The 55284-nt window shown below is 43.6% G+C and carries 72 protein-coding genes and 1 pseudogene (1 of these 73 only partly in view); 66 read left to right on the forward strand and 7 right to left on the reverse strand.

Going from position 1 to position 55284, the window contains the following annotated elements; all coding sequences use genetic code 11:
- Positions 1–226: 226 nt before the first annotated feature.
- Positions 227–1234: pseudogene (locus tag DWX28_RS20390) on the reverse strand (ATP-binding cassette domain-containing protein).
- Positions 1231–2397, reverse strand: coding sequence for a PqqD family protein (locus tag DWX28_RS11130; protein WP_118252721.1), 1167 nt, complete (start codon positions 2395–2397; stop codon positions 1231–1233). Before DWX28_RS11130 ends, DWX28_RS20390 begins: the two are co-directional and overlap by 4 nt.
- 249 nt (positions 2398–2646) lie before the next feature.
- Here DWX28_RS11130 and DWX28_RS11135 point away from each other — a divergent pair, with 249 nt between their 5' ends.
- Together DWX28_RS11135 and guaA are read left to right on the forward strand one after the other, a co-directional pair.
- On the forward strand, positions 2647–4011 hold the full coding sequence (locus DWX28_RS11135) for a DUF4832 domain-containing protein (RefSeq protein WP_243002413.1): 1365 nt from the start codon (positions 2647–2649) through the stop codon (positions 4009–4011).
- Between the two features lie 315 nt (positions 4012–4326).
- Positions 4327–5904 (forward strand): glutamine-hydrolyzing GMP synthase, encoded by a 1578-nt coding sequence (gene guaA, locus DWX28_RS11140; RefSeq protein ID WP_118252723.1) that lies wholly within the window; start codon positions 4327–4329, stop codon positions 5902–5904.
- A gap of 136 nt (positions 5905–6040) precedes the next feature.
- Here the strand turns inward: guaA and DWX28_RS11145 are convergent, their stop codons facing one another.
- The 5 genes from DWX28_RS11145 to DWX28_RS11165 all read right to left on the reverse strand — a co-directional run bounded on the left by DWX28_RS11145 (position 6041) and on the right by DWX28_RS11165 (position 9702).
- Positions 6041–7144: a site-specific integrase gene (locus tag DWX28_RS11145; RefSeq protein ID WP_118252724.1), complete on the reverse strand. Its 1104-nt coding sequence runs from the start codon at positions 7142–7144 to the stop codon at positions 6041–6043.
- A gap of 321 nt (positions 7145–7465) precedes the next feature.
- Complete coding sequence (locus DWX28_RS11150; protein WP_118252725.1) at positions 7466–8020, reverse strand: helix-turn-helix domain-containing protein; 555 nt, start codon at positions 8018–8020, stop codon at positions 7466–7468.
- 17 nt (positions 8021–8037) lie between these two features.
- The gene (locus tag DWX28_RS11155; RefSeq protein ID WP_118252726.1) at positions 8038–8979 is read right to left on the reverse strand and encodes a hypothetical protein; all 942 of its coding nucleotides are present in this window, start codon (positions 8977–8979) and stop codon (positions 8038–8040) included.
- A gap of 40 nt (positions 8980–9019) precedes the next feature.
- On the reverse strand, positions 9020–9382 hold the full coding sequence (locus tag DWX28_RS11160; RefSeq protein ID WP_021652389.1) for a helix-turn-helix domain-containing protein: 363 nt from the start codon (positions 9380–9382) through the stop codon (positions 9020–9022).
- Between the two features lie 113 nt (positions 9383–9495).
- The gene (locus DWX28_RS11165) at positions 9496–9702 is read right to left on the reverse strand and encodes a hypothetical protein (protein WP_021652390.1); all 207 of its coding nucleotides are present in this window, start codon (positions 9700–9702) and stop codon (positions 9496–9498) included.
- 89 nt (positions 9703–9791) lie between these two features.
- Between DWX28_RS11165 and DWX28_RS11170 the strand changes: the two genes are divergently transcribed.
- The 64 genes from DWX28_RS11170 to DWX28_RS11480 form a co-directional block, all read left to right on the forward strand.
- Positions 9792–9992 carry a helix-turn-helix domain-containing protein gene (locus DWX28_RS11170; protein WP_021652391.1) on the forward strand — a complete coding sequence of 67 codons (201 nt, stop codon included), beginning with the start codon at positions 9792–9794 and terminating at the stop codon, positions 9990–9992.
- Positions 9993–10033: 41 nt separating this feature from the next.
- Positions 10034–10510, forward strand: coding sequence for a transcriptional regulator (locus tag DWX28_RS11175; protein ID WP_055222078.1), 477 nt, complete (start codon positions 10034–10036; stop codon positions 10508–10510).
- 10 nt (positions 10511–10520) lie between these two features.
- Positions 10521–10742, forward strand: coding sequence for a helix-turn-helix domain-containing protein (locus tag DWX28_RS11180; RefSeq protein ID WP_055055853.1), 222 nt, complete (start codon positions 10521–10523; stop codon positions 10740–10742).
- Positions 10743–10756: 14 nt separating this feature from the next.
- A complete protein-coding gene (locus DWX28_RS19395) occupies positions 10757–10927 on the forward strand; it encodes a hypothetical protein (protein WP_158565307.1) in 171 nt (56 codons plus the stop codon).
- Between the two features lie 9 nt (positions 10928–10936).
- A complete protein-coding gene (locus tag DWX28_RS19400) occupies positions 10937–11104 on the forward strand; it encodes a hypothetical protein (RefSeq protein ID WP_158565308.1) in 168 nt (55 codons plus the stop codon).
- The gene (locus DWX28_RS11185; RefSeq protein WP_118252727.1) at positions 11101–11457 is read left to right on the forward strand and encodes a hypothetical protein; all 357 of its coding nucleotides are present in this window, start codon (positions 11101–11103) and stop codon (positions 11455–11457) included. Before DWX28_RS19400 ends, DWX28_RS11185 begins: the two co-directional genes overlap by 4 nt.
- A gap of 147 nt (positions 11458–11604) precedes the next feature.
- Positions 11605–12726: a hypothetical protein gene (locus DWX28_RS11190; protein ID WP_118252728.1), complete on the forward strand. Its 1122-nt coding sequence runs from the start codon at positions 11605–11607 to the stop codon at positions 12724–12726.
- Complete coding sequence (locus tag DWX28_RS11195) at positions 12723–13166, forward strand: hypothetical protein (protein ID WP_118252729.1); 444 nt, start codon at positions 12723–12725, stop codon at positions 13164–13166. Before DWX28_RS11190 ends, DWX28_RS11195 begins: the two co-directional genes overlap by 4 nt.
- Positions 13163–16993 (forward strand): AAA family ATPase, encoded by a 3831-nt coding sequence (locus tag DWX28_RS11200; protein ID WP_118252730.1) that lies wholly within the window; start codon positions 13163–13165, stop codon positions 16991–16993. Before DWX28_RS11195 ends, DWX28_RS11200 begins: the two co-directional genes overlap by 4 nt.
- Before the next feature lie 12 nt (positions 16994–17005).
- Complete coding sequence (locus DWX28_RS11205; RefSeq protein ID WP_118252731.1) at positions 17006–17833, forward strand: phage replisome organizer N-terminal domain-containing protein; 828 nt, start codon at positions 17006–17008, stop codon at positions 17831–17833.
- 1 nt (position 17834) lies between these two features.
- Positions 17835–18452, forward strand: coding sequence for a replicative helicase loader/inhibitor (locus tag DWX28_RS11210; RefSeq protein WP_147342103.1), 618 nt, complete (start codon positions 17835–17837; stop codon positions 18450–18452).
- Positions 18453–18456: 4 nt separating this feature from the next.
- A complete protein-coding gene (locus tag DWX28_RS11215; protein WP_118045301.1) occupies positions 18457–19290 on the forward strand; it encodes an N-6 DNA methylase in 834 nt (277 codons plus the stop codon).
- Positions 19275–20042: a Cas9 inhibitor AcrIIA9 family protein gene (locus tag DWX28_RS11220; protein ID WP_118045299.1), complete on the forward strand. Its 768-nt coding sequence runs from the start codon at positions 19275–19277 to the stop codon at positions 20040–20042. The genes DWX28_RS11215 and DWX28_RS11220 overlap by 16 nt, the downstream gene beginning before the upstream one ends.
- 11 nt (positions 20043–20053) lie before the next feature.
- A complete protein-coding gene (locus DWX28_RS11225) occupies positions 20054–22219 on the forward strand; it encodes a PcfJ domain-containing protein (protein ID WP_118252732.1) in 2166 nt (721 codons plus the stop codon).
- Positions 22219–22413, forward strand: coding sequence for a hypothetical protein (locus DWX28_RS11230; RefSeq protein ID WP_021652404.1), 195 nt, complete (start codon positions 22219–22221; stop codon positions 22411–22413). The genes DWX28_RS11225 and DWX28_RS11230 overlap by 1 nt, the downstream gene beginning before the upstream one ends.
- Positions 22413–22649, forward strand: coding sequence for a hypothetical protein (locus tag DWX28_RS19545; protein ID WP_046438199.1), 237 nt, complete (start codon positions 22413–22415; stop codon positions 22647–22649). Before DWX28_RS11230 ends, DWX28_RS19545 begins: the two co-directional genes overlap by 1 nt.
- Positions 22642–23655 (forward strand): DUF5131 family protein, encoded by a 1014-nt coding sequence (locus DWX28_RS11240; protein WP_118252733.1) that lies wholly within the window; start codon positions 22642–22644, stop codon positions 23653–23655. The genes DWX28_RS19545 and DWX28_RS11240 overlap by 8 nt, the downstream gene beginning before the upstream one ends.
- Positions 23636–23917: a hypothetical protein gene (locus tag DWX28_RS11245; RefSeq protein ID WP_118045294.1), complete on the forward strand. Its 282-nt coding sequence runs from the start codon at positions 23636–23638 to the stop codon at positions 23915–23917. Before DWX28_RS11240 ends, DWX28_RS11245 begins: the two co-directional genes overlap by 20 nt.
- A complete protein-coding gene (locus tag DWX28_RS11250; protein WP_021652408.1) occupies positions 23904–24455 on the forward strand; it encodes a Holliday junction resolvase RecU in 552 nt (183 codons plus the stop codon). The genes DWX28_RS11245 and DWX28_RS11250 overlap by 14 nt, the downstream gene beginning before the upstream one ends.
- Positions 24436–25500 carry a DNA polymerase III subunit beta gene (locus DWX28_RS11255; RefSeq protein ID WP_044962038.1) on the forward strand — a complete coding sequence of 355 codons (1065 nt, stop codon included), beginning with the start codon at positions 24436–24438 and terminating at the stop codon, positions 25498–25500. Before DWX28_RS11250 ends, DWX28_RS11255 begins: the two co-directional genes overlap by 20 nt.
- Before the next feature lie 2 nt (positions 25501–25502).
- On the forward strand, positions 25503–25706 hold the full coding sequence (locus DWX28_RS11260; protein ID WP_118252734.1) for a hypothetical protein: 204 nt from the start codon (positions 25503–25505) through the stop codon (positions 25704–25706).
- Positions 25707–25721: 15 nt separating this feature from the next.
- Positions 25722–25928: a hypothetical protein gene (locus tag DWX28_RS11265; RefSeq protein ID WP_118252735.1), complete on the forward strand. Its 207-nt coding sequence runs from the start codon at positions 25722–25724 to the stop codon at positions 25926–25928.
- A gap of 5 nt (positions 25929–25933) precedes the next feature.
- The gene (locus DWX28_RS11270) at positions 25934–26185 is read left to right on the forward strand and encodes a hypothetical protein (RefSeq protein ID WP_118252736.1); all 252 of its coding nucleotides are present in this window, start codon (positions 25934–25936) and stop codon (positions 26183–26185) included.
- On the forward strand, positions 26182–26409 hold the full coding sequence (locus DWX28_RS11275) for a hypothetical protein (protein WP_147342104.1): 228 nt from the start codon (positions 26182–26184) through the stop codon (positions 26407–26409). The genes DWX28_RS11270 and DWX28_RS11275 overlap by 4 nt, the downstream gene beginning before the upstream one ends.
- On the forward strand, positions 26390–26707 hold the full coding sequence (locus DWX28_RS11280) for a hypothetical protein (protein WP_118252738.1): 318 nt from the start codon (positions 26390–26392) through the stop codon (positions 26705–26707). Before DWX28_RS11275 ends, DWX28_RS11280 begins: the two co-directional genes overlap by 20 nt.
- Complete coding sequence (locus DWX28_RS11285) at positions 26704–27087, forward strand: hypothetical protein (RefSeq protein WP_118252739.1); 384 nt, start codon at positions 26704–26706, stop codon at positions 27085–27087. Before DWX28_RS11280 ends, DWX28_RS11285 begins: the two co-directional genes overlap by 4 nt.
- Positions 27088–27163: 76 nt before the next feature.
- Positions 27164–27577 (forward strand): hypothetical protein, encoded by a 414-nt coding sequence (locus DWX28_RS11290; protein WP_118252740.1) that lies wholly within the window; start codon positions 27164–27166, stop codon positions 27575–27577.
- Positions 27561–27965 (forward strand): hypothetical protein, encoded by a 405-nt coding sequence (locus DWX28_RS11295; protein WP_118252741.1) that lies wholly within the window; start codon positions 27561–27563, stop codon positions 27963–27965. Before DWX28_RS11290 ends, DWX28_RS11295 begins: the two co-directional genes overlap by 17 nt.
- A 238-nt stretch (positions 27966–28203) precedes the next feature.
- Complete coding sequence (locus DWX28_RS11305; protein WP_046438149.1) at positions 28204–28518, forward strand: hypothetical protein; 315 nt, start codon at positions 28204–28206, stop codon at positions 28516–28518.
- Between the two features lie 3 nt (positions 28519–28521).
- On the forward strand, positions 28522–29067 hold the full coding sequence (locus DWX28_RS11310; RefSeq protein ID WP_118252743.1) for a hypothetical protein: 546 nt from the start codon (positions 28522–28524) through the stop codon (positions 29065–29067).
- 14 nt (positions 29068–29081) lie between these two features.
- Complete coding sequence (locus DWX28_RS11315) at positions 29082–29606, forward strand: hypothetical protein (protein WP_118252744.1); 525 nt, start codon at positions 29082–29084, stop codon at positions 29604–29606.
- On the forward strand, positions 29599–29946 hold the full coding sequence (locus tag DWX28_RS11320; RefSeq protein WP_147342105.1) for a DUF7694 domain-containing protein: 348 nt from the start codon (positions 29599–29601) through the stop codon (positions 29944–29946). The genes DWX28_RS11315 and DWX28_RS11320 overlap by 8 nt, the downstream gene beginning before the upstream one ends.
- 14 nt (positions 29947–29960) lie before the next feature.
- A complete protein-coding gene (locus DWX28_RS11325; RefSeq protein ID WP_118252746.1) occupies positions 29961–30188 on the forward strand; it encodes a hypothetical protein in 228 nt (75 codons plus the stop codon).
- Positions 30189–30509: a hypothetical protein gene (locus DWX28_RS11330; RefSeq protein WP_118252747.1), complete on the forward strand. Its 321-nt coding sequence runs from the start codon at positions 30189–30191 to the stop codon at positions 30507–30509.
- Positions 30506–30727 (forward strand): hypothetical protein, encoded by a 222-nt coding sequence (locus DWX28_RS11335; RefSeq protein WP_118252748.1) that lies wholly within the window; start codon positions 30506–30508, stop codon positions 30725–30727. The genes DWX28_RS11330 and DWX28_RS11335 overlap by 4 nt, the downstream gene beginning before the upstream one ends.
- Before the next feature lie 15 nt (positions 30728–30742).
- The gene (locus DWX28_RS11340; protein WP_118252749.1) at positions 30743–30955 is read left to right on the forward strand and encodes a DUF6011 domain-containing protein; all 213 of its coding nucleotides are present in this window, start codon (positions 30743–30745) and stop codon (positions 30953–30955) included.
- Positions 30930–31157 carry a hypothetical protein gene (locus DWX28_RS11345; RefSeq protein ID WP_118252750.1) on the forward strand — a complete coding sequence of 76 codons (228 nt, stop codon included), beginning with the start codon at positions 30930–30932 and terminating at the stop codon, positions 31155–31157. The genes DWX28_RS11340 and DWX28_RS11345 overlap by 26 nt, the downstream gene beginning before the upstream one ends.
- Positions 31138–31368, forward strand: coding sequence for a hypothetical protein (locus tag DWX28_RS11350; RefSeq protein WP_021652428.1), 231 nt, complete (start codon positions 31138–31140; stop codon positions 31366–31368). Before DWX28_RS11345 ends, DWX28_RS11350 begins: the two co-directional genes overlap by 20 nt.
- Positions 31369–31376: 8 nt before the next feature.
- Positions 31377–31949, forward strand: a complete 573-nt coding sequence (locus DWX28_RS11355) for a helix-turn-helix domain-containing protein (RefSeq protein ID WP_021652429.1) — start codon at positions 31377–31379, stop codon at positions 31947–31949.
- A 197-nt stretch (positions 31950–32146) separates the two neighbouring features.
- Complete coding sequence (locus DWX28_RS11360) at positions 32147–33526, forward strand: sodium:solute symporter family transporter (RefSeq protein WP_118252751.1); 1380 nt, start codon at positions 32147–32149, stop codon at positions 33524–33526.
- On the forward strand, positions 33516–34292 hold the full coding sequence (locus DWX28_RS11365) for a phosphoadenosine phosphosulfate reductase domain-containing protein (RefSeq protein WP_118252752.1): 777 nt from the start codon (positions 33516–33518) through the stop codon (positions 34290–34292). Before DWX28_RS11360 ends, DWX28_RS11365 begins: the two co-directional genes overlap by 11 nt.
- Before the next feature lie 45 nt (positions 34293–34337).
- Positions 34338–34991, forward strand: a complete 654-nt coding sequence (locus tag DWX28_RS11370) for a ParB/Srx family N-terminal domain-containing protein (RefSeq protein WP_044962048.1) — start codon at positions 34338–34340, stop codon at positions 34989–34991.
- On the forward strand, positions 34982–36127 hold the full coding sequence (locus DWX28_RS11375) for a phosphoadenosine phosphosulfate reductase domain-containing protein (RefSeq protein ID WP_021652433.1): 1146 nt from the start codon (positions 34982–34984) through the stop codon (positions 36125–36127). Before DWX28_RS11370 ends, DWX28_RS11375 begins: the two co-directional genes overlap by 10 nt.
- The gene (locus tag DWX28_RS11380) at positions 36117–36677 is read left to right on the forward strand and encodes a ParB N-terminal domain-containing protein (protein WP_118252753.1); all 561 of its coding nucleotides are present in this window, start codon (positions 36117–36119) and stop codon (positions 36675–36677) included. Before DWX28_RS11375 ends, DWX28_RS11380 begins: the two co-directional genes overlap by 11 nt.
- Positions 36678–36776: 99 nt before the next feature.
- On the forward strand, positions 36777–37577 hold the full coding sequence (gene terS, locus DWX28_RS11385) for a phage terminase small subunit (RefSeq protein ID WP_243002414.1): 801 nt from the start codon (positions 36777–36779) through the stop codon (positions 37575–37577).
- The gene (locus DWX28_RS11390) at positions 37570–39036 is read left to right on the forward strand and encodes a DEAD/DEAH box helicase family protein (protein WP_118252754.1); all 1467 of its coding nucleotides are present in this window, start codon (positions 37570–37572) and stop codon (positions 39034–39036) included. The genes terS and DWX28_RS11390 overlap by 8 nt, the downstream gene beginning before the upstream one ends.
- Before the next feature lie 20 nt (positions 39037–39056).
- The gene (locus DWX28_RS11395; protein WP_021652437.1) at positions 39057–40439 is read left to right on the forward strand and encodes a phage portal protein family protein; all 1383 of its coding nucleotides are present in this window, start codon (positions 39057–39059) and stop codon (positions 40437–40439) included.
- 4 nt (positions 40440–40443) lie between these two features.
- A complete protein-coding gene (locus DWX28_RS11400) occupies positions 40444–41388 on the forward strand; it encodes a phage minor head protein (protein WP_118252755.1) in 945 nt (314 codons plus the stop codon).
- Positions 41372–41833 carry an XkdF-like putative serine protease domain-containing protein gene (locus DWX28_RS11405; RefSeq protein WP_117628324.1) on the forward strand — a complete coding sequence of 154 codons (462 nt, stop codon included), beginning with the start codon at positions 41372–41374 and terminating at the stop codon, positions 41831–41833. Before DWX28_RS11400 ends, DWX28_RS11405 begins: the two co-directional genes overlap by 17 nt.
- Entirely contained in the window at positions 41826–42317 is a 492-nt protein-coding gene (locus tag DWX28_RS11410) for a Gp49 family protein (protein WP_118252756.1), read from the forward strand. Before DWX28_RS11405 ends, DWX28_RS11410 begins: the two co-directional genes overlap by 8 nt.
- A gap of 64 nt (positions 42318–42381) precedes the next feature.
- The gene (locus DWX28_RS11415) at positions 42382–43560 is read left to right on the forward strand and encodes a hypothetical protein (RefSeq protein WP_021652441.1); all 1179 of its coding nucleotides are present in this window, start codon (positions 42382–42384) and stop codon (positions 43558–43560) included.
- A 17-nt stretch (positions 43561–43577) separates the two neighbouring features.
- A complete protein-coding gene (locus DWX28_RS11420; RefSeq protein WP_118252757.1) occupies positions 43578–44006 on the forward strand; it encodes a structural cement protein Gp24 in 429 nt (142 codons plus the stop codon).
- Between the two features lie 24 nt (positions 44007–44030).
- Positions 44031–45056, forward strand: coding sequence for a hypothetical protein (locus DWX28_RS11425; protein ID WP_118252758.1), 1026 nt, complete (start codon positions 44031–44033; stop codon positions 45054–45056).
- A gap of 11 nt (positions 45057–45067) precedes the next feature.
- A complete protein-coding gene (locus tag DWX28_RS11430) occupies positions 45068–45502 on the forward strand; it encodes a hypothetical protein (RefSeq protein WP_118252759.1) in 435 nt (144 codons plus the stop codon).
- Entirely contained in the window at positions 45502–45945 is a 444-nt protein-coding gene (locus tag DWX28_RS11435; RefSeq protein ID WP_118252760.1) for a hypothetical protein, read from the forward strand. Before DWX28_RS11430 ends, DWX28_RS11435 begins: the two co-directional genes overlap by 1 nt.
- The gene (locus tag DWX28_RS11440; protein ID WP_118252761.1) at positions 45942–46304 is read left to right on the forward strand and encodes a hypothetical protein; all 363 of its coding nucleotides are present in this window, start codon (positions 45942–45944) and stop codon (positions 46302–46304) included. Before DWX28_RS11435 ends, DWX28_RS11440 begins: the two co-directional genes overlap by 4 nt.
- Positions 46301–46678, forward strand: coding sequence for a hypothetical protein (locus DWX28_RS11445; protein ID WP_046438167.1), 378 nt, complete (start codon positions 46301–46303; stop codon positions 46676–46678). The genes DWX28_RS11440 and DWX28_RS11445 overlap by 4 nt, the downstream gene beginning before the upstream one ends.
- A complete protein-coding gene (locus DWX28_RS11450; protein WP_118252762.1) occupies positions 46679–46981 on the forward strand; it encodes a DUF5026 domain-containing protein in 303 nt (100 codons plus the stop codon).
- Positions 46956–47825, forward strand: a complete 870-nt coding sequence (locus DWX28_RS11455; RefSeq protein WP_118252763.1) for a hypothetical protein — start codon at positions 46956–46958, stop codon at positions 47823–47825. The genes DWX28_RS11450 and DWX28_RS11455 overlap by 26 nt, the downstream gene beginning before the upstream one ends.
- Before the next feature lie 12 nt (positions 47826–47837).
- Positions 47838–48059, forward strand: a complete 222-nt coding sequence (locus DWX28_RS11460) for a hypothetical protein (protein WP_117628314.1) — start codon at positions 47838–47840, stop codon at positions 48057–48059.
- Entirely contained in the window at positions 48060–49469 is a 1410-nt protein-coding gene (locus DWX28_RS11465) for a phage tail sheath subtilisin-like domain-containing protein (protein WP_118252764.1), read from the forward strand.
- An 18-nt stretch (positions 49470–49487) separates the two neighbouring features.
- A complete protein-coding gene (locus DWX28_RS11470; protein ID WP_021652452.1) occupies positions 49488–49943 on the forward strand; it encodes a hypothetical protein in 456 nt (151 codons plus the stop codon).
- Positions 49944–49998: 55 nt separating this feature from the next.
- Positions 49999–50514: a phage tail assembly chaperone gene (locus DWX28_RS11475; protein ID WP_243002415.1), complete on the forward strand. Its 516-nt coding sequence runs from the start codon at positions 49999–50001 to the stop codon at positions 50512–50514.
- Between the two features lie 160 nt (positions 50515–50674).
- Positions 50675–55284, forward strand: the 5' portion of a protein-coding gene (locus DWX28_RS11480) for a phage tail tape measure protein (RefSeq protein WP_243002416.1). Its footprint extends 748 nt past the window's final position; the window shows 4610 of its 5358 coding nt (coding positions 1–4610); its start codon is at positions 50675–50677; its stop codon lies beyond the right edge, outside the window.

The raw sequence follows: 55284 nt of genomic DNA on the forward strand, positions 1-55284 counted from the left end.
AAATACAGTAACTATGTGGCTTTCAGCCACGATCACGGCTTTGCCGTGAATAATTCAGGATTAGTTATAAATCTTGGATACCATCAGAATCCAACGGACAACATTGGACTTGGAGATTTGTGCGTTGAATCAGATGCAGGACTTGAAATCACCGGTGTAAGTATTACAGATTAATATGAAATAAAGCATGCCAAAAGGCACAGAACCCGCGGGTTCTGTGCCTTTTTTAAAATTCTTTCACCATCTTCTCAATTTCCACTTCATCCAGTACTTCACACCTCTTATCGCGTATCGCATAAACTCTCGTACAGATATTTAATACTGTAGGACGATGGGTTGTCACAATACAGGTCCTTGGATAGGTATCCTGCATGATATTTTTGAGAACCTTTCTTTCGGTGGCAACATCAAGTGCCGAAGTTGCCTCATCCAGGAGAAGGATCGGAGACTTGCGGAGAAGTGCCCTTGCAATAGAAAGTCTCTGTGCCTGTCCCTCAGAAAAACCACCGCCCCGCTCTTTTACAATGCTCTGAATACCATTGGGAAGTTTTTCCACGAAATCCTATGCACAGGAGAGTTTGAGAGCCTCTATGATTTCCTCATCTGTGGTATCCGGCTTTACGTTTCGCATATTTTCTGCGATGGTTCCCGAAAACATGGTATTTCCCTGCGGAACATAGGAAAAAAGCTTTCTAGTCGAAGGTGACATATTCAGTTTTTGATTATGATCACTTCCGGCACAAATCTGAAATTCTCCGCTCTGTGCCCGAAGAAGTGACAGGATCAGCCGGAGCATAGTTGTTTTTCCTTCACCGGAAGGTCCGACCAGGGCGATGATCTCATGTGGATAAGCTTCCATAGAAGCATGGGCAAAAACTTCCGTTCCACTGTGATAGGTATAGCTCAGATCCTTCATTGTGAGACCGATACCGCTGGTTTTGTGCTGCTTTTCAAAGAGTTTTACTGCATGATCCTGGCTGTAATCTTCCTGCGGTATTTCCACGATATTCATCAGACGTCCGGTCTGATGACCTGTGATGATATCGACAAGATCTTTGGAGATCAGGCTGGAAGCAAGTGAAACACAAGATCCCATAACACCCAGCAGTGTATAGAGAATCATAGATTTCCAGTAACGTCTGCCATACTGGTAGATCCATATGGTTTGTTTCCACATTTTCTGGAGGCTTCCCTGTCTGAGATGTTTCATGATAAGCTGGAGTTTCTCTCTCATTGTGGTTCCTCCAGAGCATCTATTTTCCTCTGAACTGTATAAACAGCAGATGGATTTCTGGTGCAGAGCAGATGCAGGATCGGCACCTGTCCGGCAATTTTTTCCGCAAAGTCAAGGTTCATGGAGAAGAAGCGTTCTTTCCAGGAAGGGGAGATCATGCGCTGCATAATCCGGATGACTTTTTCTGAAGGAGACAGCTCCTGAAGAAAATCTTTCTCCGGATCGCGTCCGAGAAGGACGATACCGCCAAGCTCATGATCAGTGGTCGTATAAATCCCGGAAGTTCCGCACCATGGAATCCCGTAGACGATAATTTTGCTGTTTTCCATGCCAAGGAGATTGAGATCACCATTCAGATATGGAGTCTGCAGAAGATCATGCCACATTTGGGTGTGTGTTGATTTACCCATACCGGAATGTCCGGAGAACAGCCATGCTTTTTCTTTATAAAGAATCGATGCAGAATGAATGGCAAATTTCCCGTGCTTTTGTGCAGCAAACAGGAAAAAGAGCCGGATCGCATGAAAAATATTTTCCTGTGCTGATTCAGAGGTTTCCGGAGTACAGTAGAATCTCACGTAACTTCCGTCCAGACTCATATGTACCTGATGAATGTTTGACATCTGCGGGAAAAGAATCACATAGCGGTCAGGGTTTTCTAAAATTGTCATATCTGAATTGCGAAGGAGGACTTTTCCATAAGATTTGCTGGCTGGCGGAGTTGTAAAAAACTCAATTTCCTGGTCTGCATCTTTCGCAGGATTCATTTCGCGGAACTTATCGAAGTATCCGGAGAAAAGCTGCGAAGCGCCATGGAAGTGAAGGCGAAGCCCTGCGATCAGGATGCATAAGGAGGCTTCTTCCGACTGAAGACGAAGAGTTTCGGTCAGCATTCCCATGGACTGCAGCTGCCGCAGAAAATCAAGAATGTCCTCGCGGAGCATGGGAAAATTCTCCTCCGCAAGTCCATATCTGCGTGCAAGCATTTCGGTCAGCATTTCCAGGTCAGCACCTTCATTATGCTGGATCACATTCCACAGAAAAGCGCTGGTTTCGTTCAGGATGGTTCCTTTACGCTGGTCGGCAATCTGCTGTCCGAAAGGAAGAATGTAACTGACACCTTTTATTTTACGAAGGGTATAGCCTTCTTGACATTTGAACATAAAAAAATCCTTTCTGAAAAGTACAGTTTTATACAGAAAGAATTATAACATCCGGCAAAATCTCATACAAGAAAATAACTCCAAAAAAGAGGGAAAGCTGCGTTATTCTGTTACCGTGAACAGTAACGTTGTTCTTGCAATAAGCATCTGCTCAGGGTAAAATATTATAAACTGAGATGGATACAGATATCCGAAGGCAGGATCTTTGAAGCCGCTGGGAGACGTATAATAAGTATAATGGAGAACAGGATGATTAAAAAAAGAGCAATACTGTGTCTGAGCGTGATTCTGACAGTGGTATTGGCAGCAGGAGTGGAAATGTTCTGGCTTAGCAGACAAAAGACAGTAAAAGAATATAAGGAAAGCCAGGTGGCTTTCGGGAATCCGCTTATGGGATATGCGAGAAATGCCTGGTATGATAAAGTTTCGGAAGACATTTCTCTTTTGTATATGGACATTACCTGGGCAGAACTGGAACCGGAGGAGGGTGTTTATGACTGGGAGGCCATCGAGAAAAAAAATCAGCTCGCACGATGGAAAAGCGAGGGGAAGCATCTGGTATTGAGATTCGTCTGTGATATTCCGGGACAGGAAGAGCATATGGACATACCGGAATGGCTGTACGAAAAAAGTGGAAAAGCCGGTCAATGGTATGCCGGAGGATATGGGAAAGGCTTTGCTCCAGATTATAACAATCCGACGATCATTTCCTGTCATGAGCAGGCAGTAAAGGCACTTGGAGAGCACCTGGGGCAGGATGGGCTGATCAGTTATATTGAGCTTGGAAGCCTTGGACACTGGGGAGAGTGGCATGTAAACTACAGCGAGGGAATTCAGAGGATTCCGGGAGAAGAGGTAAGAGAACAATATATTCTCCCATGGATGGAGGCCTTTCCGGATGCCATGATTCTCATGCGGAGACCATTTGCTGCTGCAAAAAAACATGGATTTGGGTTATATAATGATATGACCGGACATCCACAGGGAACCCAGAGCTGGCTTGACTGGATTAGCAATGGCGGTGAGTATGATCAGACAGGTGAAAAAAATGCAATGGTGTCCATGAAGGATTTCTGGAAAACCGCACCATCCGGCGGAGAATTTACAAGTTCTTTCTCGATGGAGGAGATGATGGACACAGATCTGTCAGAGACTGTAGAAATGATCCGTGAAGCACATACAACCTTTCTGGGCCCGAAGATCCCGGATGAGGATTATGCAGAAGGATACAAAGAAGTCCTCAAAAACATGGGGTATCGTCTGTGGATTTCAAAGTCAGAACTAAAAAGCACCCGAAACAGCAGCAGTCTGAAGCTTATCTGGGAAAATTCAGGAGTGGCACCACTATATAAAGACTGGCCGGCATATATTTATATTGAAGATGAGAAGGGAAAACTTGTCGAAAAGAAAAATATCGAAATAAAAATGTCGTCTGTGCTTCCGGAAGAAGAAATATCAACCTCAACCACACTGAAGACAGAGAAACTGAACAGCCTTCTGAAAAAGGGATATCGTCTTTCTATCGGAATTGAAGATCCTATGACAGAGAAAGTGGGTGTTCGTCTGGCAATGAATACCTTATATCAGGAAGGAAAAAATTATCTCTGGAAATAAGAGAACAGAGAGAATGCAAAAAAGCTCCAAAAAGAAGGAGGGCCGGGCGTCTGTGCCCGGCGAGTATGAAAAAGAAAAATATATGTAAAAAAGCATTCGCTTTATTTGCTTATTACTATACTGTGAATCTGTGATGAATTTGTGATGAGAGATTGAAGAAAGAGTGATGCTTTTCTAAAGAAGAAATAAATTTTCTTTTGGAAAAATAAAAAAATTCATTCCAGCGAGCAATTAGCCGTTGTAAAAGTAGATTTACTCATTTATAATGAGAATCAGATTCAAAAGAGAGATTATACAGGAAACAGGAGGCAAGCCTTGAAAAAAGAATTAGTTATTGTCATTGATTTTGGCGGTCAGTACAATCAGCTGGTTGCGCGACGTGTCAGAGAATGTAACGTATACTGCGAAATCTATTCTTACAAGACCGATCTTGAGAAGATCAAAGCGATGAATCCTAAAGGAATTATCCTTACCGGCGGTCCGAACAGCTGCTATGAGGCGGATTCACCGACTTACCAGAAAAAACTGTTTGAACTTGGCGTTCCGGTACTGGGACTTTGCTATGGCGCACAGCTTATGATGCATGTCCTTGGCGGCAAAGTTGAAAAAGCCGATGTCAGCGAATATGGTAAGACAGAACTTCTTGTTGATAAGACAGATTCCAAAATTTTCGAAAATGTATCCAATAAAACAATCGTATGGATGAGCCATACAGACTACATTTCCAAACCGGCACCGGGATTTGAGATCGCTGCACATACAGCAGACTGTCCGGTGGCTGTTGCTGAGAATGCAGATCAGAAACTGTATGCGATCCAGTATCATCCGGAAGTACTTCACACCGTAGAAGGCAAGACCATGCTGTCCAACTTCGTACTTGGTGTCTGTGGATGTGCCGGAGACTGGAAGATGGATGCTTTCGTTGAAAACACCATCAAAGAGATCCGCGAAAAAGTCGGCGACGGCAAAGTGCTCCTCGCACTGTCCGGTGGAGTTGACTCTTCCGTTGCAGCAGGACTCCTTTCCAGAGCGATCGGCAAGCAGCTTACCTGCGTATTCGTGGACCACGGCCTTCTTCGTAAAGACGAAGGCGATGAAGTAGAGGGCGTATTCGGACCAAACGGTCAGTTCGACCTGAACTTTATTCGTGTCAATGCACAGCAGAGATACTATGACAAGCTTGCAGGCGTTACAGAGCCTGAAGCAAAACGTAAAATCATCGGTGAAGAGTTCATCCGTATTTTCGAAGAAGAAGCAAAGAAGATCGGAGCAGTGGATTTCCTCGCACAGGGAACCATCTATCCTGACGTTGTAGAGAGCGGTCTTGGCGGAGAATCCGCAGTGATCAAATCTCACCACAACGTAGGCGGTCTTCCGGATTTCGTAGATTTCAAAGAAATCATCGAACCGCTCCGTGACCTCTTCAAAGACGAAGTCCGCAAAGCCGGACTGGAGCTTGGAATTCCGGAAAGACTGGTATTCCGTCAGCCATTCCCGGGCCCGGGTCTTGGAATCCGTATCATCGGAGAAGTAACCGAAGAGAAAGTACGCATCGTTCAGGACGCAGACTACATCTACCGTGAAGAAGTCGACAAAGCAGCCGCCGACTACAAGAAAGAACACGGAGAAGACCCATCCTGGATGCCAAACCAGTACTTTGCAGCCCTCACCAACATGCGAAGCGTAGGTGTCATGGGCGACTTCAGAACCTACGATTATGCAGTTGCACTCCGCGCAGTCAAGACCATCGACTTCATGACCGCAGAGTCCGCTGAGATTCCGTATGAGGTACTGAACAGGGTTATGAATCGTGTTATTAACGAAGTTAAGGGAGTTAACCGCGTATTCTACGATCTGACCAGCAAGCCACCGGGAACGATTGAGTTTGAATAATGAGCAAAATCCCAGAAGCCCTTTATTTGCAAGGGTTTCCGGGATTTTATTTTTGTCCGTGATGCTACGGTGATGTTAATTGGGAGAAAGTGTCTTATTTTTGTGGATTTTTTGTTCTTATATGACGTTATATGTTTCATTCGTTTTTATCTTCTACATTATCATTTGTGGCTCTTACTTCATTGAGAGCGTCAGCAAGCTTCCTGTCTTTTCCTGGATACAAATGAGCATAAACTTTCCAGGTTGTTTCCGGCGATTCATGGCCGAGCCGGTCCGAAATCTCTTTGATGGAAAATTTCATATCGATCAGCATACTTGCATGGGAGTGGCGGAGATCGTGGATTCTGATTTCTGGAAGACCAGATCTGGCAGTTGCCCGTTTAAACTCTGACCGCATTCCGGACTTCTGGAAGTAGAAGATGCGTTCATCCGGCTCTATAGCCATACTGGCAACATAGTCCTGAAGCTCTTTGTACAACGATTGAGGAATGTTCACGACACGCTTGCTCTTTTCAGTTTTTGGTGTCTGGAAATATTGTTCGCCTTTTATCACCACAAAGTTCTTATTAATGGATACGGAGCAGTCTGGCAGGATATCCGCCGGAGTAATGGCCAGAACCTCTGCAGACCGAAGCCCGCCATAGAACATGAGGCTGAATGCCATCCTGTATGCGCTTTTCTTTTCAAATGTCAGGAAGTAATCGAACTGTTCTCTTGTCCAGATATTCATTTCATCTGCACTGCTTTTCCCGATTGCACCGGCCGCAAGGCACGGATTGCTTCTGAGCTTATAGTATTTGACGGCATAATTCATGATAGCGGACAGCTGATTATTGATAGTCTTCAGATACGTCTGAGAATAAGGGTTCCCCTTTTCGTCCCTGTAATTAATCATGGCATATTGCCATCGATGGATTACGATCGGAGTAATGTCACCTATCTTCATATCTTTAAAGAATGGCAGCAGTTTCATGTCTATCAGGTACTGCTTATTTTCCAGAGTGGTCAGCTTCAGCCGGGAGCTGCAGTCCTGCATATAGTTCTTGATCAGAGCGGAAAACAGGATATCTGGATCCTTTGCTCCTTGTGCCAGAAAGTCACGTTCCCATTCTACAGCCTCTTTTTTGGTAGAAAAGCCTCTTTTGCATTTATGCTGGCGCTTGCCAAGCCAATCTTCATAGTAAAAATTGGCATACCATTTTGTCTTTCCATCTTTGGTGAAATACTTATAAGCCGGCATCTGAACCCTCCATTACTAAACAAATGTAATCAACAAATGTTTGACAAAAATGTTGAATATAGATATAATGTACTTAACAAGAGAGCCGTTGGTCAGCGTACACCTGACCGCCGGATAAAACAATAGCTAAAAATAGCGCCTTATCTTACCAGGACGAGGGCGCTATTTTTTATGCATTAAATTGATAACAAGAGTTACAACTGCACAAAGCATAATTACAAAAGTAAATAAATCACCATATGTAACCATCAGCACCAGCCTCCTTTCACAAAAGTGTCCGGCGGCTGACATAACACCCCAACGGTTCCCCAGTTAAATATACTATTCTGTTTTTTCTTCTTCCATATTCTCCATCATTCCCAAAAAGATACGTTTTCCCTTCTTGGATAACTGACGGTACCGCAGGATGATATCCTGTTCGTCTTCTGAAGCAATGGCACAGCTGTAGTCAGAATTACCCACAAGGTAATCCATAGAGGTGTCAAGGGCTTTTGACAGGCTTGCAGTGGCATCTATTCCCGGAACAGTCTTTCCGGCCAGAATGTCGCAGCAGGCTTCCTCTGTCAGTGTTGATTTTTGGATCAGGTCCGGAAGGCTCATCTGCAACTGAGCCAAACGGGCTTTTATTCTTGTCTGCACTGCAGAAACTTCTTTCGGATCCGCAACAGCATATCTTGATGTAGTCCGGCCAAGAATGTAATCCGCTGGCACACCGAAGCATGCAGCACTGCGATTAACAAATTCTGTTGATGGGAAAGAGTAGCCTCTTTCGACATTCGATACTACTTGGGCAGAAAAACCTATTGCTTTTCCAAGTTCGGACTGACGCAGATTAGCCTCAGCCCGCAATTCTTTTATTCGTTCACCAATTGTCATAAATGCAATTCCTCTTATTAATATCTGTCATCGCGTTGGATGCCAATATCAGAAATCTTACCATTATCAATTATGAAACCTATATCTTCTGATACTTTATATGAAACCCATTTGTCTGGATCTGGGTCTGGCTTTGGAATTATTTTTCCACAAAATTCAACGCCTTCAAATAGTACGGCTACAGATACTGCACTGCTGTCAATAGAAGAAATAGTACTTTCGATATCCTCTGGATTAGCAGCTTCAATCTGGGCATTGTACATCTCAACCAGTTTCTTTTGAGCATCAGTAGCGGTCGTGTCGTCATAACCTACCTGTACTGAAAAATATTTGGCATCATACGCTGAAAATAAATCCGAAATTGTATCACCAATTTTTATGCCACGAAATGTTTTGCTATCAGGATAAGCAGAGGACATTATATAATCTTCTGAATCAGGTATCTCAATAGGAGCGTCATTTTTATCGTATAATTTAAAATCTTCCAGTGAAAACCACTTTTCCTGATTCTCATATTGTGAAAGCAGTTCTTTGGCAGCTCCTTCTGGCTTATATTCCCCGGTTTTGTAGTCTATAATTTCAAAGGCGGTTGCATCAGCGGAAACCGGATTGACCCAATAATAGATCAGGTCATTACTGCTACTGTGAATATTCGTTATAGAAGAGCAAGTCCAAGTATTATCTTTTGTATAGTAACAGATCGCCTCCATGGCTACGCCATCTGCTGATAAAATGACTTGCGCAACTGTTTGAGAATCTTCTTTTTTCTCTAAATCATAAGAGGAAACTTTTTTAACACCCATATCATTCAATGACTCGGAAATTGCATCGGATAATTGGGAAGCATCTCCAGAAACGTATTTTTGATCAATATTAATACCGTAATCGGATGCTGCAAATACAGGGATAGTATTGGCAAAAATCAATGAGCAGACAAGTGCAATCATTTTCTTTTTCATAGTTATTTCCCCCTTTTGCTTCGGTACCACTCGAAGCTTATTATTTTGCTTTCTTAAGAGGCTCGACAGTATCTTCTTCCTGCCGTTTTAAACATTTTATGTACCCCTTTAATTCACCTCGAAATTCCAACTGCGCATCATGCGGAAGTTGGTGAATCAATGCTAACCATTCGGAGTCCTCGGAGAGAATGTTCTGCTTTGAGTTTCTTTCTTTGCCCGTAAGTAAATAGTCGCTAGACACGCCTAAAAATTCACAAATTGGGATTATCATTTTTGCGGGCGGATCAGTCCCTCGGTTCTTCCAGTTGGTCATAGTGCTTGTGTTTATTCCGATAGCCCGACATAAATCAGTGGCTGTCAAAGACTTTTCTTCAAGCAGTGATAAAATACGCTGAGTGATCATACAATTCTCCAAAATCCCAAAATGTGAAAAACATGGTTGACAAATTCACAAATTGGGATTAATATTAAAAATGTAATAAACAAATGTTTAATGCAAAACAAAAAAAGAGAGAGTTACATCGATAAATCGGAGAGCAATGCTTTATTGTTTTCTTCAATCATGGCCGCCACAGCAATGATAAGAGCCTCAGCAGATGCTTCCGACATAACAGTGTTTCCGGCAGGAATACCGTTTCTTAATAATTCAGAAAGAATCCGGCGGTTTTCGTCACCATAACGTTTAAGCCCAATTCTTCTGAGATTATCAATCCAATTATCCATGATAACTCCTTTCTGATTATTTTAATGCAATCGCAAACAAATGTAAACAACAAATGTAATAAACATTTGTTGAAAACGGAGGTGATATTTTGAAGCGAAAACTGTCGCCATGGTGCAAAGAAGTAAAGAAAACCTTAATCGACAGAGATATGTCTGTCACGGAATTGTGCGGTGAAGTTGGGATGTGCAGGAACTACGTGACAACCACCATAAATGGAAGAATGTATGCACCTGCACTTGCTGAAAAAATCAGCAAGGCTCTGGATATCGATACAGAGTACACAATTTAATTACCATAACTTGATTATACAGCTTATAGAAGGAGAGAAAAATGTCGAAATTTGCTACGAAAGCAGCGGCTAATATGTTTTGCCAGGCACGATATGAGGCGGCAAAGTCAAATGAGCGTCTGAGCAGCAGAGAAGGTGCTGCGGAAGAAATAGGAATTGATCGTACAAGGCTAGCCAGAATCGAACTTGGGAGCACGATACCATATCAGGAGGAAGTTCTTCTGATGGCTGACTGCTATAAGGCACCGGAATTGAAAGGAAATTATTGCCGGGAGATGTGCCCGCTTGGAAAGAACATGCCGAAGATAGAGAATGCAGGACTGGATAGAATCAGCCTGAGAATGCTTTCTTCTTTAAAGAAGATAAACGAGGCAAAGGAATCACTTCTTGATATTACGGCAGACGGAATTATCTCAGAAGAGGAAAAACCGGAACTGAAAAAAATCATTCAGACATTGGACGAAGTAAATGAGATCACGCAGAATCTGAAAAATTGGGTTGAGAGAAATCTGGAATGAGGTGCTTGGTATGAAAAATGCAAACGGTGTAATCAAAAAGCTTACATCTGCGGAACGTTCTTACTATACAGCCGCTGAGGTCAGAGAAATGATGGGTGTGAGCAGGGATACGGCATATCGCATGATACGCTCCCTTAGGTCGGACCTGATAGCCGATGGACAGCTTGCCAAGGGGTATCCGTCAGGGAAAATCCCCAAAAAGGCATTTAACAAATTATACATGATTGAATGAAAGGAGTGGATACGATGGCTTTTTATAGAATCTGCCCGGATTGCGGAGCGTATCTGGATCCGGGAGAACAGTGCAGTTGCCACGAAGAACACCTGATCGAAATGGAAAGAAAAGAAAAAGCAACTGCATTTGTTGAAAAGATGGTGAAAGAAGAAAGGAATGGCCAGCTTCGCCTGGCGGTATAGGAAGGAAAGATGTTAACACCAAAAGATCTTGAAAAATATCATCAGGCCGCAGAGCGGATCCTGAATGCAATGGATAACAGCCCGGTGCCGATCAGCTGGCACGAAATGGACAGAATGGCATTGCAGAGTGTTATCGCAAAGGAATTGATTCTCATTGACAAGGAGGCGAGAAGATGAATGTATGCGAAGTGCCGGATGTGTGCAAAAACATGGAATATAAGCTTGTTACAGAAGATTCCAAAACAAGGGTATATCTGTCCCTGGTGCGAGAATTCAATAAGGCAGAGTATGAGAAATACTATCGTGCCAAAAAGAAAGCAAAAATGAAAAAACGAATTATTCTTGCTGCAAAAGTCATGAAATATGTAGTTCCCGTTCTGGTGAGTACAGTGCTTTATAATGCACTGTCCCAGAGACTTTATATCGAAAGAGGAAGCCACGAAATTGGTTCAGAGGCATTTCTGGTCGGAATGATCGGACTTGGCATCTTCTGTTTCCTTAGCTGGCTCGTAGGAGGTGATGAATATTAAAAAGGCCTTGGATAATAAGGGGAAAGCGGAGTGTAGACGGCACCCACGATCCTATCCAAGACCAGTCAGAACTTTAAAAACAGGTTTGAGACCCATTGTTTTTAAGTCAACGTCATTTTATCACAAAAATAGGAGGTTATCAAGTAGATGAAAGAGGTTTTAGGAAGCTTGCCGGAAGTTATAACGGCATACAAAAATTATAACCTGCTGGTGCCGACAGCAACGGATGTGCAACTTAATCCATTCTACAAATTCCATGTAGAAGAGGTTCCGGTTGATCTGGGCGAAAACAGCGGAGACATTTTCAAGGTTGGCTCAGTTAAGACTGGGAAGCAGGATGAGAGAGGAAAGGATATCTGGGAAGATGTGTTTTCCTTATCTAAGCCATTGCTCAACAAAATGGCTATGGCGGCCGGTATCCAGTTCAATCCAAAGGAAACATATGGTGAGCGTATCGACCGGGTTACATACCGGGCACAGGCTCAGGGAGCTATGCGCAAGGCTGACGGAACAGCCAGAACAGAAACCGATCAGAAGGTGATCTGTCTTGAGGACGAAGAAGAGAAGTATCGCATTGAGTTTGCGGATAAAGCTGCAAAAGGCATAACTGATGAAAAACAGGCACAGGCAGCTGCGGAAATCTTTTCTGGACAATGGGTGGAATCCAAAAATAAATGGGGAAAGAAATGCCAGGCTTTTGTGATCGCGAAAGAAGACAGGGATAGATATATTGATCGCTCCGTCATGGTAAACATGGCACTGCTGAAAAAGACCTGGGCTGAAAAAGCTATGACCGGTGCAAAGCTTCGTGTTATAAGAGCTCTGCTTGGTGTAAAAGGCACATACACAAAGGCGGAATTGCAGAAGAATTTCGCTATCCCAACAGTTATCTTTTCACCTGATTTCTCGGATCCGCAGGTCAGACAGGCAATGCTGACACAAGGCATGAACTCTGTAAATAATATGTTTGGCACACCACAGATAGCAGTTAAGAGCGTGGATTTCGAATCTGAAAGCACAGTATTTACTCAAGACGATCTGGATAATCCGGCATATGCTTCGGATACAGAAAGCGAAGACGATTATCCACCAATGCAGGAACCGGATATTGTTCCTGAACCGAAGCCAGAACCAGAGCCAGATAGATCGGCAGATTTCCAGTGTTCCAGATGCGGTGAGGCCATAAATGAAAGAGTTTATGAATATTCAATCAATAAATTTGGAGAGCCACTTTGCATTAAATGCCAGAGAGGAGGCGGACGCAGATGAAAATAATAAAGGTATCAACAGAATTGGAAATGTCCGTACATGAATTTCCGGAAGGGACTATGAGAGAACAGAACAAAGCTCTGTATGATCTGATCGGGAACGGGTGCGACATAGTTGAGCATGTAATGCCGAAGAGATTATACAGAGAACTGAAAATGCCATCTACTCCTGTTAAAGAACCAGGGAAGTGTGTGAGCATGCTGATTGATGAAGAGGGAAGATTGAAGCCGAACAAAGCAAATTTGATCGGAAGTTATCTTTACGAATTTGATAAACACGGATGCCCCATTGTTGGAAATATTCTCTTTATCGGAGAAAAGATGGGAGATGATGGCGTTGAATTCTGCGGAATTAGCGAGGAGAACTTTTCACTTTTAGAAACGGAATTGAAGAACATGATCACAGCGATGAAAACAACAGTAAAGGAAATGAGCAAATGAAAATACTTCATACTGCCGACTGGCATATCGGCCAGTTTAAAGGACCTGTAGTGGACGGAGTAAATCTCCGTTTGCAGGACACAGTAAAATGTCTTGAATATATGGTTGAGGTAGCCCAGAAAGAGAAACCTGACATTGTTTGCATTTCTGGTGATATCTTCCACCAGGAGCAGATTGGTCCGGTACGGTACTCGGACGAAATGATTATTGCAACAGATACGATCACAAAATTGGCTGACATTGCGAAAGGGGTGATCGTAATGAGAGGAACGCCGAACCATGATGGAAGCGGACAGTTCAGAGTTTTGGATAGGATGTTTGTGAAAACTAGTCATGTGCATATAATAACAGCTCCAACTGTCCTTCACACACCATATACAGACATTGCCTGCATACCGGGATTTGACAAACAGGAGTTCAGAGCAAAATTCCCTGGTTTATCTGCAGACGAAGAAAATCTTGCATGGACGAAATATATTTCAGATATGGTTTTTGCATTGAGAGCAGAGTGTGAAAAGACACCGATTCTCATGGCACATTATACGGTTCCTGGTTGCAACATGGAATCAGGGCAGACTTCCTTCTTCACAAACTTTGAGCCGGTCATTCCAAGAGAAGCTTTAATGGCCGCAAGATATGAGGCGGTACTTCTTGGTCATATCCATCGCCCGCAAATCATTGAAGGATTTGACAATGTATTCTATTCCGGAGCAATCAATGCAATGAATTTTAATGATGAAGGACAGGAGCGTGGATTCTGGATTCATGAATTTAATGAGAAAGGCACTCTGGTAAAAGGACATAGATACACTACTCCATACAGACAGTTCCACACTATCACCTGGGATCCTGATGAAGTTGGCGATTATATCCGCGAAGGGGCTATGTATCTCCACAGAACAGGCATTTCAGAAGAGGTGACGGATAAGATAGTCCGGGTGCGGTATTCCTGCACATCTGAGCAGAAAAAGGCGCTCAACATTCCACTACTGCAAAAGAACCTGTATGAGCTTGGTGCATTCTATGTGGCAGATATTGAAGCAGAAAGCACTATTGATATCACGAACCGCGGACTTCTCTCGGAGGAAAGTGACCCACGGCTGAATCTGAAAAAATGGTTGGAGGAAAAGACATTTAAGAATCCAGACAAAATCGTGGAGCTTGCCGAGCCGATCATAGCAGAAGCCATGAAACAGAGTACCACCGCAGAGATTCACGGCGTGTTTAAGCCGGTATCTATTTCTGTCAGAAATTACAGAAACTACAAGGAAGAAAACTTTGATTTTTCAGACATTTCATTCTGCACGATCAATGGAGTAAACGGTGCAGGAAAGAGCAGCCTTTTCATGGATGCTATTGTGGATTGTCTGTTTGAAGAAACCCGTGAGGGAGACTGTAAGGCGTGGATCCGAGGTACAGAGGATGCAAGAAGCGGTTTCATAGAATTTATTTTCGACATCGGAGAGAAACGATTCCGGGTAGTCCGCACCAGAACAAAATCCGGAAAACCAACACTGAACTTGTCACAGTATCAGGAAGAAAGTGCTGACTGGATGAATCTGTCCAAGGAAAGAATCATTGACACACAGGCAGAGATAGAGAAGCTTCTTGGTATGGACAGCATGACATTTCGCAGCTGTGCATTGATCATGCAGGATCAGTATGGATTATTCTTGCAGGCAAAGAAAGATGAACGTATCGCAATTCTTGGAAATTTACTCGGGCTTGGGATATATGGAGTGATGGAACTGGATGCCAGAAAGAAGCTTGCTGATTCCAGAAAAGAACTGGTTTCTAAAAAAGAAGCCGTCCGGATCAAGACTGACTTCATTAAGGCACAGGGAAAACCAGAGGAAGAACTGAAAACGGTAGAAAAAGACATTCTTAAAAATCAGGAAGAACTTGAAAATCTGGATGAATCCAGAAGAAATCTGATCGAGCGTCAGGAAAAAATATCTGAGGCCGAGAAGGAAAGTGAAAAAATCAGAAGTGATTTGAAAGAATGCTCAGAAGAATACAGTGCAATGGCAAACGATCTGGACCATTCAAAGCAGACATTGACAGCGTGCAATAATCTATTGGAACTGGCCGATGTGATACGGGAAAAAGCAAAACAGCATTCTGAATTATCTTTACAGCTTTCTGAAGTAGAGAAGGACGTTATTAAATATAAAAACGCAAAAAGAACACTGGATAGCTATAACGAAGATATTGATCGCTACCAGAGACTTATTGACAAAAACAAATTCAGAAACAAGCAGATACATTTGCAGATTTCTCAGCTTGCTCTTAATGTCCCAGAGGACTTGGAAGAAAGACTTGATGCACTGGCAAATGAAAGAAAAGAGATTGAGAGCCAGCAGGAAAAAAGATACCTGTATTCTACGGCTCAAAACGAATTGCACGAAATTGACTCATCCTATTCGCAGAAAATCTCAGGAGCAGTAAACCGACGTGATCATCGGCAGAAAAGGATATCTGAGATAAGGCAGCAGGAAGAATTCATGAAGAATTCTGGGTGCCCGGATATTGAGAGTGCAAGCTGCAGGTTCCTGTCGAAAGCGGTTGAAGATGTCAAAAGCCTTCCGGTTGAACTGGATAACTTGAAAAAATGCGAGGAAGAGATTGAGATATTAACATCTGAACGCAACCAAAAAATAGCCGATAAACAGGAAAAAATTAAAAACATAGAATATGATCCTAAACGCCTTGCTATTCTGACGGCATCTGTCACTGAGCTTTCCAAATATGAACGCATAAAGAAAGATGCGGAGCAGAACAAACTTGAAATTGCCCGTTTAGAGGCCGAAAAGGAATCGAACGATAAAAATATAGGGCAGTGTGAGGAAAATCTGCTACAGGTCAAATTAAAGGCCTCTGAGATAACGGAAACAGTTAATAAACTATCGGGATCAGTTGACAGACAAGAACAGATCAAACAGCAGATGGCTCATCTGCAGACTTATGTAGAACAGGAAAAAGAGCTTCCTGTTTATGAAGAAAGAAAGCAGCATGTTCTTGAACGAATTGAGAACATGGAAAAAGAGATGGAAAAACTTACTGACAGAAAATTCATTCTCTCTTCTCAGCTTACTGGTATGGATACCATGATAGAAAAAATGAAGGAAACATTTTCGGCAGATATGGTAGAAGAAACAGACAGGCAGATTCGCAGTAACAAGGAAACTCTTGGAGAACTGCAGATCCAGAAGGGAGTACTCCTTGAACGTCTGGAAAATATCGATACCATGCGAGGCGAAATCTCCATGCTGAATAATGAAATTGCTGTAGCTGCCGGCAGAGCGGACTGTTACGAAGCATTAAAGCAGGCTTTTTCACAGGACGGAGTTCCACATCAGATCATCAGGAACATCATTCCTCATATCACAGATACTACAAACAATATTCTTGGCCAGATGACCGGCGGAACGATGGGAGTGGAATTTGTGATGGAGCGCACCGTCAAAGGCAAGGACGGAGATAAGGCAACGCTGGATGTTCTGATCAACGAATATGGCAAGACAACTCTTCCATATGCTTCCAAGAGCGGAGGCGAGAAGGTAAAAGCTTCTCTTGCCGTTATCCTTGCACTGTCCGAGATCAAGGCAACAGCGGCAGGAATACAGCTTGGAATGCTCTTTATTGATGAACCACCATTCCTTGATGATGAGGGCGCACAGGCTTATGTAGATGCCCTTGAGACGATCCGTGATCGGTATTCCGATGTGAAGATTATGGCAATCACTCATGACGATGCTATGAAAGCGAGATTTGGCCAGGCTGTGACAGTAATTAAAACAGATGATGGCTCAAAAGTAATCTACTAAGCGGAGGAACTTATGGCGAAAAGATATTATTGGTTAAAGCTTCCTGACGGATTTTTCCGTCAGAAGGCCATCAAAAAACTTCGGAAGATTGCCGGAGGAGACACCTACACAATTATTTACCTAAAAATGCTTCTTGTTGCAATGAAGCAGGATGGAAGACTTTACTTCGAGGGAGTAGAAGCAACATTCTATGACGAGCTTGCTCTGGACCTGGACGAAGAAGTCGAAAATGTCAGAGTGACGGTTATGTTTTTGATTCAGCAGGACCTCATGCAGCTGATTGACGAAACCGAATATTCGCTGTCAGAATGCGCTAAAATGACTGGTTCTGAGAGCGCAAGCGCAGCTCGTGTAAGGAAATATAGAAGCAAAGAAGCGTTACAATGTAACACTGATGTAACGGGCTGTAACGAAGTGAAACAAATCTGTAACGGAGAGATAGAGATAGAGAAAGAGATAGAGTTAGATAAAGAGAAAGATAATAAAAACATTAGCTTGGAGCTTAAAGACTCCAAGCAGAACACGTTCATCTCTCTTCCGTTGGTTACAGGATCCGGAAACTATGATGTGACATTTGATTATCTCAATTCACTGAGAGAACTGTTTCCGGCACTGGATGTTGAACAGGAGTTTAGATCAATGGCAGCATGGCTTGACAGTCACCCTCGTAATCGTAAGACACCTAGAGGAATCAAGAGATTTATCACTGGTTGGTTAGAACGTTCACAGAATTCAATGCCGGCATCCAGAACACCGCAAGCACCTGCAGCTACAAAGAACATGTCAACGAATCAGTATATGGAGGCAACGGCCGGCTGGTGCGAAGGGATGGGTGATTGAAGTGACACCTCAAGAATTTGATTTTATCAGAGCTTCAATCAAAAGTGCCTATCCAACATTTAATGTCATGCCAGACCAATACAGCATCAGAATGTGGTACCGCATGCTTGGAGATCTGGACTATAAGCTTTGCGAAACAGCATTGATGGAACTGTTTGCCACTCATACATACCCGCCGCAGATATCTGAGATACGGGAGAAATGTGCAGAATACACAGTTCCACACCTCAAAGACCAGGGAGAAGCCTGGGGAGAAGTCCAGAAGGCCATCAGCCAGTATGGATATTACAGGCAGGAAGAGGCACTGGAAAGCCTGACACCAATAGTCAGAGAGGCGGTAAAGCGGCTTGGCTTCCGGGAGATATGCCTTGATGAGAACCAGGATGCTGTCCGAGCGCATTTCTTCAAGATATATTCAACCCTGATCGAGCGCAAGACGAATGATGCAAAGCTTCCTCCGAGTATTCTGGAAGCGAAAAATAAATATATTGCACAGCTTACCACACACGAAAATGCGGCAATAGAACAACAGCACCGGGACCAGATAGCAGAAGAACCAGAACGTGCGACACCAGAGTATATAGATATGCTAATGCGGGAACACGGATTCAAGAGGTGACAGCATGGAGCAGATAGAGAAAATACAGGGAACAGAGAAAGAATTCATAAAAGTCTTTCAAGAGCTGTGTTACAGCCGGAGTTCATGGCAGGTGTGGGCCGATCTAATGGCGGCAATGGCTTGCACACTGGCGAATTCGGTTGATAAGACGGAACCGAGATACACTGCAAGAGAGAAAGAATATGCAGAGTGCATCAAACGCCTTGGCGGGGTAGAGAAGCCGGCCAAATGCTTTGCGATTGTGGTTGAGGCACTGGAACGCAATCCAGATCAGGACTTTCTTGGAAAACTGTACATGAGCCTTGAGCTAGGGAACCACTGGAAAGGGCAGTTTTTTACACCATACAATGTCTGTGAATGTATGGCAAGCATAACAATCAATGACAATGTACAGACATTGGAAAAACAGGAATGGATATCTGTCAATGATCCGGCGTGTGGAGCAGGAGCAACTCTTGTAGCAGCGGCAAACATATTCCACAGAAAAAAGATAAATTATCAGACACGGATTTTGTTCACCGCCAATGACATAGACAGGGTAGTTGCCCAGATGTGTTACATACAGCTTTCGCTTCTTGGGTGCGCAGGCTGGGTGGCTGTTGCAAATACGATATCCAATCCGGTGTGCGGAGATCCACTGATGCCGGTTGAAAAGCCGGGACAGGAATTCTGGTACACACCGTTTTATTTCAGGGGAGAATGGAACTGTAGACGGCAGATTCAGATATTTAAAGAAATGTGCGGTTCATGGATAACTCCGATGGAAGAACGCAACCCTGGGAAGATTACTTTTTATTTTGATTTCGAGAAAGGAGATTACAAATGTCAGAACAGTTAAAACAGGAACTTGAAGCTGATACTGACCGTTTAGAGACGGGAACGGTTGCAGGCAGTGAAACAATAGGGGAACAGGAAGAGAAACCGACAGAGGGCAAATTAGAGGCCCAGGAAGGCGATGAATCAAAAGAAGAGGATACAGTTCCAATGGGAAAAGCCTCTCTTGCTGATGTTGTTTCCGGGATTCCAGCTCCGACAAAAGAAGAAGTTGAAGCAGCAGAAGCTGAAAATGCAAAGCCGGTAAAGCAGAAAGCCAGAGAAAAACTGGAAGCTGAAAAGAAAAAAGCAACCCAGAAGAACTTTGCGGATCCGGTCATTACTTACCTGATGAAAAGATGCGAAGAGGATCAGGGACTTGCTGAAGATGTGATGCAGGAGGGAAAGACCTGGAACAAGTGCTTTAGTTATATCGTTGAACAGGCCAGGAAGCAGTCGAATGGCAGATCCGCTGCAGTTGAAGACCAGGTTGTATATGAATGGGCTGAGGATTATTACCACAAATATGAAAAGCCGGAACCTGTTAAAAAGGAAAAAGGCAAAAAGCCTGTGATAACAAAAAAATCGGTTACACCTACAAAAACTACCAAAAAAATCACAGATAATAAGAAAAAATCACAGGAAACAAAAGATAAACCTCAGATTTCTGAAAAGCCAGTGAAAAAAGATGCTGCTTCTAAGCAGCGAAAAACTGAAAAAACCAGTACCAAAAGCAGAGAACTGTCTGGACAGATGTCATTGTTCGATCTTCTGTAGGAGGCTGTCGCATGGAAAAGAGAAAATTGGCGAAGATTCCGAGAGAGGAAGCTACGGACGAAATGGTTAGGTTTTCAGAACGAGCTGCCGGTACACATATTGTAACGACCAAAGATATCGAAAAAGATCTTTTGATGGTGACATTTTATCCAACAAAGGGGCTGAAAGAAGGAAAGAGAGAAGCCCAGATTCGCACATTTCTTTCAAAAAATGACTATATAACACAGGATTTATCTACTGAAAAGGCAAAATGGCTGATGGGTTCTTTTGAGGGACTGGAGTGCATTGATCTATACAAATATCATTGGGACAGCAAAAACAGAAAGAACATCTGGATTCCGAATATGTTTTTCTGGACAGACGCAGATCTTGAACGTATGAAAAAATTCTTCAAAGAATGGAGCACAGAGAAAGATGCAAGAGACTGGACAGCTGTGACACGCTTTCAGGATATGGTCAAACAAAAACGTCTTGATGAAAGACATGCCAAAGAAACCAATCCAATTGATGCGCTTATGGAAACGGTCAAAGAAATCCCTGATGAATTTAAAAACTGGGTATCAGATAAGGCGATGTCATTCAGCAGATATCTGATTTACTCAACAAGATCAAAGAATGAGGCTCTGGTGTATTGCACTCATTGTAATGGGGTGACACTGGTAGACAGAACGAAAATTCGGTTAAGAAATAACGAGAAGGGGATATGCCCCCTTTGTGGAAGTTCGGTCACCATTAAAGCCAGAGGCAGGATGCCGGCACGCATATGTGACAGGAGGATTGTTTCATTTATTGAGCCAAGAGAAGAGGGGTTCCTGTGGCGGTATTTTACAGCATACAGAGAAGTAAAGCCGGATGGAAAGACAAATGATGGATTATTTGAGATTGTAAGGACATTTTACAAATTTGCACCGAACGGAACGCCATGCACCAGCAGTTATGAATACAGAGAGTATAAACAGACTGGTATTGTACGGTGGTGCACAGATGAAGGATACAGAGAAAGTTCATACTGCACCTTATATCCCGGAAACCTGCCGGAAGCATGGAAAGATACTCCGATGAAATACTCGGCGTTGGAAATTTTGGCGGAGAATAGACCGAGTGAACAGATACATTATGCAAAGGCAATCAACAGATACAGAAAGTTTCCGCAGCTTGAATGGTTTATAAAAATGGGATTGTATAAACTGGCCGCGCATCTAATCAATGAGTATCACGATGGTGCCTTTGGATATGAAAGCCGGAATGGGGTCAGGGGACTTAGAAAAAATGGAAAAACAATATTTGGAATCCTTGGCCTTACAAAGGAGAACACACGAGTACTGCAGTCTATTGATGGAAATATCGACGAGCTGAGATTATTGCAGGAAGCACAAAGTTCTGGATACAACCTGAAAGCGGAAGAATTGGAACGGTTCTATAAACTCTTTGGATGCAATACAACGCTGATACGGAAAGAAAACAGACATTCAACGATTCATAAGATCTGCAGATATATCGAGCGCGAAGGTTCCAATTATCGAGTAGGAGAGCGTGGAGGGTGTTGGAGATATTCTTATATGCAGCGCAAAGAAAGACCGGATATCAGGGAAGAACGTTTGCAGAATTGTGCCAAGGACTGGTTGGATTATCTGGCTTGGTGTAAAGAACTGAAATATGACCTCACCAATATGTTCTTCTATTTCCCGAAGAATTTCAAAAAAGTTCATGACAGGACAGCTGCGGAATATCAGGCAGTACAAGATAAAAAGGCCGCAGAAAAGAAACGTCGGGAAGAAGAACGGATAAAGCGAGAGGCTGAGGTCATGAAAAAACTTCTGGAGGAAATGCTCAAAGAGAATGCCGGCATAGATAACGCTTTCCTGATAAAAGGAAAAGGATTGATATTGAGAGTGCCAAGAGATGCACAGGAAATCAAGAATGAAGGAGCTGCCCTTGACCATTGTGTTGGAGCTTACGTTGGCCGAGTGGCCAAAGGGCAGACACACATCTTCTTTGTGCGCAGAGTGGAAGAACCCGATACACCATATTTCACAATGGAATATAACAATGGTCGCGTGATCCAGTGCAGGGGAAGTCACAACTGTGGGATGCCGGCATCGGTAAAAGCTTTCGTAGCTGCGTTTGAGAAGTTGATGAAAGAACGGGAAGAAAAGATGGAAAGGAAGTGCGGATAATGGCAAAACAGAGCATTAGAAGTATTCGAAAAGGAAGTGTTCAGTGGAACGAAGAAGACCGATTGCAGATGGTCTCCATGCTGGCAAAAGCAGGATATGCAGTCCAGATTGTCAGAAAAGAAGTTCCCGGAGGCGAAAACAGAAAATCAGCTCAGTACGAATACGTGATCGAGTATGGAGAGAAGGTGGAGTGATGAAATTCATAGCACGAAAACCAGTTGTAAGAACGGAAGTTTACCGGAAATACGGATTCACATATGTGGAGCATAAGCCTTGTTATTGTCCTAGATGTAATCATGTGTTGAATGCGGGGCCGAACTTTCAACCGAAATATTGTAGCGAGTGTGGACAGAAGATTGACTTCTCCGAAGTGAAGTGGGAAGAAGAAAAAATCCTTGAACATGCAGGAAGGAGGCTGGCCAATGAATAAGAGCGGTATCGAATGGTGCGATCATACATGGAATCCAATTACCGGTTGTCGGCATGGTTGTTCTTACTGCTACGCTGACAAGATGTCACTCCGTTTTTGTGGAAACATGAAAAGAAATATGGTCCAGACAGACCAATATCGAATGGAGGGAGATCTGTTTGTCCTGGATGAACCGTTCATGAATGAGGATGGAAAGCCTGTCATATATCCATTTGGGTTTGAACCGACATTGCACATATACAGATATGACACACTGGACAAACTGAAACAGGGGCAAAATATATTTGTTGGAGCAATGGCAGACATATTTGGAGAGTGGATTCCTGACAGTTGGATAGAGGATGTCCTTTACGCTTGTGCAAAACATCCTCAGCACAATTACTTGTTTCTCACAAAGAATCCGAAAAGGTGCACCCAGTACGGTGTGCCTTCTGGGAAAGGGAATATGTGGTACGGAACAACTGTGACGAATAGTGAGGACATGGAACGGATATACCAGCTTCCAAGCCTGTTAAACACTTTCGCCAGTATAGAGCCATTGCTCGAAGATATAGATGAAAACATTTCCGCACTGAAATATTTGAACTGGATAATCATCGGTGCCGAGACAGGACACAGGAAAGAGAAAGTGATTCCTGAATTCGAATGGATCAAGAGAATCGTTGTAGAAGCTGATTACAACGGGATACCGGTATTTATGAAAGACAGTCTGATTCCGATTGTTGGTGAGAAGAATATGCGCAGGGATTATCCGAAGGAGCTGCAGATTCGTAAAAGGAGCGAGAAAGTCAATAAAAAACTCAGCGGTAACTGCATGTTGTGTGGAAAGACAGAAGATAAAAACAAGATGGTTACCTTGACAGCAAGAGCAGTCAGGGGCGGTAGAGCGGCATCGTTTGGCCATATGTGTCATTCCTGCTTTGCAAAATGGCTGACTGGTCATAATATACCGGTGCCGGACCTGGAAAATAAAAAGGAGATTGAAGATGGCAAAGAGAAGCTGTAGAAGAACAACTGATGAAAACCTTATTCATAAAAAAGCTGTGGAAATGAGAAAGAAGACAGATGAACAGCTTGTGCATTATGTGGAGGATCGTGTGGAAAAAGCGCGAAGTGAAGGCTTTAATTGTGGAAAAGCCAGTGTTTCAAAAACCGGAGAGGGAGCAAAGGAGTTTATCGCATTCCTTCAGCTGAATAAGATTCCGGGAATTGGAGCAGTAACAATAAACAAACTTATAAAGGTAGCGGAAGAAAATGGATACTTATAAGCGTTCGATAAGAGGTCTGCAGAGCAGATCTAACGGGGAACATTTTGAGGGAATGATAATTGCGGCATCCAGATTCTATGAAGAAAGAGGAATCGCAGCAGTGGATAAAACTCCGGAAGCATTTAAGGTACTGAAGGCAATGGACAGGAACAGAGGTCAGTTCATCTGCTGCTTCACTAAACAGGCTCAGCCTGATTTCAAAGGAATTCTCATGGATTCAACCATGATCTTGTTTGATGCAAAACATACGGACAAGGATAAGATCGGCAGAGATGTAGTTACTGCTGAACAGCAGGCGTGCTTTGAACGGTATATGAAGCTTGGAGCAATGTGCTTTTTGGTTGTGTCTCTGGAATTTAAAGAATTCTACCGAGTTCCGTGGGTGGTGTTCCGGGACATGAAGAAGATTTACGGACACAAGTACATGAACCGGGAGGAGCTGGAACCTTACAGGATCAAATATTCAAACGGAGTGGTGAAATACCTCGATGGTATTGTCCTCCGGGAAAGGAATGAAGATGAAAGTACAGAAGTATGAGATTGCCAGAGTTATTGACAAATTAAAAAGTATTGTGCAGAAGAATGACCAGTTTCCGGCACTGGGCGGGATTCTGGTAAAGGACGGGTATTTAATTGCCTCCAACTCCGAGATCACAATGAAGGTCAAATTAGAGGCCTCAGAAGGCAGTTATTTTATTATTCCAATGAAAGCCTTTGACTTGATCAAAAATCTTCCAGATGGAGAAATCGACATCAGCGCAACTGACAAGAATGTAGTTATGATCAAGATAGGAGCAATTAAAAATAAATACCAGAGTTATCCTCCGGAAGAATTCAATTTTGATATTACAGAGGATCCGGAAGCGGATGGAGTGGAATTGAATGGCAAAAAGATCATGGAGGCTATAGGTCATGTTATTTATGCAGCAGCTGACGGCGGTGCGAATACACAGATGACCGGAATTTATTTTGAGGGTACAGACAGCGGAGTTTCCCTTGCCGCACTGGACGGGCACGTGGTCGCAGTAGATTCTGTTAAAGCAGAAGGCGCAAAGGACATGAAACTGATCGTGCCGAAGGCAACCGCCAAGAAGTTGATTTCCATGGGCGTGATCGACGATGTGACACTTACATACACCAAAAACAGTGCAGTATTCAAATCTGACGAATACACCATCTATACCAGATTGATCACAGGAAATTATTTTCCGTATCAGAAGATGTTTACTGATGGCGAAATCAATACATGTGCATCTCGCACGGCCCTGATCGGAGCAATGACCAGAGCAAAGATGTGTACAGAGGAAAAGCAGCCGGCAGTATTCCAGATAGAAGACGATGTGCTGAATATCAGTATTCGGGATAAATTGGCAGATTATCAGGAACAGGTACCGCTCCAGGAAACCGTATGCAAATCCATACGGTTGGGATTTGATTCCAAACTGGTTCTTGAAACGCTGAAAGCTTTTACCTGTGACAATATTGCACTGGGCTTCACCAGCCCAAGAACACCGATGATTGTGGAAGCAGAGGACAGCGACATGAAAGCCATGGTGCTTCCGGTTGCGATAAGGGAGGCATAAACATGATTGAGATCATATCAGTAAAAGATATCAAAGACGCAACACCAGAGGAACTTGCAAATCTTCGCCGGAAGGGACTTCTTCCGGCAGAAGAAACCAGAAGAATATCTGGAAGACCTCTCAGTTCGTATGAGCGAACCAGAGCACAGGTGGCTGCTACCGGGAATAGATGGGCTATGGAGAACTTTATTGCCACACATAACTGAAAGGGGATGAAATAAATGAATTTGTATAGATATTATCAGCATGATGGATTCCGATGCGAAACTACAGTCGGAATTGTTAAAGCAAAAAACATGCAAGAGGCTGAAAAAATCGTAAAAAACCATTACGAAAAAGCATATCGAGGAGAATTCCAGCGCGATGGTTGGAAGCTGGAAGAAGTTGAGTTTTCTGATGATGGGTGCAGCGAAATTTATTACGGGTGATTAATATGGCAAAGGCGTTATATAACTTATGCAAAAAGAATGGGACAGTGATGGAGTATTCCATCACTGGATCCGAAGTAACTGAATTGATCAGCTGCAAAAAGCAGGACGTTTATAACTCTGCGAGCTACGGTCAGATGATCCGGAAAGAATTTTACGTTGAAGTTGTAGACCGGCCACTGAGCCGAACGAAAGATCTCACATTGCTTTTGGAATATGACCGGGTTTGCAGAGAAATTCTTGAGAGGTGTGGATGATGAAAGTATATAAAGCAGTGCATGGGAGAGAAAACAAGTGCAAGGAATTGCACAAAGAGATGAATATGAATGTAGGCCCGACCAGACTGGTCCAGCCGGATTTTTACCTGTTGGTCGATGTGGATGACCTGCAGAAACAGGTGAATACCTTGGAAAATGAAGTTCATCGCATGAAAAGAGTAGAAGCAAGGAGGAAATGGCGTTATGGAAGAAAAAATTATTAAGATATTAGAATTGGTTCGGACGAAAGACGATGGTACTGTTGAATTCTCGGAGGAATCAAAGAAGTTAATTCATGAAGTAGCTGAGAAATGCCGAATACTCCCTATTTACCAGCAAAACAAAGAAAAAGTAAATACGTACAAAGATGGAATGACAGCAAAGCAGGTATATATTGATATGTGTTTCAAAATTGTTAATGCTCCGACACAGATTCATATGATGATGGCACCTAAACTGATTCTTCCGGTAATTGATGATCTGTTGCAGGCGGAACTGAGCGAATCGGAGGAAGAAGTATGAGCCGGTTAAAAGACAGATTATTAAATTATCATATACAAGTGAAGAAATTCGCAGATGATGACCAGATGATTCTTGCGAACGATGTTTTAAGTATGATTGAACAATTGCAAGATGATTTGGAGTGGTATGAAAAGCCTAAACTCACGAAAACCGAAAAGAGTTTTATTGAGGCACTGGATCCTTCGTGGAGTTACATGCTGAGAAATGGAAAAGGGCAACTATATCTTGCTAGAAAAGTTGACTCTATGTACGGAAGTAACTTCAAATATTTGTATTTAGAAGGCATAACAATTGCAAAGTTTGATTTCATTGAAGCAGAAGACGAAAGCTGGTTGGTTGACGATTTGAGAAAACTGGAGGTAGAAGATGAGGATAATTGATATGGAATCGATTCCTATGATTCGCCACTATTGACAATAAGTTGCAGGAGGAACTAAAAGAAACGGAGGCGAGAGAATGAGCATTATCAGAAATAGATTGTACCAATTCAAACAGGAACTTTTGAGTAATAAGGATAGAGCATGGTATTCTCATACGAACTTGCTTACAGCAGTGGATCTGCTTATCACTGATTTGGACAACTTAGACGAATCTGACTGGATACGGGTTAATGACGAGATGCCGGTTGAACGAGATTCAATGTTTGCAAAGTTCAAAGGAACGAATAAATGGAAAACAGGAATGTTCGAGAAAACTTCTCGAGATGTGCTTGTTACTGTTGAGTACGATAATGGGAAACGCCATACCGAAGTTGCTCACACGGTAGACGGAAGATGGAAATTGGAAATGCGGATTCTGAATGCAAGAGTCATAGCGTGGAAAGAAAAGCCGCAGCCATACAAGGGAGATAAAAATGTATCAAACATGTAGCGTTGTATGCAAGGTTGAGGATTTTAAGCCCACAAGTAATAATTTCAGAACTGAATTTATCGGAAAAGATTGGACAGGCCGTAAACAGTATCGAGGAATAAGTTTCAAGAAAACGCAATTTGGGAATATCGAAGATATTAACTATTATCAATTGATAAAAGAGTTTATTGAAATTACTGGAAAAGTGAAATTGCTGAAGATGGTTAAAGATTACTGCAGAGAACACTGTGCATGGTTAAAGACAGAGAGCGATATAGAAAATCATGCTATTGATTGCCTGTTGTCAAAAGCATACGAACACTGGAAGGATTTTCCAAAACAGGCATCAGAACCAGATAAATGGATTTTCTATTTTGAGGATATAAAAATGCTCTCAAGAAACTTATGAGTCGGGATGATTATGCTTTTCCTTGCGCTGGCTGTCTTTGTGATCATTGTGCGAATAATCTGTACAGTTCAGACAAAATGGCAGGAGAAGCAAAGATATTTTGCTATGTTTGCGAGGAATGTCGATACTATGATGGGGACTCAAAAAATAAAGATATGAGATGCAAGCAGTGCGAAAACTATATTGTGACAAATGAACATGCTGAACGTTTGAGAAAAAAGATAAAGGTGGTAAAGAAATGATAAAGATTAAGGAGAAACGTATGCAGAGTTATGTCCTTAGAGCCAGAAAAATGGTCCAAGAAGGAAAAAACAAAGAAGGGGCAGAAATGCTTAGTGAAGGCTTGAACTATTACAGTAAAAATATCATTAAAGCTCTTACACCATATGCAACTGCAGACGCCGGAATTATTTCTATGGTCCTGCGCAACCTGGCAGATGGTATCGAAAAGGATAATCCAGGAGCAAAAGAACTTCGCATGTGGGCAGAAAACAACACCACAAAACCTGAATTGCAAGAAACAATTAAGGTAAAAAAACCCAATATGAGGTAGAAAATGACAAGAACTGAAACAACCAAATTCCTCGGAAAATTACTTACAGATACTCGCCTCGGAGGGGCTGGCTCGCACTGGGCCAGCGAGGTTAGTATTGATCCATGGACACCGAAGGCAAGGCGGGTGGACTACATGGAATTTTCTCCGGCGAATCAATGCTCTGTGTCAGGAATAGAAAAAGGCATATTCACCTGCTATGAAATCAAGAGCTGCAAAGAGGATGTTTATAGCGGTAATGGTTTGAATTTCTTCGGGGAAAAGAATTACATTGTAACTACGATGGCGTGCTACAAAGACATTCTGCCAGATTTCCGGAGTGGCAAATTTGCTAATTACATGAGTGAAAAGCATCCGGATTCATCAACTTATTACGGCATTATGGTTGCTATTCCGTTTTGGGGAGAAGCAACGGAAGAATTCAATGATCCTACACCATTAAGCGAGGATATAAACTGGAAGTTGGAAATTGTATTGCCTTGCAGGCAGGGGATAAGAACGAAGTCTATGACAGAATTACTGTTCTGCATGCTGCGGAGCGGGCGTTGATAGGAGAAATTATAATGGATGTAAATGTACATGAAATTATTGTTTTAAGGGACAAAAAGGTACAGGCGCGTACCCATAAGAAAAAGAGAATAAACAAAAAATGGGCAAAAAGATACGGTTTTAAAACATATGAAAATCAGCTGTTTAAAAACGGACAAATGATTGTAATGGGCCAGAAAAAATACATGAATGAAAGAACATATGAGGCATTGAAAAAAACATGCTCGATAACACTACGAAACAGAGGGTGGAGAATAGGGAGTGAGGTTACCAATATGTACTTGGATAAAAAAGCAATAGCGTTGATTAATGCACCGAAATCTTGCGGTGAATGTTGTTTCCAGAAAGGACTGACAGTTTATGGATATGCATGCGGGATAGCCAAAACAATGAATAAAGATACTCGCAACAGACCAGATTGGTGTCCGCTGATCCCATTACCGAAAAGACACACAGCTCCGAAAACTGCGACGGGGTATGAAATTGGTTACGAAGACGGATGGAATGATTGCCTTGATAAGATTGCAGGAGGTGAGTGATACGAGAAGTTTAGAACAAATATTGGAAAATCATCGCATTTGGAACCACAAGGTGATGTTTCCTGTACATGTAGCAGCGATTAAATTACCAGATTGCGTGACATGCAGTGTCATTTGGGACTGCGCGGACGGCTATGAGCATGTATCGGTTTCTCCACAAAAGAGATACAATGTTCCAACGTGGAACGATATGTGCACATTGAAGGACATTTTCTTTGATGATGAAGAAGAGGCGTACCAGATCCACCCGAAGAAAAGCCAATATGTAAATGGTGTCGAAAATTGCCTGCATCTCTGGAAGCCAATAGGGCATGAAATTGATGAATTGGTAACGAAATAAGAAAGGCGTAGCATATGGATTACAGAGATAAAAAACCAAGGTATAAAGGAATTTGTCCAGTGTGCGGAAAAACAAACTGGATATGCAAAAGCATTGCAATGGAACTTGGTGTCAATACCGGAATTGGACATTGCTTAGGGTGCAATACATTCTTAAACGTTAAATTTAACGAAGAACGGCAGGAGATGGATTTGGAAATTTATGAGGATTATGTAAAACGCACAAGCGAGAAGGAGGAATAAATGACAGAGATGCTATTTTATATTGCTGGAGCTGCAATGATGGTAGGGGTTTTTACTTTGTGGTGCGCGATATCAATTGAAAGAGTAAGAAGAGAGTATGAAACTTCCAGATATGGTGTTCTTTGCGGAAGAATCCAGGAGCAGATTGACGAAGTCAGATTAAGAATAGCTGCTACAAAAACACAGCTGTATATGTCAGACCATACGCTGGATCAGGCATTACTTCAGTGGAAGTACGAATACCTGGTTAAACAGGAAAAGTGGCTTATCGAACTGATGTGTGGAAAAAGAGAAGAAGAAAAGCAGGAGGAAAAGCAATGAAGTGCAGTATCAGCACATATTATAAGATTTTGGACGCAGAATTATATAATTATGATGATGGTTATATGAAACTGAATGTTGACGTCAATGCGAAAAGTATCGATCTTGAAGAATATGCGAGCAAACAGAAAAAGAGCATTGCGGATATGTGTAATGTGCCTGAAGAAAAGGTAATTCCAATATCTCGATTGGAGTATGAAACATATGCAGATGAGTAAAGAAAGGAAGCCCATATGTACAGCAAATGCCAGAAGTGCGGAAAGAAACTGACGGATCCGGAAAGCATTAAAAGGGGATACGGTCCGGAATGCTGGAACAGCCTTACTGCACATTATTACCGGAATCCCGTTGACTGGGAAAACTACAGAGTACCTGGGCAAATGAACATTGAGGATTTTTTGGATATGGGAGGTGGGGACAATGGCGATAAGAAAGATATGCCCTGAATGCGGGCAGCAGTACGCTACCAGACCAGCAGTGTCGAGAAAGGATAGGAAAGAAATATGTCCTGACTGTGGGACAAAGCAGGCACTTGACACTGTGAGGGATTTACTGGGACCGGAAATGACCGATCAGCAATGGGAAGGATATAAAAGTGGAGTTTTAAAAAGGTCGAGGGAGGGACAGCATGGACAGAACACTTTATAACGCCAGCGGGTGTAAGGATAAGACCGCTCATGATGCGATTTGTTCTGCATCAAAACCGCAGACACAGGTTTTCAGATCTGACTGGACGCGGAGAGACAACGAGGCAGATATGTTCGTAAAGATGGTGAAACGTCTGGCAAAAGGATTTAATTTTAAACTTTGCGACAGAATTCGATTTGAGGATCCGGAAACAGGAAAGAAATATTTGTGAGGTATGGCATGGACACAGAGAAAAAAGTACAATTCGTAGCACTGACAAAAGAGGAAATTGATGCAATGATTCAGCAGGCTGCCCTTGCCGGCGCACAGGTTGCGTCTGATGCAATGATGGTAGGGCAGAGAAAAAGCGAGAAGGAGAAGATTGATCGCCGTTTGCATAATACTGATTTACTCCTTAGAAATTACAGAACTTTAAAGGCGAGCTACGAAAATGCCGTCTACAAGTCCAAGGAAGGGGAGGTTACAGAGGTGCTGGAAGACATCATGACCATGAAAGATGATAAGGTCATAGTGGAGAGCATCAAAACTTCGGCCAAAAGAACCGCTATCATGGTGCAGCATATTGACAAAATGCTTGATGTATACCGTATCTATTGTAGCAAATTATCGGAAAAAGATAAGAGACGCTATAAGATTATTAAAGCTCTTTACATATCAAAGACGCCAATGACAATTGCAGAAATTTCAAAAAAATTTTCGGTCAGCAAGGTCACTGTATATGAAGATATCAAAATTGCGAAAGAACGCTTATCTTCGTTGTTTTTCGGAATTGACGGTCTGAAGTTTTTTTAATAAAATCAGAATAACGGAATCTGTTAACTTAACATTGACTTAATAACGAAAATAGTGTATGATATGCGAGTAAAATTTTAATCAAAAGCCATGAGCCACTGGGAAAAAACCAGTGGCTTTTTTAGTGCAATCTTGGGAGGGAGGAAAGGATAGAAAGATGGGAATGCTCCTTTAAAATATTTTAGAGGAGATTACGCATGAATGGAGTAACAATATTATTTGTATATGCAGTTATCATGATCCTGGCAACAGTGATCCTGACAAAGAAAGAAAAAAATGTGGAACGCTTCTGTGTTGGAAGTCGTTCTGAAAACTGGCTGATGTCGGCTCTCAGCATTGCGGCAACGTGGATCTGGGCTCCGGCATTATTTGTATCAACTGAGAAAGCATATTCTACCGGCTGGGTTGGCCTGTTCTGGTTTCTGGTTCCGAATGCCCTTTGTCTGGTGATATTCATTCCCTTTGCAAAGAAAATCCGGAAGGAAATGCCAGAGGGAATGACACTGTCTGGTTACATGAAAGAAAAATACAAATCCGATGGAGTGAAAAGGGTTTACCTGTTTCAACTGATCGGACTGTCTGTTCTATCAACAGGAGTTCAGCTTCTTGCGGGAAGCCAGATTCTTAGTGCAGTAACAGGAATTTCGTTTAAAACCATGACTATTCTGCTCGCTTGTATAGCAATTTCCTATTCTCTGTTCTCTGGAATCAAAGCATCTATGCTTACAGATGCTATTCAAATGGTATTCATGCTTGTTGCATGTAGCCTATTTGTAATATTCGGAGTAAGAAATACAGGAACACAGGGCATTATACAGGGCCTGAGTGGTATATCAGGAGACTGTACAACGCTCTTTTCTGGAAAAGGAGTAGAGATTTTCTTAGCCTTTGGGCTTCCGACAACGATAGGACTTTTATCCGGGCCGTTTGGAGATCAGAGCTTCTGGCAGAGGGCATTTGCAGTAAAAAAAGAGAAGCTGGGAAGAGCGTTTCTTCTTGGAGCAGTTCTTTTTGCGGTGGTTCCACTGTCAATGGGAATTCTTGGATTTATGGGAGTCGGTGCAGGATATCAGGCACAGAACCTTGGAATCATCAATTTTGAATTGATCCGCCACTTTTTCCCGTCCTGGGCAGTATTGCCGTTCCTTTTTATGATTGTTTCCGGTTTGCTGTCTACAGTGGATAGCAACCTGTGCGCAGTATCTTCGCTTACGACAGATATTGCAGGAGGAAAAGACATCAGGAAGACCAGAGCTGCAATGGCAGTGCTTCTGATCACTGGCATTCTGATTGCAAATATCCCGGGAATTACAGTGACACATCTGTTTTTGTTCTATGGCACACTGAGGGCGTCAACATTACTTCCAACAGTCATGACACTGAAAGGGGTAAGACTGAATGCAAAAGGGATTATCACAGGTGTGGTTGCTGCACTGGCTGTAGGGCTTCCTGTATTCGCCTACGGCAGCGTTTTGAATAGTGGACCATATAAAACACTGGGAAGCTTGCTGACAGTCCTGTTGAGCGGACTTATCGCCTTGGCTGCTTCCGGAAAGGAGAGACGCTATGCTCGGTAGAAAACAATCCGTTCGAAATAATGAAGACTGGAAGAATGCGCTTGATCACATTGAAGAGACGGTGTCAAAGAAAGAACTGGATTCCCTTGTGAAAAAGACAGTGAAAGACATCAAAGAGAAATGCAAGGGGAAAAAGGCAGCCTATGCATGGAGTGCGGGAAAAGACTCCCTGGTACTTGGAGAGATATGCGAGAAAGCCGGCATTGATCAGAGCGTCCTTGTAAGGTGTAATCTGGAATATCCGGCATTTATTGCATGGATAGAGCAGAATAAACCTTCTGGCCTTGAGATTATCAATACCGGACAGGATATGGAATGGCTGAAAAAGCATCCGGATATGTTATTTCCGGATAAAAGCAATAAGGCAGCGCAGTGGTTCCATATCGTACAGCACAGGGGACAGGCACGATATTATAAAGAACATCAGCTGGAAATACTCCTGCTCGGACGCAGAAAGGCAGACGGCAATTATGTTGGAAAAGATAATATCTACACTAATTCAGCCGGAATCACCAGATACAGCCCTCTTGCAGAGTGGAGGCACGAAGATATCCTTGCATACATTCACTATTATGATGTGAAGCTCCCACCCATATATGACTGGGAGAAGGGATATTTATGCGGTACACATCCATGGCCTGCCAGACAGTACATGGAGACAGAACAGCAGGGTTGGAAAGAAGTTTACGACATTGATAAGACCATAGTTGAAAATGCGGCACAGCATTTCGATGGAGCCAGAGAATTTTTAAAAGCTATCAAATAGCCGGTTGCAGCCGGAAGCCATTGCCCTTCAGAAATGGAGGACAAAATGAAGGTTATTAAAAAGAGACTGGATGATCTTAAACATCCAGAGAAAAATGTCAGAATTCATTCTGAACAGCAAATCAGGGAACTGAAACGCTCCCTTGAGAAGTTTGGACAGACCAGAGCCCTTGTTGTGGATGAAAATAATGTGATTCTGATCGGGAACGGCTTATATGAGGCTATGGTGAGCCTTGGTTATCAGGAGGCATCCGTATATGTAAAAACGGAACTTTCTGAAAATGATAAAAAGAAGCTTATGATAGCCGACAATAAGACTTATGCTCTTGGAATTGATAATCTGGATACATTGAATGAGTTTCTTGAGGAATTGCAGGGCGATCTGGACATTCCGGGATACGATGAAGAAATATTACAGCAGATGGTCGCGGATGCAGACGAAGTAACTGAGAAAATCTCTGAATATGGAACATTGGACGAATCAGAGATCCAGAAGATAAAGGAAGCCAATGAGAAACGGGAGCAGAAAGCGGCAGCAGCGGAAATATCTGACAATAATTCAGAGAACAGTTCGGAAAATCCGAACACTTCAGACAACCAATCGTCGGAAAGGCAGAATACCACTGAAACAGAACCGGAAATAACAGAAACCCGGAAGTTTGTTATCTGCCCGAACTGCGGTGAAAAGATATGGCTGTAAAACGTTGTGAAGCCAATATCGATGTTGTGAAAGCTGCAGAGATCCGGATAAAAAACGTGTTCGGAAACGGGCTACCAGTGTTCTTTTCTTTCAGTGGGGGAAAGGACAGCTTATGCGTGGCGCAGCTGATGGTCAATCTGGCCAATCGAGGTGAGATTGACATGAAACAACTTACAGTGCAGTTTATAGATGAAGAAGCAATCTTTCCTTGCATGGAGGATATGACAAAGAAGTGGCGGCGCATCTTTATGATGATGGGAGCAAAGTTTGAATGGTATTGCGTAGAAGTAAAACATTTTAACTGCTTCAATGAACTGTCAAATGATGAAACATTTATCTGCTGGGATTCCGCAAAACAAGACGTATGGGTAAGACAGCCGCCTTCCTTTGCGATAAGGAACCATAAACTGTTACGTCCAAGGATTGATGCTTATCAGGATTTCCTGCCAAGGACAACCGTATCAGGAATTACAATGGTCGGTATCCGTACAGCGGAATCTGTACAGAGGCTTCAGAATATTGCGTCTATGACAAAAGCAGGAAACAAAATGACTGCAAAGAAGCAGGTATTTCCCATTTATGATTGGACGGACAATGATGTCTGGCTCTTCCTTCTGAGAAATCATGTAGATATCCCGGAGATATATTTGTTCCTCTGGCAGTCAGGATCCAGTAAAAGGCAGATGCGAGTATCCCAGTTCTTTTCTGTTGATACAGCAAGAAGCCTTGTGAAGATGAATGAGTATTATCCAGATCTTATGGAACGGATCATCAGAAGAGAACCGAACGCTTATCTGGCTGCCCTGTATTGGGACAGCGAGATGTTCGGCAGAAGTTCCAGAAAAAGGAAAGAGGCGGAAGAGGGACAGGAGCAGAGAGATTATCGGCAGGAGCTGATACATCTTTTTAATCACATGGACGTTTTTTTCGACACTCCGCATAAAAGGCATGTGGCAGAACGATACCGTAATTTCTTTATGGCGGTATCAGCAATAGCTACATCGGCCGATTGCAAGCACATATACGAAGGACTGATATCCGGAGATCCCAAAATGAGGGCATTCCGGGCACTGTACCAGAGAGTATATGGACGTTATATCAACGATGCGAAGAAAGGAGAACATCATGGACAATAAGCTGTCAGCACCATCTAGGACCATGCATTGGGTAGATAGGAATAAGATCAAACCAAATGATTACAACCCGAACAAAGTTTCGAGACAAAATCTGGAACTGCTCACACAGTCTATCTTTACAAACGGATGGACGCTGCCAATTGTGGTAAGACCAGACGGTACTATTATTGATGGATTCCACAGATGGACGGTTGCAGGACCTGACTGGAAGTACGTTCCTCCTTCGGAAGAAGATGATCGCAGGACATTATACGAACGTCTTGAGGGAAAAGTGCTTGTAGTGATTGTTGCTCATAAAGATAAAGCGAAAAATATTTACGGTACCGTTACCCATAATAGGGCAAGAGGTACCCATTTGCTAGAACCTATGAAGAAAATCGTTAAAGAACTCATGGACGAAGGCAAAACAGTTGAAGAAATCGGAAAACAGCTTGGAATGAGACCGGAGGAGATCTTCCGATTGTCAGATTTTTCAAAAGAAGACTTCTTGAAGATGATGACAAAAGGGGTGACGGGCTATTCAAAAGCTGAATTTATTACAAAAATTTAATATTGTTCTACGACATATAGAACAGAAAGCAGGGAGAGGGAGTGCAACCTCTCCCTTTTGCATATGCCGAAATAAGATGATGGAGGGGAGGGGTGTCCATTGGCAAGGGCAAGAAGTCCCAACAGCATTGAAGCTGAGGAAATGTATAAGAACGGGATGAAACTTGTTGACATTGCCAAGAAGTTGGACGTCCCGGCCAGCACAGTTCGGCGGTGGAAATCAACACAGAATTGGGACGGAAAGACAAAAGGAAAGAAAAACGAACGTTCGCAAAAGAAAAAAACGAACGCTCGCCATAAAGGTGGACAGCCTGGAAACAGAAATGCAGTTGGAAATAAGGGCGGTCCACTGAAACCGGGAGATAAGATTGCAGAGAAACACGGAGCATATTCCTCTGTATATTGGGATGTCCTTGATGAGTCTGAAAAAGATATGATCGAAGATATCCCGATGGATGAAGAAATGCTCCTGATTGAACAGATTCAGCTCTTTGCCGTGAGGGAAAGAAGGATTATGATTGCAATCAATAAATACCGGAACATGAAAGGTGAAGTATCCCTGTATGGATTCAACCGAAGCGAAAGCAAAAGGACATTCAAAACAGAAGAGGACAAGCAGCTCTACGAAGAACGCATAGAGAAGAAAATATCTGCTGAAGAACGTCTGCCGGGAGATATGTATAACATGCAAACCGCAATGGAAAACAAGGACAATATGATTGCCAGACTTGAAAAAGAGCTGTCAACTGTACAGTCAAAGAAGACAAAGGCTATTGAAGCACTTGCGAAGCTGAGACTTGAAAAGCAGAAGATAGCCGGAGAAAGCAAGGGCAATGAGGTTGTTCGTGCATGGGCCGAAGCTGTGGTAAAAGCAAGGGAAGGAGAGAACAAAGATGGATGATATTCAGTTCTCTGAATTCCTTGATGAAAGCATACCGCTGTGGCGAAATGATCCGGTTATGTTCTTCCGGGAGGTGCTCAACTTTGAACCTGATGAATGGCAGGCAGAAGCTGCAAGAGATTTGGCGGCAAACCCGAAGGTCAGTATTAAATCTGGACAGGGTGTAGGAAAGACTGGTCTTGAGGCAGCAGTATTTCTTTGGTTCATAACCTGTTTCCCATATCCAAGAATCGTTGCGACAGCACCAACCAAACAGCAGTTGCACGATGTCCTCTGGTCTGAGATTTCTAAGTGGATGAGCAAGTCTGAGTTGCTCTCTATGCTTCTGAAATGGACAAAGACCTATGTTTATATGGTTGGCAATGAAAAGCGTTGGTTTGGTGTTGCTAGGACTGCTACAAAGCCAGAGAATATGCAAGGCTTCCATGAAGATAATATGCTTTTTATCGTTGATGAAGCTTCCGGTGTTGCGGATCCGATCATGGAGGCTATCCTTGGTACCTTATCCGGATCAAATAATAAACTTCTTCTGTGTGGAAACCCAACACGAACATCTGGAACATTCTATGATTCGCATACCAGAGACAGGGCACTGTATAAATGCCACACTGTATCATCTGCAGACAGCAGTAGAACAAACAAAGAAAATATTGATTCGCTCATAAGGAAGTATGGATGGGATTCAAACGTAGTCCGTGTCCGTGTCCGTGGAGAATTTCCGAATCAGGAAGATGATGTATTTATTCCGTTAAGCCTGATCGAGCAGTGCAGCAGTAAATTGCTAGAACTTGATGATTCAGTTGGGATGCAGTTTGTATCACTGGGGGTAGATGTGGCCCGTTTCGGAGATGATGAAACGATCATATATCGTAATTATCATGGTCATTGCAAAATAGTCCGAAACAGGCGAGGACAGAACCTGATGGCCACTGTAGGTGACATCGTAAAGGAATTCAAAAAGATATACAGGGAGTATTCAAAGTATGAAGGCAAGGTGTATGTACAGATTGATGACACCGGTCTTGGTGGAGGTGTTACTGACCGTCTGAAGGAAGTTCGGAAAGAACAGAAGCTGTATAAGATGCAGATTATTCCGATAAATGCAGCAGAAAAGATTGAGACCGATACGGCAGCAGGTAAAGATGCAGCTGAAAAGTACAATAACCTGACCACCGCCATGTGGGCTAGCATGCGAGATCTTCTGGATAACAAGCAAATTGTAATTGAAGACGATGACCAGACGATCGGCCAGCTTTCCTCCAGAAAATATACAATGACGAGTAACGGAAAGCTTGAAATCGAATCAAAAAAAGAAATGAAGAAAAGGGGGCTGGATTCCCCCGACCGAGCAGATGCTCTTGCTTTGGCATTGTATCTCGGAAAGATCAAGAAACACACAGGCACAGCACCTGGAGACAAAGAATTACAGGAGCTGACCAAAGACAATTACTGGGGCTGATATAGCCGGAAAGAGGGGTGATGAAGATGAAAGAGTATGGACGGATTGGACAGAAACGATGGGAAGGACAGTTTTATGAGGAATTTCTTCCGGAACTGTCTGGAATGCGTGGGATAAAGGTATTTAAAGAAATGAAAGAGAATGACGATACCGTTGGAGCCATTCTTTTTGCAATTAAGATGATGATCCGGCAGGTTGAGTGGCATGTAGAGCCGGGAGGTGACAGTGCCAAAGACAAAGAAGCTGCAGAGTTTGTTGAAAGCTGTATGGGCGACATGCAGGCCACATGGACAGATACCATTTCGGAAATCCTGTCATTCCTACCTTACGGTTGGAGTTTCCATGAGATTGTATATAAGCGCCGAATGGGTAAAACAAAGAACCGAAGATCATCAAGCAAATACTCTGATGGATTGATAGGCTGGCAGAAACTTCCTCCGAGAGCACAGGATACCTTGTATCGCTGGGAATATGATGATAGTGACAATCTGATTGGAATGACACAGCAACCGCCTCCGGATTATGGACTGTTTACTATACCGATGAGTAAAGCAATGCTATTCCGAACGGAGAGCGTAAAAGACAATCCGGAAGGTCGGAGTATTTTAAGAAACGCATATCGCTCCTGGTATTTTAAACGGAGAATCCAGGAAATTGAAGCTATCGGAATTGAGCGAGATCTTGCAGGTCTGCCAGTTATTCATGCTCCTGAAGATTTGGAAATATGGGATAGTCACGATCCTGACATGGTTAAAATTAATGGAGCACTTATTGCCATGGTAAAGAACCTTCGCAGAAATGAATCTGAAGGGCTTGTTCTTCCGCATGGATACGAAGCGGAACTTCTGAGCACCGGAGGCACAAGACAATTTGACACCAATGCAATCATAAACAGATACGATACGAAGATTGCCCAGACAGTCCTTGCAGATTTTATTATGTTGGGACATGAAAAGACGGGAAGCTTCGCACTAAGCTCTGACAAGACAGAATTGTTTTCTGTTGCGCTCGGAGCTTTTTTAGATGTTATTTGCGAGACGTTCAATAACCAGGGCATTCCTTCGTTGATAGACATCAATGGTTCCCATTTCGATGGGATTGAGGACTATCCTACACTCGCCCATGGAGATGTGGACAAACGGGATATCACGAAACTGTCAACATTCCTGAAGGATATGGTTGGCACGGGAATCTTGATACCTGATGAAGAATTGGAAGATTATGTCAGGGAGGCAGCAAACCTGCCGGAAAGAACGGAAGTTCCAGATTCCAGAGAGAAAGATGAACGGCGAGAAGCACAGCGCAGAGCACCAGAAAAGACAGCAAACGAACCTGATGAACCAGAGGTGGATCCGGAAGAGAATCAAGATGCTGAGGAAGCCAAGAAAAGGTTAGGCAGGTGATTTGATGATGCGAAAAATACGGCCACGATCAAGGGCCGTTAAAAAAAGCGAAGAATCACAGAGAGTACTGGATGCACTTGACGCCTATCTCGAGGGGAATATTGATGAACCAGTAAGATGGCTTGTTCGATTCTGGCAGGATCAGGCAGCAGTCATGCTGTACAGAGAACTGCGAGAACTCGTAATAGGAGAAACAGATCCGGAAAGCCTTTTTGATATATGGTTCCAGGATTATTCGAAGATGCTGTCAGAAAAAATGACACCTGTATGGGAACAGGCGTTTCTTGAAGGGTGGAAAAACAATTCTCTCTTTTGTGGAGCAGAAGATGTAATAAGCTCTGAGAGCTGGGTTCGAAGCTGGATTGTTGATCATACGGGAGATTTGATAACAAATTGTTGTAATGAGCAGGTGAGCGCAATTCGGTATCTGATCGCTGAAGCTGAATCTCTTAATATGAGCAGTGCTGAAACGGCAAGATATATCCGGCCAACAATAGGACTGACAGAGAGACAGACTGCGGCGAATCTCAAATATTACAATTCCATCAAGGAAAGGCTGACAACGGATCATCCGAGAATGAAACCTGAGTCAATTGAGCGGAAAGCGAGGGAGGCTGCTTCAAAATATGCAGAAAGACAGCAGCGGTATAGGGCAGAGACTATAGCCAGATCGGAAATAGCACAAGCCTATAACCATGGCGCAGATGCTTTTGTGAGGGAAGCGGTAACTGCAGGGAACCTTCCGGAGATGGAAAAAGAGTGGTCAACAGCTTTGGACGGCCATGTGTGTGCATCATGTGCAGCTCTTGAAGGCACTAAGATAGGAATGGATGATGAATTTAAAACGGTATCCGGAAGGAGAGAGATTACAACGTCTATTCCACCATTACACCCGCGCTGTAAATGCGCGGTGAAGTATGTGAGGGTGAAAAATGAAAACATTCAATGAAATAATGAAAATAAGGGACGAACCGGACAACAAGCCGGAGGTAACAAAAAGAAAGTTCCAGGTAAAGAAGACAAATAATGAAAAAATGCAGGCATTCGGCTGGGCCAGTGTTGCTATTGCTGAGAATGGAGAAACGCTGGAAGACTGGCAGGGCGACATCATAGAGCCTGATGAACTTGAAAGCGCCGCTTACAAGTTCGTTGATCTCTACCGGGAAGGCGGAGAGATGCACGAAAGAGGTGGGGTTGCGTATCTGATCGAGAGTGTTGTATTTACGGAAGAGAAGATGGCGGCAATGGGAATCCCGGAAGGTACACTCCCTGTTGGCTGGTGGATTGGATTCCAGGTTACAGATGCGGATGTTTGGGAGAAAGTAAAAGATGGAACTTACAGCATGTTCTCCATTGAAGGGAAAGCAGAAAGGGTAGAAGTAAACAATGAATAAGTATATTGGAACAAAGCTTATTGAGGCAGAAAAAGCAACTCTTGCGGAAGCACAGGCATTAAAAACAGGTGCCTGCGATACCATTGAAGAAGCAAGAGAAAGATTTGGAGGTTCAGATGATGGCAATCCGGGATATGTAGTTAAATATCCGGATGGATACATCAGTTGGTCTCCGAAAGATGTGTTCGAGCAGTCTTATATGCAGGTTCAGGAGAATCCGAAACTGATATCTGGCGTATCAATAGGAGAACACATGGTGAATGATTTTATCAGCTATATTGAAACCAGTACCGTAGGCTATAAGACAACAATGGTTCGTTGCGTGCTTCGAAATGGTTTTGAGATCATTGAAACATCTGCATGTGTAGATGCTCGGAATTATGACCAGAAGCTCGGAGAAGAAATCTGCATGAAGAAGATAAAGGATAAGATCTGGTATCTTTTAGGATTTCTGCTTCAGACAGCGTGGCATGGAATTAAATAAATGTGATCAATAGGCGCCCAAAAGGGCGCTTTTTTGATAAATAAAAGCGAAAGGAGGAAGCATTGTGGCAACAAAACTGAAAGGCCTGGAAGTAGGTAAAGTAGATTTCGTTGATGAAGGTGCAAATCAGAGAGCTGATATCAAACTGCTGAAAGGCAAGAATAAAGCAGAGGAAACATCAGACCCGGAAATCGGACTATTTAAACGATTCCTGAACTGGATCAGCGGAGAGGTGCAGAAATCAGCCACGACATTTGATGAACAGATCAACGCTGTGAGCATGGACGCAATCCGGGATGAAATCTGGTCTGTATGTTACGCCCTGCAGAATTCACTTAATTCAATCCTGTGCGACCCAGAACTGGACAGCAGCGGGAAGCAGAGTGCAATGGATACAAGCATTGAACAGTTCGCTACAGCTATGAAGGAATACATTCCCGGATGGGCTGGGGGAACATCTGCAAAAATCAAAAAGAATCTGGATGCGCCTGACGAAACAGATCTTCCTATGGTGATGAAAGCGCATAGCAATCTGGAGGAAATCATTCAGAAATCCGTAGAAACGAAAGGAGAATTGGAAGACATGATTAAAATCGACAAGTCAAAAATGTCTGCTGAGGAAAGAGCGACATATGATGAACTTATCAAAAAGTTTGCCGTAGAGACAAACGAGGAGCCGTCTATCGAGAAGAAAGCACCGCAGAAAAGCGAAAAAGAGGAAAACCCAGACGTTCTCGATGATGATGGAGCTGAAAAGAAAACAGATACAAAGAAATCTTTTGCACCGCCAGAACAGAATGCTGACGATGATATTTACAAAGGACTGCATCCTCTTGTGAGAGAAAAACTGGAAGCTCTCGAGAAAAGAGCGGAAGAAGCGGAAGACAGAGAACTTTATGCAGTTGCTAAAAAGTACGAAGTTCTTGGAGAAAAACCGGAAGAACTGGCTAAGTCCTTGAAAACACTGAAAAGTGCAGGTGGAACTGCCTACAATGATATGATCAGCCTTCTCGACAGAAATGTGGCAATGGTCAACAACTCTGGCGTATTTGGAGAAATCGGAAAATCATTCTCTGGCGGAACTGCAGCAGTCAAGAAGTCTGCGGCAGAAGGAAAAATCGATGCGATCGCAAAGGGATTAATTGAAAAAGATCCTTCCATGCCGTATAACATGGCGCTGGCAAAAGCCTGGGAAGCACATCCGGAGCTTATGGCTGAGTATGAAGACGAAGCCGGATACTAAGAAGGAGGCGAATGATAATGGGTAAAAATTTTAATGGAACACAGATCAACCAGTCACCAACTATTTCCGAAAAGGCAGGAGCAGATGTTGCTGACATCCGTAACCTTATTCTGAAATACGATACTGATGGCAATGTGGTTGTAGCTGCCGATGGCACAGCACCTCTGCTTGGCGTTTCTATTATCGAAGGTGGATATAATGACATTTCCGGTGTAGAAGCCGGAAATGTTAAGAAGGGTGAAGACGTTGATATCCTGATCAAGGACATCGGATTCGTCATTGCTTCCGCTGAGATCAAGAAAGGGCAGGAGGTTACTGCGACCACCGGAGGAAAAGCGGCAGTTGCGGCAGCTGGTGATTACGTGATCGGGGTAGCTCTTAACAATGTATCTGCCGGAGGCTACAGCAGACTGCAGCTTTCTAAATACCAGAAGGCAAAAGCATAATCTTGATAAAGGAGGATAATATTGATGAGAAACACAGCAGCAGGAATCCAGTCTGAAATCGCAAAAGGCGTATTCAGACCTCACACAGCACTTACAAACATGGCTCTGGCATATTACCAGAATGCAGCTAACTACTTCGCAAAGGCTCTTTTCCCAACCTGTCCGGTAAGTCTTTCTTCTGACAACTACTATGAGTTCAGCAAGGAAGATCTTCTGAGAGATAACTGGAGCAGAAAACCTGCTTATGGAAAAGTTGATCCTACAGTAGTAGGCGAGAGCATGAAACCTTATGTATGCCAGGTAGACCAGATGATCATGGGAATTGATCAGATTCGCCAGACCGATCTCAGCAGAAGACAGGGACCAACCACAATGCAGCCGAAACAGCAGAGAGTAAAAACCATTGCAGAACAGGCAAATATCCATCAGGATCGTCTGTTTGCGGAAAGCTACTTCAAAGCCGGCGCATGGAAGAATGAACTTGAAGGAGTAGACAATACCTCTCCGAGCACAAACCAGTTCATTAAATTCAGCAATGCAAACTCTGATCCTATTGCATTTATCGATAGCGAGAAGACAAGCATGAATCAGCAGACAGGACGCATGCCGAACCGCCTTGGTCTTGGTATTAATGTATTTAATGCTCTGAAAGTACATCCGGGCATCCTCGAAAGGGTTAAATACGGTGGAAGCACCGCAAATCCGGCATCTGTAACAGAGAATGTGCTTGCGCAGTTGTTTGGAGTAGAAAAGATCGTGGTGCTTAAATCCATCATGAACAATGCCGGCATGGGAGAAGATGAAAACATGCAGTACATCGGAGATCCGGATGCATTCCTTCTTGCCTATGCCACAAACGCACCGAGCATTGATGAACCGTCTGCCGGCTACATCTTTACATGGGATATGCTTGGAAATGGACAGATGCTTCCGATTCTGAACTATCTTGGCGAGAATGGAACACATACAGAATACGTGGAAGGACTTATGGCAACAGATATGCATAAGACATCCGATGATCTGGCGAGATTCTACAAATCTGCAGTCTAAGGAGGTGCCATATGAAGCTTGTTGCAAATAAACCATGCACTCTGAGCGGAAAACGATACTTCATCGGAGAGGAAATCCCGGCCGAAGCAGTCACTGATCCGGTAGCTCTTGAAAAAATGGGAGTGCTGACTGTGATTCGTGACGGTATTCCGGTTGAAACACTTGAGGAATGCGTGGCATCAGTCGGAGAAGTATTCTTCAAAATCGAAATCGTAAAAGGAGATAAGGGCTTCGATTTGGGCGTTACAGAGCCTCAGCTTCAGGAAGCAGTAAAAACTATGCAGATGAACCAGAAAGATGCTGTAGCTCATATTAGAGACACTGTAGAGGATAATACAGTGCTTATCTTTCTGAATGCAGTAGATTCGAGAACTGCTGTAAAGAAAGAAGCTGAAACTAAGGCGAAGAGCCTTGGAGAACTGGAGGAAAGCGCAGGTGATGCCTGATGCCTGGAACATATCAGTACGAACCGGGAAATATTGCTGAATACGGAAAAGACCGTATGCGTTTTGAACTCGGAGATGTAATGGTTGAGGGAAAAGAAAAGACTTGTGCGCTCTGCGATGAGGAATACAATGCGGTACTTCCAGAAAAGATTCCAACTACAAGGCAATGGAAAAAGGCAAAACTCCTATGTCTTGAAAGCATTATGCGTAAGTTTGCATTCGAACCTGATACGAAAGTAGGCCCGCTCTCCTTATCCATGGGGGAACGGGCGAAGCTGTGGAAAGAAATGTATGAGGATCTGAAAAAAGATCTGAAAGCCAGTGCAGCTTCGATAGAAGCAATTCTTCCGTTGGCAGAAAATCCAGAAACAGGGCGGATAACACCGCCTTATTTTTATGCCGGAATGATGTCGCATGAGGAAACAGAGGGGGAAGACATATGATGTTCGGAAACGCAATCTACCTTCGTCCGGGGAATCTCTGGAAGAGCTTCCGGGTATTGAAGATGCATGTGGACAATGTAGATGGATATGCAAAGAACTCATATGAGGATACGGGAACTATAGTGGATGGAATTCTTGCACAGGCGACTTCGAATGAGAGGGAGCTGACAAAACACCTATGGGACCAGAAACTGCATTCCCTGACGCATACCCTTGTGGTATCTGGAAGATGTGATCTCAAAAAGTCAGATATTCTTGCATATGAGGAAAAAGCATATTTAGTTCTTGCTGTTGATAATGCCGGAGACCTTGGGTTTGCCGGCATTGCCTATCTTGAAGAAAGGAATGATCTGAAATGAGCCCGGAGGCAGCAGCGGCAGCTGTACAGGAAGAAGTAAAGAATCGCGTAGAGCAAACCAAACGACAGGTTGATGCAAAGATGATGCAGGGAGCCAATGAACTCAGGAATGCTGCTCTTACGGTATTAGCCAATCCAAGTCCTTCAGCTCCCGGAAGTCCACCTGGTGTAAGGAGCGGAAACCTGAGAAGGAATTGGAATATGTACAGTTCTGGCGGTGGAGGAAATGGCATATTCGGAATCCAATCTGGAATGCACTACTCGGGATACCTGGAACATGGAACAAGCAAAATGGCAGCTCGTCCTTATGTCGAAAAAATCAAAGAAACTGCAATGCCGGAAATTCTGGCATTGTTCTCGGAGTTAGGAGGGTAAATGTTACTGACTGAAGAAAAAAAGAAAGTTATAAATCTTGCTGAAATCGGAAGAGGATCTCTTATCTCGGCAAAAAATAAAACCTGGGATAAAGCGCAGTCTGGAATAGTGACAGAAGCGACTGTTGACACCATCACAGTTTTATTCCTTCCAGAAACACAGAATATCCAGAACCATTTCGTGATTCAGGCCGAGGCTATTGAAAAAGGAATGTGGACTATCAGATATTCTTCTGACGGAATGGAAACGGTGAACGTATATGAGGGGAGTGTAGAAGATGGATCTGAATCAGTTGCTGTATAGAAGATTATCTCAGGACAACCTTCTGAACGGAACTCTGGCCAAGTACGCAGATAAGCCGGCCATCTTTAACACAGAGTTTCCACCTGATCAGCAGGAGGGATGGAATGGGAAAAGCCAGTATCCAAGGATTTCTTATGTCTTCAACAAACAGGTGGATACAAAGCGGTCTTCATCTGGCCAGCTTACTGTCGCATTGTACGACATCATGGATCCGCTTGAAGTAGAGAAGATAGAAGTTGCTATCAGGAATTGCCTTCAGGACGTGGTGATGAAACTAGAAGGGGAGGCACCTATGTGCTTTGCATGGGCCAGAAGCGAACCTTACATCTTGGAAGGAAACGCAGTGCTGTGCAAAGAAATTGTGTTCGATATTCTGGAATACCCCGCACAGGAAACTACGGATCCAGATCCCGTTATGGCGTTGAACAGGTATATTAAGAAGCTTTTCCCAGAATGCATAGTTTTTGGAATTGATGAGTTATCAGAATACACCATTCCGGCAGATACTCCTGTTTTCTATTCTGGACTGAAATCAATTGACAGCACAGATGGTCATTGCAGGAGTAGCCTGTCGTGGTTCAATGCAGTTATTTCGGTGCATCTCCTGTGCCCGAAACCGTCATTGCGGTTGAAGATGATGGCCGCACTTCACCAGAGCTTAGCGAAGGATGAAGAGATCATCATGTTTGATGATTCCCCAATGGTCGTGAAAGCTCTGAAAATGAACAACAATGCTGATTACCTTAGAGAGGGGCAGATGTCTCTGACAGGGTATTATGCGTGCTTAAAAGACGCATTTAAGCAGCCTGGTATATCAGGCGTAACAGTCAACGATCTTACATGAAAGGAGTAAGCAATGGCAGAAAAAGATATCAAGAAGACACCGGCTGCGACACAAACAGTACAGCCGTCCGCTGACAAGTACACCATCCAGGAACTTGAAAATGCAAGCACAAAAGTATTTGGAGTTCCTCGCGAATGTGCAGTAGCAGCCTTCAAAGGCTGCAAAAAAACAGAAATGACTGTTGCGGAAGCGAAACAGATCATTGATAGATTCATGAAAAAGGAGGTCAAATAAATGGCAGGTTATTTTTCTCTTGGAGAAAACAAAATCCGTCCCGGTGCATACTTCAATGTACAGAAAAGAGGGGACGAAACAAACTTTGGAGCAATTGATGGTGTTGTAGCAGTGCTTTTCAAGTCTTCAATCGGACCACTTGGAAAAGCTACAGTTCTTCCGGCATCTGAAGGATATGAAAATACCTTTGGTACTGGAGGCACCACAGATGCATTAAGAGAAGCGTTCTATGGAGGCGCTGTTAAACTTATCGCTGTTCGAGTAGGAAACGGTGGTACGGTTGGCAGCGCCTCTCTTGCTTGTGCAACAGGCAAGGCAAAGCTTTCAACAAAATATCCAAGCGGTGCAAAATTTACAGCAACAATCAGAGAGAAGCTTGGCGATTCCTCGAAGAAGGAGTGCATCGTATATCTGGATGGCTCTGAGTTCGAAAAGGTAACATTTGCAGCAGGAGCAGAAGAAGCTACTGCGCTGAAAGAAGCATTTGCTTCCTCAAAGAACTTTGTAGTCGATATTACTGATGCATCAGGAGCCGTTACAGCGGTTAGCCAGTCCGCTTTCGCAGATGGCGCAGATCCGACAGTAACAAACGCAGACTACAGTGCCGGATTAAAAGAAGTGGAGAAATATTACTTCAACACCATTTGTGTTGATACAGAAGACGCCGCTGTCCATGCATTGGTAGCGGCATTTCTTGACCGAATTTATCTGGCTGGCTCTTTTGGAATGGCAATTGTCACTCCAAAACCTTCCTCTTCACTGGAAGATAGGATGACATCCATCTCCAGTTTCGATACTGAAAACGTAATTGCACCGCTGAATGCAAATGCTAATGCCGGCAATGAAGAGCTGAAAGGATATCAGGTGGCTGCGTATATCGCGGGTATCGTAGCTGCGACTCCTGCGAACCAGTCCGTGACACACGCAACTCTTAGCAGATATAGCGTTCTGAATGAAATCCTTACAAATACAGAGATGGAAGTAGCTGAAGAAAAAGGCTGCCTGGTCCTCTCTACGGCTTCCGATGGGGCTGTATGGATTGACAATGGTGTTAATACCTTGGTTCATCCGGATGCCAACCACGACAGCGGATGGAAGAAAATCCGTAGAACCAAAACTCGTTATGAACTTCTGAACAGAGCAAATGCAGCAGCTGACGCACTGGTTGGAAAGGTTGATAACGATACAAACGGAAGAGCCACTATCATGGCAGCTATACAGGGTATCTGCAATGCCATGGAAGCAGAAGGAAAGATCCAGTACGGCAATGTAACTGAATCTACAACTGTTACTACTGATGGAGATACCTGTGGATTTGATATCGAAGTGATCGATCTGGATTCTGCAGAGCACATCTATCTGAATTACTACTTCCAGTTCAGCACTATTGTTGCTGCATCTGGAGAATAAGAAAAGGGGGAATAAATAATGCTGAATAAGAGTGCGGCTACTGATGCCAGACACAGCAGATCTGGCAAAGATGCGATGCTTTATAACTCTGCTGGAAAACCATTTGCACAGGTTGAAAGTTTCACTACAAAAGGTTCCTTTAACAACTATAAATACGCACCTCTTGGCCAGAACAGAGAACTTGAGGTCAATGGAACTGTGGGCGTTACCGTAAACATTTCCGAAATCGTAGTTCTTGATGGCGAGCTGTTTAATGCAGTAATCAACGCCATTGCAAATGGGGAATCTCCTGTTCTGATGTTTACAGGAGTTATCGAAGGAAGAAATGGATCACAGGAACGTGTGACCTACAGAGAGTGTATCCTTTCTGGAGACAGCGATATCCAGAACGTAGCTACAGGCGATGTGCTGAAAAGATCTTTTGCCCTGCACTGCAATGGCAAGGTTGAGAATAAGAGCAAACTGACAATCTGATTTCTATTAAGAGGGGCTGGGCATCAGCCCCTCGTTTTTAACAGGAGGAAAAGAAATGGCAAATAAAGACTTTATGGATCCGGAATTAACTGAGGAAGAGAAAAGAGAAACTATCCTTGCAAACGAGGATGATTATCTGGAAGGATTATTGGCAGCTGCTGATAATGCAGCAAATGATACAAAGAAGATCGAGATCATTCGTAACGAACGGAAGTATTTCTCCTTCAGTATTCATTCGCTGACTGATGAAATGTTAAAAGATATTCGAAAAAAATACACAAAATATACAAAGAATCGCCGCCAGGGCATCCGGGTTGCGGACGAACTGGATATGCCAAAGTACAGGGCTTCCGTGATCTACAACTCTACTACGGAAGAAGACAAGGCCAAACTGTGGGATAATCCGGATGTCAAAAAGGGCCTGGAAGCAAAAGGCATCTGTATTATCAATGCTCTCGATGTAATTGACGCTGTTCTCCTTCCGGGAGAAAAAGACCGCATTATGGAGATTATTGATGATGTTAATGGTTTCAATAATGAAGAAGTGAAGGCTGAAACTGCAAAAAACTGATTATGGCCGGTGGAAAGTCAACATTGCTCCACCACATATTTCAACGCCAAGGTTTATTGCCGAGTGAAGTAATGAGTTTGCCCTCTGGAGAGAGGGCTTTTCTTTTTGCTTCAACCAGGCTATGGATCGAGGCGAATACGAAAAAGGGGTGACGTGGTAAATGGGAGAAACAATTAGAATTGAAATTCCTGTATCTGTGAACGATAATACAGACCCTGGCCTATCAAATATCACGAATAAGATGAACACCCTGGCCACTGCCGCCCAGAAGGTAAATCGGATCCTGTCATCTGGATTAAAAACCAGAGGGATTGAACAAACGGCAGAGAGAGTGGAACGAACGCTTGGACGTGAGCACTCTATTGAAGTTTCAGCAGATGACAATGCCACTCCGGTTCTTTCAAGAGTCGAAGATGCAGCTGAAAGAGTAGGAGGAATTTCAGCAGATATTGAGATAGGAGCAAACGACAATGCTACTGCCGAAATATCTGGTGTCGAGGATGCAGCAGTAACCCTTGACGGAACAAGTGCTGATGTAGAACTGGGGGCGGATGATAATGCCACCGGGGTGGTAAATAGTGTTGGAGATTCACTGTCTGTTCTAAACGGAAATGAAGCGGTAGTAGAGCTTACTGCGGACGACAATGCTACGATGCAAATTATGGATGTGGAGGATGCACTGGCCGCCTTGAATGGTGAAGTGGCTGTGGCCTCAGTGGAAGCTGATGATACAGCCACGGAGATAATCCGAAGTGCCGAAGATGCAGTGGCCACATTCGATGGAACTTCCGGGACAGCGGAACTGGGGGCAGATGATAATGCAAGTCCGATCATCGACGATGTGAGGGACAAAGCAAAAGCCTGGGACGGAAGCGTTTTTACGGCAACTATGAGTATAGTAGATGCTGCTACTGCTCCAATGGGAGCGGTTTTAAATGCTGCAAAGAATCCAATAGCACAGGGCGCAACATTCCTTGGAGTGAGCGCAGGACTGGCTGATACTGTGAATACATACAAAGGGTTTGAGAGTATGATGTCGCAGGTCCAGGCTATATCTGGCGCTGCAGGGAAAGAGTTTGATGATCTGACCGCAAAAGCACAGGAAATGGGCGCAACTACGAAGTTTACTGCTACTGAAGCGGCTCAGGCATTTAATTACATGGCTATGGCAGGTTGGAAACCAGAACAAATGACCGCTGGTATATCCGGTATTATGAGCCTGGCAGCAGCTTCCGGCGAAAATCTGGCAAGCACCTCGGATATTGTTACGGATGCTTTGACAGCTTTTGGGCTGAAAGCAAAAGATGCCGGACATTTCTCGGATGTCCTTGCAAAGGCATCCGCTAGTTCGAATACAAACGTAGGCATGCTGGGTGAATCATTCAAATATGTTGCGCCGGTAGCAGGAGCCATGAAATATAGCGTCGAAGATACATCCCTGGCGCTGGGACTTATGGCCAATAGTTCCATTAAGGGAAGCATGGCTGGTACAGCCTTAAAGACATCCCTGGCTAACATGGCAGCACCAACTAACAGCATGGCAGAGGCTATGGACAAATATGGTATTAGCCTGACCGACGGCTCAGGAAACATGAAAACACTGAAAGGTGTCATGGATAATTTGCGAAGCAGTTTAGGAGGTCTTTCTGAAACTGAACAGACAGCGGCGGCATCCACCATTTTCGGCAAAGAAGCTATGAGCGGTATGCTTGCTATCATCAATGCTTCAGAACAGGATTATAACGATCTTTCCAATGCAATCGGAAATTCAAAAGATGCAGCACAGGATATGGCAGACACCATGTTGGACAACCTGGCAGGCTCCATGACTCTTATGCAGTCGGCTGTAGAGGGCGTGCAAAACAGTTTTGGACAGAGACTCACTCCTTATGTAAGAGGATTCGTTGATTCCATTACGGACGCAATGCCGGCTGTGACGGTTGCTCTGAATGATTTTATGGACACTGTAGACAAAAAAGCAGCACACATGAAGACAGTTATCGGAACCATGACGGCATCTGATGAGTGGCGGAATGCGGATATGTTCGGAAAGATGGACATTGCATGGGATACTCTTATCGGTCGGCCTTTCTCTGACTGGATTGGCGGAGACGGAAAACATTTGATTTCTTCCGGTCTCGGAACATTATTCTCCAGTGCGTCTGCTATCCTTCCAGGAGGAAAGAAAGCAGGCCTTTCTTCTGTGCTCAGCTCTATGCTGATCGCAAAGGGAGCATCCGGGATTATTGGAAACGCAAAAAATATCGCAACAACATTACAGCCAATTGGAAATGCTATCAAAAGCATTGGGCTTGCAGCACAGACAGCTCCAAGTGTAGGTGCTTTTATCAGCGATTTGGGCGCTATGGTTCCAACAGCTGCTAAATTCGGACTTGCGGCAGCGGCAGTAACAGCGGCAGTGATTGGAATTGGTGTTGCAGTTGATAACTACAACCAGAAAGCTCTGAGCAGTAATCTGGAAGAACATTTCGGAAACATCAAACTATCAGCTCAGGAAGTGCAGGATATTGCTTCTGGAATTCTTGATCAGAAATACCTGGCCAATGTGGAGGTTGCCTTAAATGAGGTAAAGAACGCTGATAAGCTTAGAGAAGATGCTCAGAAGGCGTTGGAATCCAATGATGTTCTGGAGTTTAAGAGCAGAGTGGGAATTAAACTTACGACAGAAGAACAGGAAGATTACACAAGCAATATCGAAACTTTTGTTAAGAGCAAGATTGAAGAACTGGAAAGCCGGACGTTTGCGGCACATATCCACGTCCAAACGTATCTCGGAGGTACGGAAGAGGGACAGACGTTGGCCCAGAACATCGAGAAATGGGCTACAGCGGATTATCTCGAACTCAATGATCTTTCTAATCAGTTATCAGAAAGAGTTTCCGCAGCATTAGAAAACGGAATCATTGGCGTTAGGGAAGAAAAGGCGATAAGTGCCTTGCAAGAAAAAATAAATAACATAACTGCAAGATGGAAGGAGTCCGAAGCTCAGGCAAAATGGGATTGGATAAACCAGGAATATGGAAGCCTGAATGCGGCCGATTTTGAAAGCGGTTCATTTACTGATCTTCTGGGAGCAATGAGAGATCAGAGGCAATCAGCAAAAGAAAGCGTACAGGCAGATGTTGAGCAGTGGTATTCAGAGCTTAATTCAATGGAATCGGCCGGCAGGATCACAGCTGCTCAGAATAAGCAGTACCATGACATGACTGGTTGGTATGTAAAGGGGCAGGAAGGAAGTGAACTGTCTAAGAGCTTACAGCTTGGTTCAAACACTCTGAATTCTGCATATGCAGAGAAGATTCAGAGCAACAGGCAGAGCCTTGCGGAAAATACGCAGTTTTCTATTGATTCAGCACAGAAACAGTTAGAGAGCGGAGACACATCCGCTATGACCAGTGCATTGATGTACGGGTTCAACGAACTTGGAAATGGAAAAACATTAGGAATTACAACTGATGCTACACAGAATGCCTTGAGCACCATGTATGAGAGCATGAAACCTGATGTAACGCAGATGCAGGGCTTAATTGATGATTACCGGGAAGCAGGGAAGGCAGTTCCACAAAGCCTGATGGATTCGTTTAATGAAGCTATTGAGGTTGGAGCAGCTGCTGGCGATACGTCTGCAACATGGCAGAATTATGCTAACCAGATCTGGAAGAACGGAAGCGATGAATTAAAAGCATCACTTACGGATCCGAGCAATCCAATGTATGAAACGGTTCGCAGCCAGTTGCCTCCTGAACTTGCGGAAGCGATTGACAGGGCGGCGGTAGAGACTACAACTGAAGATGTGACACTTGAAGGACTGAAAGCTTCTGTTGATGGAGACGTTGATATTGACAAAGATGCATGGACTTCAAAGCTGAATGAAGCTCTTGGTGACTTGGGCGAAACACAGGAGGTTACCGCTGATCATGTAAAGATTAAGGTTGATCAAGGCGATTGCCTGTGGGAAATCGGCAACGCTCTTGGAATTGACTGGCAGACCATTGCAGAACAGAACGGTATCGAAAGCCCGTATATTATTCACCCAGACCAGGAACTGACTATTTCCATGGATACGTTGACTGCAGAAGTTGACGGAGACAAGGCTCAGGCTGCTATCGAGCAGGCTATGTCGGCTCTGGATGCAGAAGGAGCAGAAATGTCTGTGACAGCAGAAGGAGTCAAAGTTGATCTGGCAGATGTAGAAGTGGATTCCGATACAGCGGCGGCTCAGATTGAGGCAGCTCTCGGCATGGAATCCGGGACACTTGCGGCAAATGGAATTGAAGTGCAGGCAGGCGCATCTGTTACTATCCCATCAGAACTGGTAACGGTGGATACATCTGGCATGCAGTCTGCAACCGAACAGGCAGCAGATGAAACGGAAACAGAGCCTATTGAGCAGGAAGCATCTGCAAATGTAAATGTCACAAATACAACGACCGATACATCCGGAATGCAGGCGCAGGCGGAAGAAGATGCACAAGGTGCTGTAGGAGATGTACCAGTTGAAGGCAGTGCAAATGTTACCTTCTCAGGCACGACAACAGACACTTCTGGCGTTGTGGAGCAGGTAACAACGGATCTTGAAAGTGCATTAACCGATGTACCGGCCAATGGTCATGCAACAGTAACCATTACAGATCCAACAATTGTAACAGCGGGAATCGCTGAGAAGGCAACGGCAGATATTGAGAGTGCAGTAAGTGATGTACCGGCCAACGGTCATGCGAGCATCACATTAGATCAGTCCAATAATGC

The organism is Blautia sp. AF19-10LB (assembly GCF_003461245.1).
GTDB lineage: Bacteria > Bacillota > Clostridia > Lachnospirales > Lachnospiraceae > Blautia_A > Blautia_A intestinihominis.

Bases quoted from the DNA above. Each gene is read 5' to 3' on its own strand.
- DWX28_RS11130 (WP_118252721.1), bottom strand. From the start codon at position 2,397: ATGTTCAAATGTCAAGAAGGCTATACCCTTCGTAAAATAAAAGGTGTC.
- DWX28_RS11135 (WP_243002413.1), top strand. From the start codon at position 2,647: ATGATTAAAAAAAGAGCAATACTGTGTCTGAGCGTGATTCTGACAGTG.
- DWX28_RS11145 (WP_118252724.1), bottom strand. From the start codon at position 7,144: ATGCCGGCTTATAAGTATTTCACCAAAGATGGAAAGACAAAATGGTAT.
- DWX28_RS11150 (WP_118252725.1), bottom strand. From the start codon at position 8,020: ATGACAATTGGTGAACGAATAAAAGAATTGCGGGCTGAGGCTAATCTG.
- DWX28_RS11155 (WP_118252726.1), bottom strand. From the start codon at position 8,979: ATGAAAAAGAAAATGATTGCACTTGTCTGCTCATTGATTTTTGCCAAT.
- DWX28_RS11160 (WP_021652389.1), bottom strand. From the start codon at position 9,382: ATGATCACTCAGCGTATTTTATCACTGCTTGAAGAAAAGTCTTTGACA.
- DWX28_RS11165 (WP_021652390.1), bottom strand. From the start codon at position 9,702: ATGGATAATTGGATTGATAATCTCAGAAGAATTGGGCTTAAACGTTAT.
- DWX28_RS11175 (WP_055222078.1), top strand. From the start codon at position 10,034: ATGTCGAAATTTGCTACGAAAGCAGCGGCTAATATGTTTTGCCAGGCA.
- DWX28_RS11180 (WP_055055853.1), top strand. From the start codon at position 10,521: ATGAAAAATGCAAACGGTGTAATCAAAAAGCTTACATCTGCGGAACGT.
- DWX28_RS19395 (WP_158565307.1), top strand. From the start codon at position 10,757: ATGGCTTTTTATAGAATCTGCCCGGATTGCGGAGCGTATCTGGATCCG.
- DWX28_RS19400 (WP_158565308.1), top strand. From the start codon at position 10,937: ATGTTAACACCAAAAGATCTTGAAAAATATCATCAGGCCGCAGAGCGG.
- DWX28_RS11185 (WP_118252727.1), top strand. From the start codon at position 11,101: ATGAATGTATGCGAAGTGCCGGATGTGTGCAAAAACATGGAATATAAG.
- DWX28_RS11190 (WP_118252728.1), top strand. From the start codon at position 11,605: ATGAAAGAGGTTTTAGGAAGCTTGCCGGAAGTTATAACGGCATACAAA.
- DWX28_RS11195 (WP_118252729.1), top strand. From the start codon at position 12,723: ATGAAAATAATAAAGGTATCAACAGAATTGGAAATGTCCGTACATGAA.
- DWX28_RS11200 (WP_118252730.1), top strand. From the start codon at position 13,163: ATGAAAATACTTCATACTGCCGACTGGCATATCGGCCAGTTTAAAGGA.
- DWX28_RS11205 (WP_118252731.1), top strand. From the start codon at position 17,006: ATGGCGAAAAGATATTATTGGTTAAAGCTTCCTGACGGATTTTTCCGT.
- DWX28_RS11215 (WP_118045301.1), top strand. From the start codon at position 18,457: ATGGAGCAGATAGAGAAAATACAGGGAACAGAGAAAGAATTCATAAAA.
- DWX28_RS11220 (WP_118045299.1), top strand. From the start codon at position 19,275: ATGTCAGAACAGTTAAAACAGGAACTTGAAGCTGATACTGACCGTTTA.
- DWX28_RS11225 (WP_118252732.1), top strand. From the start codon at position 20,054: ATGGAAAAGAGAAAATTGGCGAAGATTCCGAGAGAGGAAGCTACGGAC.
- DWX28_RS11230 (WP_021652404.1), top strand. From the start codon at position 22,219: ATGGCAAAACAGAGCATTAGAAGTATTCGAAAAGGAAGTGTTCAGTGG.
- DWX28_RS19545 (WP_046438199.1), top strand. From the start codon at position 22,413: ATGAAATTCATAGCACGAAAACCAGTTGTAAGAACGGAAGTTTACCGG.
- DWX28_RS11240 (WP_118252733.1), top strand. From the start codon at position 22,642: ATGAATAAGAGCGGTATCGAATGGTGCGATCATACATGGAATCCAATT.
- DWX28_RS11245 (WP_118045294.1), top strand. From the start codon at position 23,636: ATGGCAAAGAGAAGCTGTAGAAGAACAACTGATGAAAACCTTATTCAT.
- DWX28_RS11250 (WP_021652408.1), top strand. From the start codon at position 23,904: ATGGATACTTATAAGCGTTCGATAAGAGGTCTGCAGAGCAGATCTAAC.
- DWX28_RS11255 (WP_044962038.1), top strand. From the start codon at position 24,436: ATGAAAGTACAGAAGTATGAGATTGCCAGAGTTATTGACAAATTAAAA.
- DWX28_RS11260 (WP_118252734.1), top strand. From the start codon at position 25,503: ATGATTGAGATCATATCAGTAAAAGATATCAAAGACGCAACACCAGAG.
- DWX28_RS11265 (WP_118252735.1), top strand. From the start codon at position 25,722: ATGAATTTGTATAGATATTATCAGCATGATGGATTCCGATGCGAAACT.
- DWX28_RS11270 (WP_118252736.1), top strand. From the start codon at position 25,934: ATGGCAAAGGCGTTATATAACTTATGCAAAAAGAATGGGACAGTGATG.
- DWX28_RS11275 (WP_147342104.1), top strand. From the start codon at position 26,182: ATGATGAAAGTATATAAAGCAGTGCATGGGAGAGAAAACAAGTGCAAG.
- DWX28_RS11280 (WP_118252738.1), top strand. From the start codon at position 26,390: ATGGAAGAAAAAATTATTAAGATATTAGAATTGGTTCGGACGAAAGAC.
- DWX28_RS11285 (WP_118252739.1), top strand. From the start codon at position 26,704: ATGAGCCGGTTAAAAGACAGATTATTAAATTATCATATACAAGTGAAG.
- DWX28_RS11290 (WP_118252740.1), top strand. From the start codon at position 27,164: ATGAGCATTATCAGAAATAGATTGTACCAATTCAAACAGGAACTTTTG.
- DWX28_RS11295 (WP_118252741.1), top strand. From the start codon at position 27,561: ATGTATCAAACATGTAGCGTTGTATGCAAGGTTGAGGATTTTAAGCCC.
- DWX28_RS11305 (WP_046438149.1), top strand. From the start codon at position 28,204: ATGATAAAGATTAAGGAGAAACGTATGCAGAGTTATGTCCTTAGAGCC.
- DWX28_RS11310 (WP_118252743.1), top strand. From the start codon at position 28,522: ATGACAAGAACTGAAACAACCAAATTCCTCGGAAAATTACTTACAGAT.
- DWX28_RS11315 (WP_118252744.1), top strand. From the start codon at position 29,082: ATGGATGTAAATGTACATGAAATTATTGTTTTAAGGGACAAAAAGGTA.
- DWX28_RS11325 (WP_118252746.1), top strand. From the start codon at position 29,961: ATGGATTACAGAGATAAAAAACCAAGGTATAAAGGAATTTGTCCAGTG.
- DWX28_RS11330 (WP_118252747.1), top strand. From the start codon at position 30,189: ATGACAGAGATGCTATTTTATATTGCTGGAGCTGCAATGATGGTAGGG.
- DWX28_RS11335 (WP_118252748.1), top strand. From the start codon at position 30,506: ATGAAGTGCAGTATCAGCACATATTATAAGATTTTGGACGCAGAATTA.
- DWX28_RS11340 (WP_118252749.1), top strand. From the start codon at position 30,743: ATGTACAGCAAATGCCAGAAGTGCGGAAAGAAACTGACGGATCCGGAA.
- DWX28_RS11345 (WP_118252750.1), top strand. From the start codon at position 30,930: ATGGCGATAAGAAAGATATGCCCTGAATGCGGGCAGCAGTACGCTACC.
- DWX28_RS11350 (WP_021652428.1), top strand. From the start codon at position 31,138: ATGGACAGAACACTTTATAACGCCAGCGGGTGTAAGGATAAGACCGCT.
- DWX28_RS11355 (WP_021652429.1), top strand. From the start codon at position 31,377: ATGGACACAGAGAAAAAAGTACAATTCGTAGCACTGACAAAAGAGGAA.
- DWX28_RS11360 (WP_118252751.1), top strand. From the start codon at position 32,147: ATGAATGGAGTAACAATATTATTTGTATATGCAGTTATCATGATCCTG.
- DWX28_RS11365 (WP_118252752.1), top strand. From the start codon at position 33,516: ATGCTCGGTAGAAAACAATCCGTTCGAAATAATGAAGACTGGAAGAAT.
- DWX28_RS11370 (WP_044962048.1), top strand. From the start codon at position 34,338: ATGAAGGTTATTAAAAAGAGACTGGATGATCTTAAACATCCAGAGAAA.
- DWX28_RS11375 (WP_021652433.1), top strand. From the start codon at position 34,982: ATGGCTGTAAAACGTTGTGAAGCCAATATCGATGTTGTGAAAGCTGCA.
- DWX28_RS11380 (WP_118252753.1), top strand. From the start codon at position 36,117: ATGGACAATAAGCTGTCAGCACCATCTAGGACCATGCATTGGGTAGAT.
- DWX28_RS11390 (WP_118252754.1), top strand. From the start codon at position 37,570: ATGGATGATATTCAGTTCTCTGAATTCCTTGATGAAAGCATACCGCTG.
- DWX28_RS11395 (WP_021652437.1), top strand. From the start codon at position 39,057: ATGAAGATGAAAGAGTATGGACGGATTGGACAGAAACGATGGGAAGGA.
- DWX28_RS11400 (WP_118252755.1), top strand. From the start codon at position 40,444: ATGATGCGAAAAATACGGCCACGATCAAGGGCCGTTAAAAAAAGCGAA.
- DWX28_RS11405 (WP_117628324.1), top strand. From the start codon at position 41,372: ATGAAAACATTCAATGAAATAATGAAAATAAGGGACGAACCGGACAAC.
- DWX28_RS11410 (WP_118252756.1), top strand. From the start codon at position 41,826: ATGAATAAGTATATTGGAACAAAGCTTATTGAGGCAGAAAAAGCAACT.
- DWX28_RS11420 (WP_118252757.1), top strand. From the start codon at position 43,578: ATGGGTAAAAATTTTAATGGAACACAGATCAACCAGTCACCAACTATT.
- DWX28_RS11425 (WP_118252758.1), top strand. From the start codon at position 44,031: ATGAGAAACACAGCAGCAGGAATCCAGTCTGAAATCGCAAAAGGCGTA.
- DWX28_RS11430 (WP_118252759.1), top strand. From the start codon at position 45,068: ATGAAGCTTGTTGCAAATAAACCATGCACTCTGAGCGGAAAACGATAC.
- DWX28_RS11435 (WP_118252760.1), top strand. From the start codon at position 45,502: ATGCCTGGAACATATCAGTACGAACCGGGAAATATTGCTGAATACGGA.
- DWX28_RS11440 (WP_118252761.1), top strand. From the start codon at position 45,942: ATGATGTTCGGAAACGCAATCTACCTTCGTCCGGGGAATCTCTGGAAG.
- DWX28_RS11445 (WP_046438167.1), top strand. From the start codon at position 46,301: ATGAGCCCGGAGGCAGCAGCGGCAGCTGTACAGGAAGAAGTAAAGAAT.
- DWX28_RS11450 (WP_118252762.1), top strand. From the start codon at position 46,679: ATGTTACTGACTGAAGAAAAAAAGAAAGTTATAAATCTTGCTGAAATC.
- DWX28_RS11455 (WP_118252763.1), top strand. From the start codon at position 46,956: ATGGATCTGAATCAGTTGCTGTATAGAAGATTATCTCAGGACAACCTT.
- DWX28_RS11460 (WP_117628314.1), top strand. From the start codon at position 47,838: ATGGCAGAAAAAGATATCAAGAAGACACCGGCTGCGACACAAACAGTA.
- DWX28_RS11465 (WP_118252764.1), top strand. From the start codon at position 48,060: ATGGCAGGTTATTTTTCTCTTGGAGAAAACAAAATCCGTCCCGGTGCA.
- DWX28_RS11470 (WP_021652452.1), top strand. From the start codon at position 49,488: ATGCTGAATAAGAGTGCGGCTACTGATGCCAGACACAGCAGATCTGGC.
- DWX28_RS11475 (WP_243002415.1), top strand. From the start codon at position 49,999: ATGGCAAATAAAGACTTTATGGATCCGGAATTAACTGAGGAAGAGAAA.